Origin of the sequence: Bifidobacterium felsineum (genome assembly GCF_002802915.1) — a bacterium.
Classification (GTDB): Bacteria; Actinomycetota; Actinomycetes; order Actinomycetales; family Bifidobacteriaceae; genus Bifidobacterium; species Bifidobacterium felsineum.
Genome location: NZ_PEBJ01000001.1, coordinates 1 through 57671, shown reverse-complemented (window position 1 = coordinate 57671; position 57671 = coordinate 1). Strand labels below are relative to the sequence as shown.

Here is a 57671-nt window from a genome sequence, read left to right as displayed (position 1 = left end):
GCAACGGCGATACTGTCTGTATGGCCTCCTATGCCCCACTGTTCGGACGTCTTGCGCATACGCAGTGGACTCCTGACCTGATCTATTTCGATAACGAGCAAGTCATGCCCACGCTGAACTATTGGGTGCAGCAGATGTATGCGAACACCGCAATGACTCATGTATTAGGCACCACGGTAGCCAATGCGCCGCAGTTCACGCCCGAACCCCGCGATTGGACCGGACTGCGCTTCTCCAGTGTGGATCAAGGCACTTTTGTGTTCAGCGACATCCAAATCACTACGCACAGCGATGATGGCACCGAACAAGTCACCACATCGCCTGCATTGACGCTCACCGGAGCAGGCACTGCGCTGGATACCGGTTTGCATGTGCCGGCTGATGACTATCGCATTGATTTCACCGTTCGCCGCACCGATGGTGAAGATGGTCTGACCATTGATTTCGGCGCGATAACCGGCTCCGATTACTTCCGCTGGGCATTCGGCGACTGGGGCAATAAGTACTACATCCTGAAGCGCGTGGGCGATGGCCTTCAGGACGAAGCTGTACCAGCCTATGAAGGCGGTGTGGAATCGAATCTCGATTACCATGTGACCTTTGATGTGTCCGACCAAGGCAGCCATGTGCGGGTTAAGCTCAATGATCAGCTGATTCATGACTATCAGGACAGCAGCCAGCAGACTCGATTCGTGGCTACCTCCGGACGCAATAAGGAGACTGGCGAGCTGGTGGTTCGCGTGGTGAATGCCACCGATCAGCCACAGCGGATCGCCTTGGATTTCGAAGAGCCAGTGCTAACTGGCGAGAGCCGCGGTGCTGCCACGGTACTGGCGGGAGCATGGGATGCGGGCCAGCCATTCGAACCGGCTCCCATGCAGCCGCGAACGGTAGAGGTTACGGCCGCGGACTTGGGGGACTGGCAGGCCGAACCGTACTCCTTCACCGTCTTCCAACTGCCGGCGTGAATTAACGATAAACCACCCTGTTTTGTATATTGGTGAACAGTAAAGGGGTTTGCTATGGTCACCATGAAAGATGTTGGGCGCGAAGCTGGCGTCTCCGCAATGACGGTTTCCAACGTGCTGCGCGGCAACACCAATGTTGCCCCGGAAACGGCACAACGCGTCCGCGAGGCGGCCGATAAGTTGCATTACCGGCTCAATACCACCAGCCTGTCCGCCCGCAGCCTACGCGTCTCCACAAGCCGCCACGGGCGCAATTTCAGCACCATTGGCCTCGCCATCTTTGAGCTCGACCGCCCCTATCCATCCCAGCTCGCCTCGCTGATTTCCCAAGCGGCGGAAAAGCGCGGTTATCAAACGGTGGTGCAGGAGACTCGCATCAACGCCGAGAACGAACGCTCCATCATCGAGCGCGTATCCAATCAATTCTGTGACGGTCTGATCTTCAGCTCCAGCCGACTTTCCGCATCGGAAATCGAGCAACTGTCGAATCACCGACCGACCGTGCTGCTGGATGATGACCGACCACAGCAGGATATCGATACGATTTTGACACCGAGCGAAGCTGGAGCACAGGCCGCCATTGAATACTTATGGAGTACCGGAAAACGTCACATCGGCATCGTTGGCGGCGTGAACGAAAGCGCTGACAATCATGAGATGTCCGATTCCAATGACACCCGTCACCGTCGTTTAAGGGGTTGCCGTAACGCTTTTGAGCAGCTTGGCGTGGACTGGGCGGATGTGCCAATGGTTGACGCACCGTGGAATGATACGGATGCGCGCAAAGCCATTGCTGCAAACGTAGACGTGGTGCGCTCCTGCGATGCCCTGTTCTGCATGACCGATACCACTGCGTTCGGCGTGATTCGAGGACTAAGGGACATTGGCCTCAATGTGCCCGACGATATTGCGGTGATGGGCTTCGATGGCATCGAAATGGGAGCCATTATGACGCCATCACTGACTACGGTGGCCGTGGATATCCCGATGGTGGCGCAGAAGGCCGTGGACATGCTCATCGAGCGCATTGATGACGAATCCGATCGCGAACGCCAGCGCATCATCGCCGACTTCCACATCGCCCAACGCGAATCCGCCTAGGAATCGGCCTTTGGCCGATAGATCCTTCCGCAGGCTATAAGCCTGCTCAATGTCTCTCCCTCCGTCATCGCTACGCGGTGCCACCTCCCTCATCAGAGGGAGGCAATAGCCTCGGCTCCCTCTGATGAGGGAGCTGTCAGCGAAGCTGACTGAGGGAGAGAAGACAAGCAAGCTTTAGCCTGCGGAAAATACAGCATCGGCTGCAGGCCGATTCCGATAACAGAAAAAGCGGCCTTGGTAGGCCGCTTTTTCTGTAGCTTGTATCAGCGATCAGTCGTCGCCTAGGGTCAGGTGCACGCCGCCGACCAGGGAGCTGACCACGTTGTAAATCAGCGCGATGATGGTGGCCAGCAGGGTGAAGAGCACCACTTCCACAATGGAGAAGATGGTCATGCCGGAGACCACGGTGGTCAGGGACAGCACGTTCTTCAAATCGAAGTCGGCGTTCAGACCAGTGGCGGACACGATCTGAGTAAGCTGGTTGAACACGCCAACGGCATCCAGCAGCAGCCACACGATGGCGGCGGCCACAATCTGGATGATGGCACCGGCGATGGAGAGCATGAACGTCACCTTGGCCACAGACCAAGCGTCAACACGGGTCAGGGACAGGCTCATGCGGCGGGCACGCGGGGTGCGGCGCACGTTCGGGCGCGTGGTAGTCGGAGTGCTGCCGTTCGGCAAAGCGGATTCCTCCGGATCGCTGGACACGGAACGGGCCACACGGGGAGCACCCGGCTGGTGGGAGCCAATCAGCGGCTCGGAGGGTTCGTTCGCTGGGGTTACGGCTACGGGCTGCATAACCGGCTCGTTGCCTTCGAGATTCTCGCTCATCGTTTCTCCTTAAACAGGCTATTGGTAGCCTCTGCTGTTAGTTGAGGCTACCAGCTTTTCCGGACTCTGCTCAGGCCTCGTCCGTGTTGTTCACATTCTCACCGGATTGCGAAGTTTCCGTGGCTTCACCGGCCTGTACAGCGCTATCGGACTGTGCGGCGTCGCCGGACTCTTCCTCGGGTTCGTCCTTCTCCTCGTTGCGTGCGATGGAAAGGATCTCGTCGCCCCTATCCGGCTTGGCGAAGGTCACGCCCTGCGTGGTGCGTCCGGTGCGGTTGACTTCGTTCACGTTGGAGCGGATCACCTTGCCGGACTTCATGATGGCCATCACCTGGTCGTCTTCGGAGACCACCAGAGCACCCACCAGGGAGCCACGGCCTTCCACCAGCTGCACGGCCTTGACGCCGAGGCCGTTGCGGCCCTGCAGTCGGTATTCCGAAATAGCGGTGCGCTTGGCGAAGCCCTCGTTGGTGACCACGAACAGGTCCTTGTCGGAGTCTGCGGGCACCACGTCCATGGCCAGAAGCTCGTCGCCGTCGCGGAACTTCATGCCCTGCACACCGGCGGTCTGGCGGCCCATCGGACGCAGCTGATCGTCATCGGCCTGGAACTTCAGGCTCATGCCGAGCTTGGAAACCAGGATGATGTCGTCTTCGGCGTTGCATAGTGCGGCACCGATTAGTTCGTCGGCGTTCTCGCCATTCTCATCGGCCATCAGGCGCACGGCGATCAAACCACCCTGACGCGGGGAGTCGTATTCCGCCAGCGGGGTCTTCTTGACCTTGCCGGAGCGGGTGGCGAGCACTAGGTACTTGGCCACGTCGTAGTTCGGGATGGACAGTACGGCCTGAATCTGCTCGTCCGGCGCGAACTGCAGCAGGTTGGCCACATGCTGGCCCTTGGAGTCGCGGGAGCCTTCCGGCAGCTCGTAGGCCTTGATGCGGTACACGCGGCCCTTGTTGGTGAAGAACAGCAGCCAGTTGTGCGTGGAGGTCAGGAAGAAGTGATCGACCACGTCGTCCTCGCGCAGCTTGGTGCCCTTGATACCCTTGCCGCCGCGGTGCTGGGCACGGTATTCGTCGGCCTTGGTACGCTTGATGAAACCGGAGTGGGTCACAGTGACCACCACGTTCTCCTCGGCGATCAGGTCTTCGACGTTCATCTCGCCGGAGAACGGCAGGATCTTGGTACGACGTTCGTCGCCGTACTTGGCGACGATTTCGTCGAGCTCGTCGCCGATGATCTTACGCTGGCGTTCCGGACGGGCCAGGATGTCGATGTAGTCGGCGATCTTACGCAGCAGCTCCTCGTGCTCGGCCACGATCTTGTCGCGGTTCATGCGGGTCAGCGTGCGCAGCTGCATGGCCAGAATGGCGTCGGCCTGCACCTGATCGATGTCAAGCAGCTGCATCAAGCCGGTGCGTGCGGCATCGGTGTCCTCGGAAGCTCGAATCAGGGCGATGACTTCGTCGAGCATGTCGAGGGCCTTGAGATAGCCCTGCAGGATATGGTCGCGTTCCTCGGCCTCGCGCTTCAGGTAGGCGGTACGGCGTGCGATCACATCGAGCTGGTGATCCACCCAGTGGCGGATGAATGCGTCCAAAGACAGCGTGCGCGGCACGCCATCGACCAGTGCCAGCATGTTGGCGCCGAAGGTCTGCTGCAGCTGGGAGTGCTTGTACAGGTTGTTCAGCACCACCTTCGGCACGGCGTCGCGCTTCAGCACGAGCACGAGGCGCTGGCCGGTGCGGCCGGAGGTCTCATCGCGCATGTCGGCGATGCCCTGAATCTTGCCGTCGCGCACGGCTTCACGGATGGATGCCACGAGACGGTCCGGATTGACCTGATATGGCAGCTCGGTGACCACCAGGCACATGCGGCCGTTGATTTCCTCGGTGTTGACCACAGCGCGCATTGTGATCAGGCCGCGACCGGTACGGTAGGCCTGCTCGATGCCCTTATGGCCCAGGATCGTGGCTCCGGTGGGGAAGTCCGGTCCCTTGATGATGCGAATCAGGTTGTCCAGCAGTTCCTCGCGGCTAGCATCCGGGTGCTCCAGAGCCCAGTGCACGCCTTCGGCCACCTCGCGCATGTTGTGCGGCGGGATGTTGGTGGCCATACCGACGGCGATGCCAGCGGAACCGTTGACCAAGAGGTTCGGGAAGCGGGCCGGCAGTACGGTCGGCTCCTGGGTCTTGCCATCGTAGTTCGGCACGAAATCGACGGTGTCCTTGTCGATGTCGCGCACCATTTCCATGGCGAGCGGCGCCATACGGCATTCGGTGTAACGCATGGCTGCAGCCGGATCGTCGCCGGGGGAGCCGAAGTTACCCTGGCCATCGACCAGCAGGTAACGCATCGACCAAGGCTGGGCCATACGCACGAGGGTGTCGTAGATGGCGTAGTCGCCGTGCGGGTGATACTTACCCATGACCTCGCCGACCACACGGGCGCACTTGCTGTAGCCGCGATCGGGGCGGTAGCCGCCGTCGTACATCGCATACACCACACGGCGATGCACCGGCTTCATGCCGTCGCGCACATCCGGCAGTGCACGCTCCACGATCACCGAAAGCGCGTAGGCCAGATAGGATTCGCGCATCTCCTGCTGCAGATCCTTGCGCTGGATGCGCTCACCGGTCATCAGACCGTAATCGGTGGTGTCCGCTTCCTGCGGGCTCAACGGCTCCATCGAACCGTCCGGCGTGAACTGCTCGTCGTTTTCGTTCGCTTCGTTGTTATTCGTTTCGTCTGCCACTTCGTTTTTCCTTTAGTTATCAGGCGTCAATCCAGCGGACGTTCTTGGCATTGCGTTGGATGAAGAGTCGGCGAGGTTCCACTTCGTCGCCCATCAGCATGGAGAAGGTCTCATCGGCGGCTGCGGCGTCTTCGATATGCACCTGCTTCAGGATGCGATGTTCGGGGTCCATCGTGGTCTCCCACAGCTCCTGATAGCTCATCTCACCCAGACCCTTGTAACGCTGGATGCCTTCGCCCTTGGGCAGCTGGCGGCCCTTGGCCTTGCCTTCCGACAGCACGCGATTGCGCTCGGCGTCGGTGTAGACGAAATCGTGCGGGCCCTTGGTCCATTTGATGCGGTACAGCGGCGGCATGGCCACGTAGACATAGCCGGCGGTAATCATCGGGCGCATGTAGCGGAAGAACAGGGTCAGGTTCAGGGTGGCGATGTGGGCACCGTCCACATCAGCATCGGCCATGATGATGACCTTGTGGTAGCGGACCTTGGACAGGTCGAAGTCCTCACCGTAACCGCCACCGACCGCGGTGATCAGCGATTCGATGGTGTCGGACTTCATCATGCGGTCCAGGCTGGCGCGTTCGGTGTTCAGAATCTTTCCTCGAAGCGGCAGGATGGCCTGAGTGATCGGGTTGCGGCCCTGGATGGCGGAGCCGCCTGCGGAATCACCCTCCACGATGAACAGCTCGCACTCCTCCGGATTCGAGGACTGGCAGTCCTTGAGCTTGTCCGGCATGCCGGCGGACTCGAAGATGGACTTGCGGCGCGTGTTCTCGCGGGCCTTCTTGGCGGCCAGGCGTGCACGGGAGGCCTCGATGGCCTTCTGGATGATGTTCTTGGCCTCGGCCGGGTGGGAATCGAACCAGTCGCCGAGCTTGTCGGTCATCACACGCTGCACGAAGGTCTTGGCCTCGGAGTTGCCAAGCTTGGTCTTGGTCTGCCCTTCGAACTGCGGGTTGGTGAGCTTGACGGAGATCACGGCGGTCAGGCCTTCGCGCACGTCGTCGCCGGAGAGGTTCTCGTCCTTGTCCTTGAGGATGCTCTTCTCGCGTGCGTAACGGTTGACCAGCGAAGTCAGGGCCGCACGGAAGCCTTCCTCGTGGGTGCCGCCTTCGGTGGTGGAAATCGTGTTGGCGAAGGTGTGCACGGCTTCGGAGTAGGCGGTGGTCCACTGCATGGCCAGTTCGGCGGAGATGCCAAGCTTCAGATCCTCGGCTTCGAAGCTGATGACCTCTTCCTCCACCGGGTTGGCCTTGCGCACCTTGACCAGGTAGTCCACGTAATCCTTGATGCCGTTCATGTACTGGTAGGTGACGGTCTGGTGGGTTTCACCGGCGTCCGGCACATTGTCACCGGTCACTTCGTCGCCGGCCTGATCGGTTTCGCGCAGGTCGGTCAGGCTGATCTTCAGGCCCTTGTTGAGGAAGGCCATCTGCTGGAAGCGGGAGCGCAGGGTTTCGAAGTCGTAGACCGTGGTCTCGAAGATCTTCGGATCGGCCCAGAAGGTCACGGACGTACCGGTGGACTCGCCTTCGGCCATCGGCTCGCCTTGCTTCAGCGGAGCGGTGGGATGCTGGTCGATGTAGGTCTGGGTCCAATGGAAGCCCTGGCGGCGCACTTCGATGTCCACGCGGGTGGAGAGCGCGTTCACCACGGAGATGCCCACGCCGTGCAGGCCACCGGAAACGGCGTAACCGCCGCCACCGAACTTGCCGCCGGCGTGCAGCTTGGTCATCACGGTCTCGACGCCGGAGACGCCTTCACCGGGCACTTCGTCAACCGGGATGCCTCGGCCATCATCCACCACGCGAATGCCGTTGTCCGGCAGGATGGTGACTTCGATGTGGCTGGCGTATCCGGCCAATGCCTCATCGACCGAGTTGTCGACGATCTCGTAGACCAGATGGTGCAGGCCACGCGGACCGGTGGAACCGATGTACATACCCGGGCGGATACGCACGGCCTCCAGGCCTTCCAATACCCTCAGATCAGAGGCCTCGTAATGTTCGGGGGCCATGGATTCGTCGAGTTCGCCTTCAGTGAGTTCCGCATTATTGATATGCTCCGCAGCCGCCTTCAGCTGCTCCTCTTTGCTGGTTTCGTCTGCCAACAGGCTTCCTTCCGTAACTACCAGGTCAGCCTTGCAATTCTCGTCTTTTGCAGGGGCGATATGGCTTAAGACGCCCGTAAAGGGCTCTTCTAGCCTTTTGACCATACTGCATGTGATTTTACTCGTTCAGCACGACGAGCGCCATAGCGAGGCTTTTATTGCTTTCCGCTACTTCCGTCTGGCCCATTTGCGCGAATATCCCACAGCCGGTCCGGTCACGCGTATTTCGTTGATGGTCAGTCCCTTGAGATTGCCGCGGATGGTTTCGGTCAGCTGCGGAATCAGGTAGGTCAGCTGCGTGGCCCAAATCGTCGATTCCGCACGAATCGTCAGCACGCCATCGGTAAAGTCCGCCACCGCCGTATGCGCGGCAATGCCGGCACCCACCACCTGATCCCAGTGGGTTCTCAATTGCGCCAGCTTCAGATTCGTGCTCCAGATGCCATTGCCGGCGATAGTGGACATCACATTGCCGAGCTCGGCGGGGTCGCGCCCGGGTTTGCCGAAGTTCTCGATGGCCTCCTCGCTGCGGCGGCGATGGTCCTTCAAGAGTGCGCCGCGGCGGGAGATCCGCTCGAATACCTCGGCGGCCAGCTTGGTCTGGTCAAAATGCAGGCTGAAGGCAATCGGCGGCTTCATTCCTGCTCCTGTTGCCGTGCAGCCTGCAGAGCCGCTAGTGACTGTGCAATCGACTCCTGATAGGCATCAGCAGCCTCTTTGAGCGCCGCCACATCGATGATATGCACGGCATCGGCCGTACCGTCACCCTCCATCGCCTCGGCCGGCACGTCGCCTTGCGAGGCCACGGTGATCAGCACCTGATCCTGCGCCTTGGCGAACTCCAAGATCTGCGTGCGGCGACTGTCGTCCAGCTGGGCGAACACATCATCGAGAATCACGATCGGGCGAATGCCCAGCTTCTCGCGAACCACTTGGAACAATGCCATCTTCAGGGCCAATGCCATCGTCCACATTTCGCCGTTCGACGCGAATTCCCTGGCCGGCACATCGAAGAGTTCGAGGCTCAGATCATCACGCTGCGGGCCGATCAGATTGACGCCACGCGCCACCTCGCCCGGATAGATGCGTTGGAAATGCTCGCTGATGGCCTGATGAGGCTCGTCATAGAACATCACCTCATCGAAGGAGGGCATATATTTCAGTGCGACTTCCTCGCTCTCTCCGGCAAGATCGCGGTAAATGGCGGCGAATGGTCCGGACAAGGCACTGACAATGCGTTGGCGCATACGGGTAAGCGCGATGCCGGCTTCGATGAACTGCCCGGTCCAGATTTCCAGTCCGCTCAGGACCGCGTCCACCGGCTGGCCGGCGCTTTGATTGGCGTTGAGCTGCTTCAGCAGGGTGGCGCGCTGTTTGCCGATGCGGGTGAACTGCTGCAACGACGCAAGATACCCGGGTTCCAACAGCGCCCCGGCCTGATTGAGCATGCTTCTGCGCGACGCCGGGTCGCCGGAGATCAAACGCTGATCCTCAGGTGTGAACGCGACGGAAGGTACCTGACCGATGATGTCTCGCAGATACAGCGACGATCCCGAGTTGATGCGGGCACGGTTGGCGCCACGCGCATGGAGCGATGCCTCGTACGTGGTGACCTGCTCGCCATCGTCCGATGCACCTGACGCATCCGACGCATTCGCGCCCACCACGTTCGCACGGATCGTTGCGGTGGACTGTCCTCGCTCGATCAATGGCAGGGTGCTGGATGCACGATGACTGGACCCTATGGAGAGGATTTCCACGGCTTCGACCAGATTGGTTTTACCCAGCCCATTTTTCCCCACTATGAGATTGACACCCGGTACGAAATCGACCACTACCTGGCTCCATGAGCGGTAGTGGTCGAGTGCGAGACGAGAAACGTACATCAGAATATGAACGATTTCTTCTTGGTATGTGGTCGATTGCCTCAGCTGTTGAAACGCATCGGCACGAGCAGGTAACGGTAATCCATCGACTCGTCGGAGTCGGCTTCCTGCTGGCCGTTGAATTCAACCGGCTTGACCGGGGTGGTCATCTTGATGCGCACAAACGGTTCGGCGATGGCGGAAAGACCTTCCTTCAGGTAGGACGGGTTGAAGGCCACGGTGATATCATCACCATCCATGTCGATGTCCAGGGTTTCGTTGGCCTGGGCCTCATCGGCGGAACCGGCGGAAAGCGCCACCTCCTGACCAGTGAACGACATGCGAATCGGAGCGTTGCGCTCGGCGACCAGCGCCACACGGCTGATGGCATCGAGCAGATCCTGCTTGTTCACCACGGCCTGAATCGGATATTCGTCGGCGAACAGACGATCGACCGCCGGGAATTCGCCATCAATCAGTTGCGAGGTGGAGACGCGACCGGCGTTTTCGAAGCCCAGCAACGTCGGGTTTTCGGCATCGAAGTCGAGGCGAATGTTCTGGTGCTCGTCCAGGGAACGGGCCACATCCTTGAGCAGGGAACCGCGCACCAGGGTGGTGGTGTCGACGTCGGCGTTCTGCGGGGTCCATGTGAAGGTGGCGCGAGCCAGACGGAAGCGATCGGTGGAGGTCATGACCACCTTGTCGCCCTGGAATTGCATGCGAACACCGGTCAGCACCGGGCGGTTCTCTTCGCGGGAGACCGCCACGGAAGCCTGATTCACCGCCTGGACGAAAGTCGGAGCATCGACCTGGCCCAGTGCCGGAGGCACGGTGGGCAAATCCGGATACTCGGTGTCGGGCATGAGCTGCAGGGTGAACGTGGACTTGCCTGCGGTGATGGTCAGCGTGGAGTCGGTGGTAGCGAGATAGGTTTTCTCGGAGCGCAGAGACTTGGTGATATCAGCCAGAAGCTTGCCGAGTACCAGCACGGAACCCGGTTCGTCCACGCCGGCTTCGATGTGGTGGCGAGCGGAAATCTCGTAGTTGAAGGCGGAGAATTGGAGTGTGCCGTCAATGGCTTCCAGTCGGACTCCCGCCAAAATCGGATTGGAGGGTCGAGCGTCGATGACGCGAGATGTCCAGGCTACGGCATCAGCCAAGGCTGCGGTATCGATTTCGACTTTCATATGGGTTTCCCTTCGTCTGAATTTGCTGAAGAACATTCTAGCTGTTGGCCGGCGAAGTCTTTTCGTCTAATGCTGCGGCAGTTGTTACGTTGATGATGCTTTCTTAAGGTTCAAGCAAGTAATCGACATAATAAGCGCGGTGGATAGTGTGGATAAGTGGGGAAAGCTCTACTGCCGCAACGGCTGCCCTATAGACATCACATGTGGATAACTTCTGTATATTCGGTGGATAAGTAGGCGAGTTATCCACCGCCTTTTCGCTCGATTGATGTTTTCCACATCGCGAAACGATTTATACACGAGTTTTCCACCGAAAAAGAGTGGGTAATCCACGAGTTATCCGCAGACTTTACCCACATTTGTGAATAACTATGTGGATAACTTTGATGCTTTTTCCGTGTCCGCACGGCGTGTTGCACGGGTTTTTCGTCGAGGAGAATCGATTCTGGAGACCGTTTTTGAAGGTTTTTGAACCAGGCAAAAGAAAAGTGTCGAAAACGGTCTGTCAGAAGGATTCTCCTGAATACGCGTTTTCGAGGCCTGCAGCGTGGGTTCGACGCTTGATGAAGGATTGATGCCACGAGCGGTTCGTGGTCTGGAAAGTAAGGCTTTTCCCGCAGCTGGCTCAATGCGTTTGAGCGACGAAAAACAGGCTTTTGGATACGGTAGAGCCAAAAAGTGCTGAAAACGGTCTGTGAAACGGATTCTCTCGGCCGTGGAATATAGCGATGAACAGCAGTTACTTGTCGCTGTTCTGCTTTAGACGCACCGTGAGTTCCATAACGTAGTTATAGATCTCCTGCTTCTGCTGCATTTCATCACTGACACGGGTGTAGGCGTGCATCACCGTGGTGTGATCACGGCCGCCGAACACCTCGCCGATGTCCAACAGGCTCATGCTCGTCATTTCACGCGCCAGATACATGGCGATCTGACGGGCCAAAGCCACATTCTTGGTGCGGGAGCGGCCGACCAAATCATCAAAGGTCAGATGGAAGTACTTGGCCACCTGCCCGATGATGTCGGTGGGTTTGATCTCCACATCGGTGGTGAAGAAATCCTGCAGCGTCTGCTCGGCCAAGGCTCGCGTGACCGGCTGATTGCTCAGCGACGCCACTGCGGTAACACGCGTGAGAGCACCTTCGAGTTCGCGGATATTCTCCGTGAACCGCTCGGCGATCAAATCCAGAACATCATTCGGAATCTTGGAGCCATTGATCGAGGCGATCATGCGCAAAATGGCGATGCGGGTCTCCAGATCCGGCGGCTTGACATCTACGGTCAGGCCGGATTCGAAGCGGGAGATCAGTCGAGCCTCGAAGCCCTTCAAGTTCTTCGGCGCCACATCGGATGCGATGACGATGCGCTTGTTCGCCTGGTGCAGGGAATTGAACGTATGGAAGAACTGATCCAACGTCGCTTCCTTGCCGCCAAGGAACTGGATATCGTCAATGAGCAGCACATCGACCTGACGGTAGCGTCGGTTGAATGCCGCGATCTGACCTTGGCTTTGGTTCGGATTCTGCAACGCGTCGATGAATTCGTTGGTGAATTCCTCACTCGTCACATACCGAACCTTCAGGCTCGGATCCTTGACCAAGGCGTAATTACCGATGGCGTTAAGCAGATGGGTCTTACCCAAACCCGATCCGCCGTAAATACACAACGGATTGAAATCCTGTCCCGATCCCTCGGCCACCGCCAACGCCACGGTGCGGGCGAAACGGTTGGAATCACCGGGCACAAAGGAATCAAACGTAAAGTTCTTATTGAGATGCGTCTCCGGATCGCGGTTCATCTTCTGACCGCCCACCGGATACTGCGGCTCGTTCGCCGGTTGCGCCTGGTACTTCGGTTCCGGCTTGGCAACCGGTTCGGCATGCTTGCCGGTGTAGGAATCTCGGCCGAACTGCTCGACAGTGGGAGCCGATTCCATTTGGTATGGCGACTTCACCTGCTTCGGGGCAGGCGTATTCGCGGATTTGCTGCTCTTTGGCGCAACCTTGAATGCCGGGAACATCGTGAGTCCGGTTACGGTTTGCAATGTATGCAGCAATTGTTCGTTGAGATTGCCCTGAATGGCCTGCAACGTATCATTGGAATCCACGCATAATACGATGGTCGAGCCGAATACGGCTTCAGGCACCACGCCTTCGAGCCATCCCTTTTCCCTGGGGGACAGCACGCTGCTGTGTTTGAGCATGGTGAGAGCATCCGACCAGATGCGGGCTGCCTCGACCGCGGGGTCGGCAGATGAACCAGCCATACAGACCCCTCTTCTTGCTCGAACGTACATGGATAACAATAGGTAATGTTTACTACTATCCACGGAAGTTATCCACCGTGTTGCGTGTTGGAAATGCTTGATTGTGAATAACATGAATGTAATTTGTGGATAACTTTGCCGGCGAAACGGTTGATATTACGCCACTTCTAGGGTTTTCGGCGTGTTGTGGCGACCGTGTCGAAATGTGAAAACTCATGATTCATTTTGACTTGTGACCAGGGTTGAGAGTACTTTGGTATAGCTTGACTCACGTGAGGGCAGCGCGAAGCGTTGCCAAATAGACCTAGGAGCATTGATATGAAGAGGACGTTCCAGCCGAACAACCGTCGTCGTCACATGAAGCACGGCTTCCGCCTGCGCATGCGCACCCGTTCCGGCCGCGCGGTGATCAACCGCCGTCGCGCCAAGGGCCGCAAGAGCCTGTCCGCCTGATCCGAGCGATCAGCGCCACAGGCATAAGTAAGAGGTGGAACGGCTAAAAAGCCATCGCGATTTTGTCGGCGTATTGAAACGTCGGCGCAAAGTCGGTGGCAGAGATATCGTCGTGCATTATCTGGTGCTCGACGAACAGCATGACGACCAGGCGAATCATCGTCGCCTGGGTTTGGCCGTATCCAAATCCGTGGGTAAGGCGGTTACCCGTAACACAGTGAAACGCAGGTTCCGAGTCCTGGCCAGGATGCATGAGCACCAACTCCCGGAACATTGCGATATCGTGTTGCGCGCCAAGCCGAGTGCGGCTTCAGCCTCGTTTGAATCTTTGGATCAGCAGATCGCAAAGTGCTTTGCCGCTGTGGCACATAAGGCGAAGTGACATGTCTACTTCCATCAAGGCGGTGATGATTCGCGGTGTGCGCTGGTACCAGCGCCACATTTCCGCGAACACACCGCCTTGTTGCAAGTATTATCCGTCATGCTCGAATTACGCCATTGAAGCTCTCGATCGGTATGGCGCTTTCAAGGGGGGAGTGCTCGCCGTATTGCGATTGCTCCGCTGCAGGCCGTGGAGTCGTGGGGGAATAGACGACGTGCCGCAGCAATACTCGATTTTTTATAGATTTTCTTGGTCGAAGGCTCATGAGGAACCTCGACTGACACCATTGGCCACGACCCAAGGAGAGGCCCATCGATGATCAACCAAAACCAGTTCCTTCTCGATAGTGGATTCTGGGGATTCTTCTATAAGCTCCTGACCCCTGTCGAGTGGCTTCAGACTTGGATTCTGAAGCTTGTGCACGATTTCTTCGTGCTGCTCGGCATGAACGAAATCGGCGTCTCATGGGTTCTCGCCATCATCTGCCTGGTGCTGGTGGTGCAGATCTGCATCTTCCCACTGTTCTACAAGCAGATCAAGTCGATGCGTAAGATGCAGGCGCTTGCCCCGAAGATGCAGCGCATCCAGAACAAGTACAAAGGCAAGACGGATCAGGCTTCCAAGGAAGCCCAGAGCCGTGAGATGATGAAGCTCTATCAGGACAACAACGCCAACCCGGCCGGATCCTGCCTGCCTATGCTGATTCAAGGCCCTGTGTTCATGGCCATGTTCTATACGCTGTCCGCCATTCCATACATCGCCAACGGTGTGCGTAAGGAACCGCTTGGCGCTTTCGATGTGGCGACCGCCCAGCAGTTCGTAAAGACCGATGTGTTCGGCATCGTCAGCGTCACCGACAACTTCACCTCCGCCGCTTTCGCCGGCAAGATTGTCATCGGCATCTTCGTCGCTTTGATGTGCTTCTGCCTGTGGTTCGTGCAGTACTTCAGCATGAAACGCAATATGGCCGCTGCCTCGATGAACAAGCAGGCCGAGTCCATGCAGAAGATGATGCTGTGGATCTTCCCAATCATGTACATCTTCTCCGGTGCCACCATGCCGTTCGCCGTGCTGGTCTACTGGTTGACCAACAACGTCTGCAACCTGCTGCGCACCTTCTGGCAGGTGACTTACTTCCCGACCCCGGGGTCCCCGGCAGCCGAGGATAAGGAGAAGCGCGATCATCGCCGCGAGAACGCACGCCGCGAAAAGGCCGGTCTGCCATCCTTGGAAGAAGAGGAACTGCAGAAAGCCAAGGAGGCCGCTGAGCATAAGGACAATAAGGGCTATCAGCGAGTCCAGCCTCAGCGTAAGCGTAAGCGCAAGTAAGTAAACCCGTGATTTGAATGTGCTCCATGTTTCACGTGAAACATGGAGCACATTCGACACTTCGGACCTTGTTTCTTGGGAACAGGGCCTAGACTTGAAACTCAGAACCTGGTAGAAGGAGTACCGTATGGCACAGGATGACGAGAAGTCGATCGATCAGCTCAACGAAGAGGCTGATATCGCCGCCGATTATCTCGAGGGTCTGCTTGATATCGCCGATTATGAGGGTGATATTGAAATGGGGATTCGCAACAACCGTCCGACCGTTCAGATTGTTGCGGATGATGACACCGACATCAAGCATCTGATTGGCCGCAATGGCGAGGTGGTCGATGCGCTGCAGCAGCTGACCCGTCTGGCCGTGCAGCAGAAGACCGGCGAACGCTCTCACTTGATTGTCGATGTGGACGGCTTCCTCAAGCGTAAGCGTCAGCACCTGCGCGACATCGCTCTTGATGCCGTTGATGCTGTAAAGGAATCCGGCGAGCCGTATGACTTGAAGCCGATGAATTCCTTCGAGCGCAAAGTTGTGCACGATGTAGTCCGTGAGGAGGGCTTGAAGTCTCGTTCCCATGGTGAAGAGCCTCATCGCCACGTCACGGTGTACCTGAAGAACAAGAGCGAAGAATCCGACGAAGTCGAAGATTTCGACGAGGAGTGATTCGGCTTCTGAACTATAGCATCGATCAAACTTAACCGGTGAGGCGTCGTTCCCGCGACGCCTCATTGCATGTGCGGTGTTTCACGTGAAACACAGAAGGGGAGTGGTCATGGCAGACAAGTTGGAGGGGTCTCCAATTCTGGCTGAAGTGCTTGGCGATGCATCGCCGCAACTCGAGCTCTTCCATAAGAAACTGGAAGATGAAGGCGAACCCCGCGGCCTGATTGGTCCGCGCGATGTGGACATAATTTGGGAGCGTCACATTCTCAACTCCGCTGCCATTGTGCCCTACGTGCGCGAGGCAACGGAAGATGCCCGCTTTAAGACGGTGGCTGATGTTGGCAGCGGTGGTGGATTCCCCGGTCTGGTGGCGGCTGCTTGTTTACCTGATCATCAGTTCACGCTGATCGAGCCGATGGAGCGTCGAATCGATTGGTTGACCGAATGCATTGATCTTATGGATCTGAAAAATGTCAAACTGGTTCGCGGTCGTTCAGATGAAGTCATTGCACAAGTACGTAAGCGTAAGACTCATCCGTTTGCCGTAGTGACCTGCCGTGCCGTCGCTCCAATGACCAAACTGTCAGGTTGGACACTTCCGTTACTGAAGCCTTCTGGCCAGTTGATTGCGTTGAAAGGTCGCTCTGCTCAAACCGAGTTGGATAAAGCCGCCGATCAGATTTCTCGATTTGGTGGTCGCAATGCTCGAGTGGTAGAAGCTCCGGTCGGTCCGGATTTGGAATCCACACATGTCGTGATTGTGGATAAGCGATAACGGCTGAGTTGGACTTATCCACATTTTCCACATGGCAGATGAGTTATCCACAGTTTTCTGGCTGAACGGTGATAAAACCTCAAAACCGTTGGAAAATCAAAGATTTGAGCGAGTAAAAAACACCAAAAAATCGTGATTTGGCATTAAGTTATCCACAGTTATCCACACGGATTGCAAAAACGGTGGATAACTCGATAATCTGTCCACGTGAATAGCAAGACTTGAAATATTATCAGTGCAAGGAGGATCGATGGCCAAGAAGGATCATCAAGAGGAGACGATTGAATCGGCTTCCGAAACCCTTCATCGTATTTTTGATGGGCAAGGGTCCAGTCTCGGCAATCAGATGGCCGATGAGAGTTCCCGATATGATGCCCTGCAAAAAGCCAAATTCCCCAAGCCCAAGCGCACGCGTCTGATTGCCATCGCCAATCAGAAGGGCGGCGTCGGTAAGACCACCTCTACGGTGAACCTTGCCGCCGCAATGGCAAAATATGGTGCTCAGGTTCTGGTCATCGATATGGACCCGCAGGGCAACGCCTCCACTGCATTGGGTGTGCCGCACGCTTCCGGCGATCCCTCCACTTATGACGTGCTTGAAGGACGTTCGTCCATCGAAGATGTGATCTCTGTCTGCCCGGACTTCCCGACACTCGATGTAGTGCCTGCTTCCATCGATTTGAGCGGTGCCGAACTCGAAGTTGCCGATATGCCGAATCGCAATACGCTGCTCAAAGAGGCACTGGAAAAGTACTTGCGACAGTCCGAAAAGCATTACGACTACGTCTTTATTGACTGCCCGCCAAGCCTGGGCTTGCTGGTTATCAATGCGATGTGTGCGGTGACGGAAATGCTGATTCCAATTCAGGCCGAATACTATGCATTGGAAGGCTTGGGTCAGTTGATTAACACGATTGGCTTGGTACAGGATCACTTCAACCCGGTATTGCTGGTCTCCACGATGTTGGTCACTATGTTTGACCGCCGTACTCTGCTCAGTAGGGAAGTGTTCAACGAAGTCAAGGGTCATTACCCAAACATCGTGCTGGATACCACGATTCCACGTTCCGTGAAAATTTCGGAAGCGCCAAGCTTCTCTCAGTCGGTCATCGCATATGATCCACGTGGTTTGGGTGCCATTGCTTACGGTGAAGCTGCACTGGAAATCGCTAAGCGCTCTCAGCATGTACTCGACGCTCTTGATGCGAGGAGGAAATAATGTCATCGAAATCACGACTGGGCAAAGGCCTCGGCGCACTATTTCCTGATTTGCCGGGGGAGGAGACTGTCGAGAAGCAAGTGAAGTCTCCAGAGAATGCAAAAAAGGTCGCTGAGACCAAGTCCGCATCCAAGGTGCTGGCTTCAGCGGCAACCTCAGTGGCGACACCGGGTAAGGCCTCGACCAATGTGAAGAAGAACATGGCCAAGCGCGCAGCCATGCCTGCTTTGGATGATATCGCTCACCCGAGTGATTTGTTCTTCGGTTCGGATTCGCCTCAGCCACAATTGCCGGTTTCCGATCTTCCGAAGAATGTTTCACGTGAAACATCGAAGTCTACAAAGACCGCTGCTACCGATAAAAGCAAGAACGGCAAGAGTGAAGAGAAACCTGAGCTGAAGCCGGTGCAGGGTGGTTATTTGGCGGAGCTGAAGCTCAGCGACATTGGTCCGAACGCACATCAGCCTCGTACCATTTTCGATGAGGACGAGCTCAACGAGCTGTCTGCTTCCATCAAGGAAGTCGGTGTTTTGCAGCCGATTGTGGTGCGCAAGCGTCCGGTTGGGCAGATTGCCGAAGCGAAGGCCAAGAAGGATGAGCAGCAGACTCAGGAATCGTCCGCCAATCTGTTCGCGGGCCACTTGGATAGCCCGTATGAGCTGATTATGGGTGAACGCCGTTGGCGGGCGTCTCAGCTGGCTGGTCTGAAAACCATTCCGGCCATCGTCAAAACCACGGCCGACGATGACATGCTCCGTGATGCGTTGCTGGAAAACCTGCATCGCGTCGCCTTGAACCCGCTTGAAGAGGCGGCAGCCTATCAGCAGATGATTGATGAATTCGGTCTGACTCAGGCGCAGCTCTCTAAGTCGGTTTCCAAGTCTCGCCCTCAGATTGCCAACATGTTGCGACTGCTGAACTTGCCTGCTGCGGTGCAGAAGAAGGTCGCCGCTGGCGTGCTGTCTTCCGGCCACGCCCGTGCTCTGCTAGGCCTGAGCGACCCGGAGGAAATGGATAAGCTTGCTTCCCGTATTATCTCCGAGGGTCTGTCCGTGCGCAGCACGGAGGAGATCGTGGCGATGAAGATCGCCTCGGGGGAGCAGCCGAAGAAGCCGAAGAAGTCCAAGACCAATCCGTGGGTCGGTTCCGCCGTGCAGCAGAGCCTGGAAAACCATTTCGATACCAAGGTGTCCATTAAGGGCACACAAAAGCATGGCCGTATCGAAATTGTCTTCTCCTCTCCAGAAGACATGGACCGCATCCTTAAGCTCCTGGTCCCGAACCAGTCAGGCAATGGTGATTCTGAATCCAAGTGGGTGTGATTCAGCGGTGCTGATCTAACGCTGATACAAAACCGGCTGGGGAGTTTTACATAACTCTTCCAGCCGGTTTTTCAATATCTGCTGTTGTTAACTTCCTTATGGGAAGAGGCAACACTACTGATTGGTTTCCTTGGGTTTGACTGTACTGAGTACCTGGTCAATTACTACAACAAGGATTCTGAAATTGTTGCACTTCCTGGTTTGTTGCTGCATAATATTGCACCTTTGCGGATGTTGTACAGCACGGTGGCATGCGTATTTAGTGCCTGATAAAAATCAGGTGCGTCTAGCATGATGCAGTTGCCTGGCTTGCCAATTTCGATTCCGTACCGGTCGGTCATATGCATGGCGCGTGCACCGTTTTCGGTAATGAGTTTGAAGGAATTCTGGATTTCCGAGTAGCCCATCATGTGTTCGATATATACGGCCATCATGTCCACATCCAGCATATTGCCATCGCCAAGTGGATTCCATGGGTCACGAACGGCGTCTTCACCCAAGGCGACGTTGACACCATTGTTGAGTAGCTGCCGGATTCTTGTCACGGCTCTGCGCTTCGGATAGGAATCGAAACGTCCGCCGAGATGCACGTTGACTAGAGGATTGCTGATGATGTTGATGCCGGACATATTCAGTAGTCGCATGAGTTTGTACGCGTAGGCGTCGTTGTATGAGCCCATGGCCGTGGTGTGACTTGCCGTGACGCGATCAGCCATACCTGTTTCCAACGCTAATGTGGCCATCACTTCAAGGTTGCGTGAGGCGGGGTCGTCGATTTCGTCGCAATGGGCATCGATGAGCCTGTCGTATTTTTCGGCGAGCTTGAAGATGAAGTGTACGGATTCGACCCCATATTGACGTGTGAATTCGAAATGGGGAATGCCTCCGATTACATCCACGCCCTCCTTGGCGGCTTCCTCCATGATTTCTTTTCCGTGTGGGAATGAGAGAATGCCGTCTTGGGGGAAAGCGACTACTTGTATATCCACAACGTCTTTCATTTCGTCTCGTAATTCAAGTAGTGCATGCAGTGCGGTGAATGAGGTGTCGGTCACGTCGGCGTGTGTGCGGATGAGCTGCACGCCGTGCTGCACTTGTCTGCGTATGGTGGCTTTGGCGCGTTCTTTTACGTCGTCGACGGTAAGCGTCTTTTTCCTTTCCGCCCAGATGCGTATGCCGTCGAACAAGGTTCCGGATTCGTTCCATTCCACCTGCCCGGCGGTTTGGGTGGAATCAAGATGGATGTGAGGATCCACGAATGGCGGTAGCAGAAGTTTTCCGTTGCCGTTGATGACTTGCTCTTCATGGTGGGTGGTCAGCGAGGTTCCGATTTCCGAGAACACTCCGTCAGTGATTCGTACATCTTGGAGAGTGTCTGAGTTATTCACATGTACTGAGGTGATAAGCATGATGTTTCTGTTTTCCGTAATTGATGTTGGATAAACGCGAGAGTTATTTACCGCTGGGAAGTGGGGATGATGCGCATGAGCAGCCAATACACGACGCCAACCACTGCCATATTGATGAAGGTCACTCCTACCGTTTCGGTAAGAAGCGGAATCTGTTGCAAGAGCAGGAACAGCGCGATGCCGAAAGCCCAGCAGCCAATGGCGATCCAGTTCACTCCGTTGCGGTACCAGAATGATCCGTTTCGTGCGGTGAGTTCGGAAGCGTGGTATGTGGCCTGGTGCCTCAGGTAGAAGTCAATGATCATGATGACGGGGATGAACGTCATTAGGGTGGCGGCGATGGTTACGATCCATAGCGATGGCGTCAGACGGAGCTTGGTGACGATGTTGGTGAGCGACGATCCTGCGGCCATAAGGTTTACGGCGTTCGCTGTCATGCTCGTAAGGATCACGACGATAAGTGCGATGGATCCAAGTCCAAGTTTGCTGGCGATGGTGCTGGGGTCGGAATTATTGGCATCGTATACGCCGGTGGTCACGGCGATGCTAATAGTGGCGGTCAAGCCGACAAAAGCGAACCAGAATACACCGAGCAAAGCGCCGATAAATGGTACTGCGGTCGATCCGCTCCTGTGCTTACTGAATCGAGTGAAATCCGCGGCGCAGGTGACCCATCCCATGTTGAATGCCGCCAGGGAGTCGATGATGCTTCCTGAGGGAACGGATAGGGTAGCGGCGGGCTTCCACTGCATAATCTGGGTGAAAGAGACATGTTGGAATACCACGATGGTTTCCCAGATGGCGAAGAACGCAACGAGAACGATGCCGATTCTTTCAATCAGCTGCACTGACCGGGCACCGGTGGAGACGCTGATGATGTGGAGAACGCTCATCACCACAATGCCGACGATAAGTCCTTTTAGGCCTCCTGGCTGCCCGTATACGGGCCAGTCGAATAATTCGGCGAGTAGAAAGCTTACGGAGGTGGCGGCGATGAATGTATTCACCGCTGTCCAGCCGACGTACTGAACCATATTGACTATGGATGGAACATAGCTGCCTCGAACCCCGAAAGCCGCACGCGCGCATCCCATGGTGGTCGCTCCCACCTTGTAGCCCATGTAGCCGATGAGCATCAGGAAGATGTACGCGAGAATCGAGGAGATAGCCAGTCGAGATATTGCGCCGGCGAAGCCGCAAACGGCAATGACGCCGCCGATGTACCAGGTTCCGTTATTGGCGTTTGCGGCAACCCAAGTAGCGAACGAGTCCCAGTTGGAAACGGTGCGTTGCTGAGGTTCGATGATTTCCAGTCCGAATTCCTTGCTGGATTGGTGGGCATGCGAGGTAGGTACACCTGTGCTGACGGATATGGACATGATGGCCCCTTTAGTCAATGAATATTGTCTATTGCGATACTCATCACCCGTGGATTCGGCTCCAGATGGAGAAGAAACTCGAATCCAAGGTTTGGGCTTTGAGAGGCGAACCTTTGTCCCAAAGGATAAGAGCCGTATGTAAAGAGGTCTAATAAAACGTGTTAAGAGCGGTTTACGAACAGCTCAATGTATTTCTTGGTAATTACGGCATTCTGTAAAGGCATGAAAGACACGCCGCCTTGTATAAAACGTCATATAACGTTATATTAATAAACATGACGTTATGAAACGTCATGCGAGTTAACAAGGAGGTTATCCATGAACGTCGTCCCTACAGTTGAGCAGATCATCGAACGCAATGGCGGCAAGGTGAGCGAAATCTACTACGTCGCCTGCGGTGGCTCGCTGGTTGACATGTATGTATCCGATTTCTTTGTGCGCACCGAGTCCGTCGGCATTACCAGCGGCTGGTACACCGCCAATGAATTTGTGCATGCCGCGCCAAAGCGTCTGGGCGCCACGTCAGTGGTCATCCTGTGCTCCCACAGCGGCAATACGCCGGAGACCGTGGCAGCCGCCGCACTGGCTCGAAAAGCCGGGGCTCAGACGGTCGGCCTGACCTACAACAAGGAGGCCAAGCTGCTCGATGAGTCCGATTACTCCTTCGTCTATGAGTGGGGCGATGAAACCCGCGTGCATAACAACCCGATGGCCATCATGCTTGACCTGACCATCAATCTGGTGGACAAGCTTGAAGGGTACGCCCATATTGAAGCCTTCCGTAAGGGTATGGACATCATTGACACCGTGGTGGCCAACGCCGAGAAGCAGGTGGAGCCCCGCACCAAGGAATTTGCCGACAAGTACAAGAACGAGACCATGTTCTACGTGCTCGCCTCGGGCGCGTCATATGGCCATGCCTATGGATTCTCCATTTGCTCGCTCATGGAGATGCAGTGGCTGGACGCCGCTCCGATCCACTCCGGCGAATTCTTCCACGGCCCATTCGAAGTCACCGATGAAGACACCCCGTTCATCGTGGCCCGAGGCCTTGGCCGCACCCGGGAACTCGATGACCGCGTGCTCACCTTCCTCGACAAGTACGCGAAGAAAGTCGAAATCGTCGACGCCAAGGAACTCGGACTCGACCTCATCGACGATGCGGTCAGCGAATACTTCAACCCAATCCTGTTCTACAGCGTACTGAGCAAGTACCGTTACGCCCTGTCCGTGGTCCACAACCATGATCTCGACGTCCGCCGATACATGGGCAAGGTCGAGTACTGAGAGGATCCAACGATGAGCAACAGCAAGGTATTGGGCCTTGGCGACCAGGTCGTTGACCAGTACGTCAACCTTAACGTCATGTACCCGGGAGGCAATGCGCTGAACTTCGCCGCATTCGCCAAGAAACTTGGGTATGACGCCGCCTTCATGGGCGTATTCGGCGATGACGCCAACGCCGCACACGTACAGCGCAGCATCGATGCCTTGGGCATTGATCGCAGCCACTGCCAGATAAAGCATGGCGAGAACGGCTGCGCCAAGGTGAACATCGTAGACGGCGACCGCGTATTCATCGGAAGCAACGAAGGCGGCATTGCCGGCATCGAGCCCGTTGAAGCGGATGCGGATGATTTGGCCTACATCAGCGGATTCTCTCTAATCCACATGGGCATCTGGGGCAATGCAGACCATCTACTGCCCGAGATCTCCACCATGGGCATTCCGATTTCCTATGATTTCTCCGACGAGTTCGAAACCAGCACCATCGACGCCGCCCTTCAATATGTGCAGTACGGTTTCTTCTCATTGAGCGGCATGCCCGTGAATCAGGTCAAGGTCCTGCTACGCAGTCTGTACCGCGAGCCCAACAAGCTGCTGGTCGCAACACGAGGCTCCCAATCTACCGTGGTCTACGATGGCGAATCATTCCATGAGCTTGAGCCACACGTGGTCGAAGCAGTGGACACCATGGCTGCAGGCGACTCATTCCTCACCGCATTCCTGCTCGCGCATGTTCTTGAAGGAAAGGATGTCGAGGAAAGCCTGGTGGCCGGTCAGCAGTTTGCCGCCCAAGCCGTACAGCTCGATGGGTCGTTCGGCTTTGGAACGCCCATTGACTAACGGCTAGCCGGCAACAGGCTGGACGAAATTCGGTATACGATTAAGCCACAAAGGAGTTTGAAGGAAAGGAGCACCATGATGCTGCAAGATGACGCACGCATACCCATGTACGCACAGCTTAAAGCATCACTGCTTTCCGACATAGCTTCCGGCAAATACGCGTCAGGCGAACGCATCCCCGCAGAACCGGAACTGGGAGACCGTTACGGCGTATCACGTATCACCGTCCGCAAAGCCATCAAGGAATTGGTGGACGAAGGCTATCTGATCAAGAAACAAGGCAAGGGTACTTTCGTGCGCCGTCACGTCATCGATCGAAAGATCGAATATGTGATGGGCTTCACCGAAAGCCTGGAACGTGCTGGATACCATGCATCAAGCGAAGTGCTGGAACGAACAATCATTCCAGCCGACGCGAATCTTGCCGATAAGCTCGATCTCGCTGCAGGCGATGACGTGCTGTACATACAGCGGGTGCGCAAAGGCGATGACATTCCGATCATGCTGGAGAACAATTATTTCCCAGCTCAACGATTCGCTTTTCTCGAACACGCGGATTTAAGTGGTTCACTATACCGACTGCTCTCCGAAGAGCATGGCATCCGGCCCATTAATCCCAAGACCACGACGCTCAGCATGGCACTGGCTGATGCCGAACTCGCAAAGCGCATGAATGTGGTTGTGGGCACGCCTTTCTTCGAAATCAGAACACTGATTTGCGATCAGGATGACCGACCTGTACATGTTGGTCACCAGTTTTATCTAGGGGAGTTGTATACCTTCACCCTCTAATCAGGGACGCTACTGTCGGTTTTCGCGATATATCACGCAAGGCCTAGCGCAAGCCATGCCTTGTGCCGAATAAGGCGACACGGCAACCGAGCTAACAGCAGGTTGAGTATGCTTCTTCCACGGCTTTTTCCTCAAAGGAAATCCCATGAAAACAATCATTAGGTCTCGTCATATCTTTGACGGGACGGGAGCGGATCCATTTCAGGGCTTCATCGAATTCCGCGGTCCATTCATTGCCCGTGTGGAGCATGGATGGGATTATGGTCCGATTGATGATTCACATACAAAGCTGATTCAGCATGACGATCATTTGATCATGCCTGGTCTGCATGATAACCATGTGTTCTTCTCCGGATGGATGGCCGCCAACGCCGGCATTGATCTGTCGAAGGCGAAGAATGCCGATGAAGCGGTGGATGTCATAGCAGCCAGACTTGAGGCTAATCCTCATCATCCTGTATACGCGCACGGTTGGAATCGTGAGGCTTGGGGCGCTGATCCGGAACGAGAGCTTTTGGACGCGGTGTCTGCCACCGTTCCCATTACCGCTATCGATGATGCACGTAGCCGCTACTGGATGAACAATGCCGCTGTGGAACGATACGGGTTTACGGAGACGCAACTTTCTGCGGAAACCCGTGTCCGCCTGATTCGGGAAATGTGCCATGACAGCGAACTGGTTCGCTCCTCATGGCGGCAATTCGAACAATTGCTGCTTTCCCGCGGCGTCGTCTCATGCAAGGACATCGTGTTCGACGATTGCGACGTCCACCTGCCGATTCGAGACAAGCAACTTGACGTGACGATGACCATCGAACCGGTGGCACATCGACTTGATACAACAGTGATCCCACGGTACCGGTACCGTTCCTTCGGCCCGCGTACACGATTCGGCGGCGTGAAAATCATGGTGGATGGCGTTGTCGCGGACGGTACTGGTGATATTCGTGGGACATATGCGAATGGTGCCAAGCCGGCACATATCGACTATGACGCAATCGAGGCCGAAGTGGCATATCTGTCCGAGCACGGCATCTCCTGCTGCCTGACTGCCGAAGGCGATAAAGCCATCGAACGTTCCGCCGAACTACTCGCACGGCACATGAACCCTCAGGTACGTCATTCCATCAGCGATATGGAAATGGTTACCGACCATGCTGCGCAAGTCATGGCTCAGGCAGGAATCACAGCGGAGATCTACCCGCAAATTCTTGGACTGAACCCATCATTGACCGATGCGTACATGCCCACCACCATCACCGGAGAAGATGGGCAAGCGTTTTTCCATTACACCCATCTGACCGACAATAATGTGGCAATTACCAGCGGCACGGATTGTCCCCTATTTGTGGCCAGCGTGCCTGAATCGTTGCTACGCGCGAGCCGCCGTCGATTCGACAGCGGAACGGAACGATGGTTCCCCGAATACGCAATGAGCCAGAACGCATTGCTTCATTCATGGACCAGAGGCGGCAGCAGTGAACCTTCCGAGACGCTTCAGGGCAAACCGTCAGGTGCCTTCCTGCCTGGCAGTGGTGAAGGACGCGTGCTCCGACGTGGATCCATCGCTACATTCGTAATCTTCGATCGCGACCTCATCAGCGCCAGCGATGATGAATTGCGAGAAGCCAAGGTGCTGGAAACCTATATTGACGGACGATCCGCATACCAGGCATAACCGTTCTCTCATTCCATATGATTCATCCAATTATTTGCAAAGAGGCAAACCATGAAACTCCTCGACCGTATTAAGAAAATCGGATTCCCCCATAGCTATGCGCTGCTGTTCTTCCTGATCATCATCTGCGCCGTTCTGACCTGGATCGTGCCCAGCGGGCAGTACGACACTAAAACAGTGACGGTAGATGGCAGTGAACGCACTGTCGTGGTGCCAGGCACATATCATCAAATCGCCAAAATAGCCGAAGACGGCACCGATTACCGTCAAGGATTAGGATCGATTCTTGAAGCTCCCGGCAACGGCATCATCGCCGCCGTGGAAGTAATCGCCTTCGTGCTTATCCTCGGTGGAGCATTCGGAATCATCCTGAAAACCGGAGCCATCGACCGCGGTTTGCGCGCATTGGCCGATTTCCTCGGCACCAAAGGCATCCTGGTGATTCCTCTGATGATGATCCTCGTCAGCCTTGGCGGCTCTACCTACGGCATGAGCGAGGAACTGATTCCTCTGTTCATCATCTTCATCACATTCATGCTGTCTATGGGATTCGATTCCATGACCGCCATTCTTACGCTTTTCCTCGCCAGCCAGGTTGGCTACATCGGATCCACCATCAATCCGTTCAACGTGCTGATCGCCCAAGGCATCGGCGATGTGCACGGCAACCCGCTGCTATGGCTCCGACTCATCTACTGGGCCGTGTTCACGATTATCGCCATTGCCTTCACCATGCGTTACGCATTCAAGGTGCGCAAGAACCCCGAATCCTCCGTCGTCTATGATTCCGATCTGGTGCTGCGAGCCAAGCTGTTCGGCAAGAATGGTGAGAACACTATCGAAGACGCCGGCAAGGAACACTTCACCGGCAAGGACAAGGCCATTATCACCGTGTTCATTCTCGGTCTGGCCGTGATGGTGTACGGTATCGTTACCCAAGGCTGGTACATGACCGAAATCGGTGCATTGTTCCTGGCGATGGGTCTCATTATCGGCATTATCGCCCGATTCAGCGTCAACGATATCTGCGAGGCGTTTGTCTCCGGTTGCGCCGACTTCGTATATGCCGCGGTAATCATCGGATTGGCCAACAGCATTCTCGTCATCCTGCAGAACGGCATGATTATCGACACCATTCTCAACGGCCTGGCGGGACTCCTCGGCGGTCTCCCCAAGGCCCTCTTCACCACGATTCTGCTGGCCGTCCAAGCATTCATCACCCTGTTCGTGCCGTCCTCTTCCGGCTCCGCCGCCTTGACTATGCCGGTCATGGGCCCGCTTGCCGATCTGGTGAACATCAATCGCGATGTCATCGTACTGAGCAACCAGTTCGGCAACGGTCTGATGAATATCATCAATCCGACCGGTGGCGTGCTTCTCGCCGGCCTGTCCGTAGCAGGCATCAGTTTCGGAAAATGGCTGAAGGTCGGACTGAAAGCATTTGGCATTCTGTTCGTCGTCGCAGCAGTATTCCTCTGGGTTGCCACCCTTGTCTGAATGACGATGGAATTATTAGCATCGGGTTAGTCTCGTAAATTCGAATGATGCCTTGATTGTTGAATCTGAATTATTCCAATTCAACAATCAAGGCATCATTCGAATTCATTCGTCAGGATGTTTGCGTCGGTGGTATAGAGGGCACGCGATACAGCCATTTGTAATGGGTGCATCTCGGGTTCCCGCATATGGGCAGATAGCGGAGCTTGAGAATCGGGTATAACTGATTTTTTTATCGCTCCAGAAAGGAGCTTGCCATGATTGAGCGACCCTTTATATGAATCAGATTCGGCCATTCATCGGCAAGAACATCATCAAAGTGCTGGTGGGCGCACGCCGTTCCGCAAGTATGTGAATCAGGGTGGTTTCCCTTTCCAAACCGATCTGGCATTCGATGAAGCCGCTTCGTTGAGCTACCTCGATGACCTGTTCTCCACGATCCTGTTCAAGGATGTGGTTCGCCATGCAGGCATCCGCGATAGTGATGCCTTGGAACGGGTCATCCGGTATGTTATCGGCGAGGAAGGGCATCTGATTACCGCCGCCAATATCGCTGCATACATGAAAAGCGAGCAGCGCAAAGTATCAGCTGAGACCATTGCCAATTATCTCAATGCCGCTGGCAAGGCATTCCTCATCTACCGTGCACCACGTGAGGATTCGATCGGCAAGCGCACGCTGGAGTATTGCGGTATTGCGTTACTCGCTCAGGTACTCCTGCGCATCAAGGGCGGCGCGGCAGCCCATGCCGGCGGCACTGATGGCTTGACGGTAGACGCAATCCACGCAGTCGCCCGCAGCGAAGATTCCCGGGGTGCTGGTGCGCGTGCTGGCGCCATCCACGATAATGTACCCATCCTCATCGCGAGAGGCCACAGAGGCGGCAAAATCGGTGGCTGGTGTGTGACCAATTGCCACGAATACCGCAGCGGTTTCCAGCTCGCTGGTCTCCCCAGTCACGGTGTTTTTAAGTGATACGCTGCTCACGTTCACCTGTGGCTTCGGCTTCAAAGCCAAGCCGCCAAGGTTCAGCGCAGGAGCGGCGGGCGCGGCAGGTGCGGTTTCCGTGCCATGAATTTCAGTGACCACGGTGTTGGTCAGCAATGTCAGCTTCGGATTCTCCTTGGCTCGATCAACCATGATCTGGGAAGCACGGAACTCATCGCGGCGATGAATCAGGGTGACCGAAGAGCCGAAACGGGTGAGGAACAGAGCCTCCTCGAATGCGGAATCGCCACCGCCCACCACCACGATCGGTTTATCGCGGAAGAAGAAGCCATCGCAAGTGGCGCAATAGGAGACACCGTGGCCGGAGAGCTCCACTTCGCCCGGCACACCAAGCTTACGGAAGTTGGATCCGGTGGTGATGATGACCGCGCGGGTTTCCAGCGTCTCGCCATCGGACAATGCCAAACGATACAGCGGTGCATCATCCGAACCTGCTGATTCAATGGCGGTCACATCATCAGCAATGAATTCGGTGCCGAATCGCTTGGCCTGCGCGCGCATGTTATCCATGAGCTCCGGGCCCATGATGCCGTCGGGGAAACCGGGGAAATTCTCCACCTCGGTCGTGTTCACCAACTGCCCGCCTGGAGTAAGCGCACCGGTGACCATCACCGGGTCAAGGCCTGCGCGGCCCAGGTAAATAGCCGCAGTATAGCCGGCTGGGCCAGATCCGATAATGATTACGTTGTGTGCCATAGTCTCTCCCTAACATGATTATCAAGTCGTTATGTATCTTAGATTCTTCATCATACGGGTGAGAGACGTCAGCCTCCCTGCATTTCGGCCCAAAGCAATAGTGCGACAATAGTGTGCTTGGTTTCCTCTCACAAGAAGCCAGCCCAATAACAATTGCCCTCCGCGATGGGAGGGCAATAACTTCGATGTATTGGCAGAGGTCAGAAGACTTCTACTTTAACGATGTAGAGCTGGTTTTGAGGCAGGCTACCCATCGGCACCCAGAGCATCAGGTCCTGCGTGGTGACGGACTTGCTGAACTTCACTTCAGTAGTGCCGCCCTCAGCAAAGGTGAAGGACGCCATCTCCTCACCTTCGGATGGGTTACCGGTGGTGTTGGCACGGATATAACCCTTGCCGCCCGAGCTGCGGATGGAGATGATCATGCGAGACACATCGTGTGGCTGATCAAGATGCAGCGTGTATCCGTAGCCAGACTGACCGCCGGGGTTGGATACGAAGTTTGCGTTGGAAATCGTATAAGCCGTGGTATTGGTCACATGCGGCTTTGGCACGGACTTAACTGAACGATCCTCCACAACCTTCTTTACAGTGGGCTTTTTCTGAGACTTCTCAGTGCTGGAGGATGAAGACGAATCCGATTTGTTCGCATCCGACGAAGATGAAGACGAAGCGTCGTTGGAATTGCCAGATTGCGCAGCATTGGAAGAATCAGATGAATTCGCCGATGTGTCAGACGAGTTTGAGGAATCAGCGCTGGACGGATTCTGATCGCCGAACGGTACCTCGTTCATGTTCACATCCGGCCATTCGCCATTGGCGGATTGGGTCGTATCGGTTGCATCCGCGGGATCGACGCCGCTCTTCTGGAATGCGCTCCAGGCCCAGAAACCAGCGGCGACCACCACCACAAGGGCTACGATAAGTGCCACCACCTTGGTGGTGAAACTGCCGAACAGGTTTTCGTTGGGCAGGTGATCGTCTTCGGAGCCACCCTTGACCGGTGGATTCTTCGGATCATAGCTCGGCGGTACTGCTGCCACTTCCGCAATACGAGCCTGCTCTTCCTCCAAGGCGCGCAAAGACTCCTCACCGGGCTGGATTTCACGTCCGCCGGCATCGTATACCGGAATTCGACTTGTAGTTTCGCCGGCGGGATCGGCAATTGGCATAGTCGGATGGGAATTGCCGGTAAATGTGCCTGCGACACCAGCGTTCAAATCATTGAACCAGTCAGCAGTGTCATCGCCGGAAAGATTTTCAGCATTCCAAGCATCGGAGAATTTGAAGTCGAACAGGTGACGGCCCGGATCATCGGTGCCATCCTGACCAGGTTTGTCAACTACCGGTCCGGCCTGTGTAATAGCCAACTCAGGTAGTTGCTTGCTGGTAATCAGGGAATCAGGGACGGTGGCGAATTCAGCATTGGTGTTGATATCGCCGAACTGCGCGCGAACAATGGAGCATTCGCCCGCGGTGATCGGCAATGCGATATCAGTCTCATCAAGCTCCTGCAAAGGCTTCCAATCGCCTAGAAGAGCATCCAGTTCGGCCAGAGAGGCCATAGGCAATGTGAGGTCATCATCATCGAACAGTTCAAGCCCACGCTTGCAGATGACTTGGAATTCACCCGGAGTGTCCTGCGGCAGTGCAGCAAGGCTGAACGTCGTGTTCTTGTGGCTGCGTTCACGCAAGAGCATGGCATACAGCAGAGCGGCAAGCTGGCGCACAGCATGGCGCTCCGATCCGTCATCATCAACAGTGGTGCCGGATGTATCGGCAAGCAACGGGGAGAACGGGGCATCTGTGATCTCGATGCCCTTATTGGTGACGCGAACCGTATCGGTGTTGAGCACAATACGGCTGGTGACGCCGAACAGCATCGGACGAACTGCTTCCGCCAATTCGCCGATGATTGAGCGCATCGCATTGTAGCTCAGAGGAGATGTGGCCTTACCGGCCAGGTATTCGGTCAATGACTTGCCGCTGTCAACAGGCGTAATGACCAGCAGCACATCGTCCTGCCTGCGGTATTTCAGCACCGGGACGAAATGTTCGGGGCGCGTAGCGGTAATCGTTCCAGCGATCTCATTAATCGTGGTCAGTTGCTCTTGGTTGGAGACCAAATACAGCTGGCAGTCTTTGGCCAGAATTCGATCATTGGCCTTCCACACTTCGATGCCGGGTTCTTCGCGCAACAATGACACCAGTGTGTATCGATTGAGAATGGTATCGCCCAGTTGCGGTTTCATAGGTGTGTCCGACTCCATACGGTTGTTACTTGGAATTGTCTTTGACATTCTATCTGTGGGGATAGCCTGAGAGAAGTCCTTCTCAGGAGTGATTTCCTGCGGTGTTTCACTAGGTGAACCATCATCTTCGGCATGGGGAATAGCAGATGTGCGGCTTGCTCCCCATCGCGCGAGTAGAGGAGATGCGAGATCCTTTAATTCTTCGGTGCGAAGCAGCCAGAGAGCGGCCACATATACTACGCCCAGAACGATGGTCAGTACGATGCAGATGCCCAATGCCGCCAGCCAAGGCATATGGCCCCCGCCGGGATTTACTGCCGGAGCATCTGGGGTTGGCATATGGAAGAAGCTGCCATCCATATGCTTGGCCGGCTGAATATCGGCATTGAACAGGCTTACAATCGGATTTTTCAGCAGCCAGACAACCATGCCCGCGATACCTGCTGCCGCCAGTGTCTTCAGCCCCATCACGCCGTAGGTTTTCAATCCAATATATCCATGGAATGTTGTACGCAGCATGAGCAAGGTCAAGGGAATTGCCAATGCCGACCCGATCGGAACAGCCACAGCATTGGACAGCACCCAATACTGTGGCGGAAGCACAACCAAACCGACCACCATGACAATGATCATGCATCCTGAGTTAATGACATTGCACAGGAACGGATGCCAACCGTCTTCGAACGCATAGAACGTGCGCTGGATGAGCAAATTGACGGATACTATCGGCAGACCGATCGACAATATGATCAATGCGTACGAAATAAGCATCGTTTCGTTCATGGAAACCGATGGAAGCAGGGCGCGGATGATTGGCTCAGGGTAGACGATCATGGCTACGGCGAAGAACATGACCAGCAAAGTGACGTTTTTCATCGCGCCAATGAGATCATTGCGAGCCTCGTCTAAATCCTGTTCGGCGATGGATCGGGAGATCTTAGGGAACATGGCGGTGGATACGGACACCGCAATCAACGAGTACGGCAGAATGAACAGCGTATATGCGTTCTGATAGGTGGCGTTGCCGGCAATATCAAACAGGCTGGCGCCAACCATCTCATGTGCGCGAATCGGAGCCAGCGTGGCGATACGGGTCTGAATAATGCCGGCGATTTCGGTGACGACAACCACACCCAGTGAGCCCAACGCCACTGGTCCCATGGCTTTCAATCCGAAGCCGGTCAATCCGAACTGCGGGCGGTATTTGAATCCGAGACGCATCAGAGGAATAAACAGCACCAGCGCTTGGAATGCCACTCCCAGTGTCCACGTGCCGGCAGTGAGCGCGATTTTTCCACCTGTCCAAAAATCAAGCGGCTGCTCGTTGGCTTTGCCGAACAACAGAATGAAGACGGTGAAGCCCGCGCAGCTGATGATATTGGCACCGGTGGAACTCCACGCATATGCGGTGAAATGATCTTTGGCTGCAAGAATCTGCCCAAGTACCGTATACAGTCCATAGAAAAAGATCTGTGGCATGCACCAGAGCGTGAATGCGGTAGTCAGCGCGATCATCTGAGAGTCATTACCGCCAACGTACAGACGCGTGAGCAGGGGAGAGGCGGCACCCATCAGAACCGTGACCGACAGCAGAATCACGATGGCCAGCGTAATCAGTCGATTCAATCGTTCCTGGGCATCTTCTTCCTTGAGCGTGCGCACGATCTGCGGCACCAACACAGCGTTGAAAATGCCGCCGGTCACCAGCGTGAAAATGGCCTGGGGAATCATCGAACCAGCCTGGTAGGCGTTTGCGGCAAGACCTGTGGTGCCCATAGCGGCAGCCAGCAGAATTGTTCGAATCTGACCGGTCACACGGGAGGCCGCAGTGCCGGAAGCCATGATCAGGGAATTACGGCCTACGGTAGAACTCATTCGTCCGGATCCTTCTTACGGTTGAATTGGCGCCATAGTCCCACAAGTCCCAAGAGCACAGCGAAGCCGATGATGATGAAACCGCTGGCGTCGCTGATACGCAGCACACTGGTAATGGTCGTGTCCTGCGTATTGCCGAACGCCACGCTCTGGCGATCCGCCAATGACACATGAGCAATGGCGGAACCCGAAGTAGAGACGCGAATGGTAAAAGCCACCTGTGCTTCACTATGGGCAGGGATTACCACATCATTGGTGCGCGAGGTGACGATCTGCATCGAGTTGGTAATCGAGTTGACCTTAACGCTTACGGCATAGGGCAATTTATTGCTGACCGTGATTGGCATTTTGGCGGATTCACTGAACACGGAAACCGGTTCGGACGGCGTGATGCTCACACTGCCCAGCAATGTATCGGACATGCTCTGCGCGGCCTGGGCCATACGCTGGTGGCTGTCGGATGGGCCGGCGCCGGTGAGCGCGCGCAATGCCATGCCGTCATGGACGGTGAGCAGGTTGGCAAGCCATTGCTTGGACTCGGTGCCGTGATCCTTAAGAATCGAATTGGCAAGCCGCAGAACGCCTTGGCGACTGGCGGTCAGCTGATTCAACATCGTCTGTGTGGCGGAAGTATCAGGTGTATCAGCGCTTTGATTCACCGAGTCGCTCACATGATAGGGGTCGGTGTTCGCCATGGTGCTTAAATCCGTGAGGTTCAGCCAGGATGCCTGCTCGAGAGCGCTCATCACCTGATCGATCCAGGCGGAGGAGTTGGCGCGTGTGAATGTCACGAGCAGGTTACGCGTGGTGTACGGCTGCTCCATCTGATAAAAGGCGCTTTGCGCCATCAAACGAGCCAGTCTGCCGGCATCGCTGGTTTCGGCGGTGGCCTCCTTGCTGGTGGCCCGTCCATGTGCCAATGTGCCTAATTCAGACTGTTCCTTGAGCACCGTCACATCACCGGCGGTGGTGTTGACCACATAGGTGCCGGTGTGCACGGTATCGGTTTGTTCGTTATCGAATGAGGCGCTAGCGATGACTGTGGAATAGCCCTGTGCGCGGGCTTTGGTCAGCGCGTCAATGGTCCAATCCGCAGAGCCTTGCCATGCATATGCGCTCGGTGTTTCAGTGGTCTTATTGGCCGCTGTATAGATGGTCCGAGCGTTTTCGGCTGTCCACTGTGCATCAGTGACTCCGGCATTGGTATATGCCGAGGCATTGTTGATTGCGGCATACGAGGTGATATCGAAATCGGCTGGCTGCATGATGCCAGCCACCGTCGGCTTGCTGCCGGATTCCTGCAGGTAGAGCGGATCGGCAACGATTTGCAGCCGTGGATGCTTGGCCACGGTCTGTTCCAGCGCCTTGGTCTGGGCGATGCCTTCGGCGCTCAGCAGCAAAGGTTCGTTGTTTTCGTTTTCTTCGTTTTCGGTATTCGTGTTGCCGTTTGATTGCGTGGATTCCTGTGCCTTGCCGGATGCCTGCGATGACGAGCCGGCCGAATCGGTTTCCTCGATGAGGTTGGTGATTGCCGTCTCGTTGGTCTGCCAGTCTCCGGAAGTCAGAGGCATGGCCACGGTCAGGTTCATGGCAGGGGTTTGTGCGGTGCTGAGCCCATCGGAAGAACGGGTCAGGAAGCTGTGCATGACGGACCGTGTATTGCCTGCAACATAGGCGATAGTCAATGGTTTAGGGCCCCAGTTGCGTATTGCGGCAAGCGCCTGCTGGTCGGCGGTCACGTCAAGTGTGACGGTTGTGCTGTTACCGGCCGTGATGGCTGGAACATCCACCGAACCCAACGGATTCGGTGTGGGGATATTCGTACCGTTCTCGGCCCAGGACTGCATATCGGACCGGGACGCGAATGTGAACAATGCATTGGTCGCCGCCATAAGCGTGCCGGCAGGCGTGTCGGCATCACTGTTGTTCGTCACGATCACCTGTAGGTGGAAGCCGGAGGATGCGGTGACGATGGGTGTGCTTTGCGCGATGGTCAGCGTCTCGGCGGACTTGCCGCTGTTAGATTGCGAACTTTTCGCCTGTTGGGTTTGCGTCGAACCTGAGTCATTGGCGGAATTGGAATCATCGGCCCAAGCGACCGGCGCGAATATCATCGCACTGGCCGCAATTATGGCGGCGATGGCATGTGCAAAACGCCCGCCATGATGCGGGCGGTGTGTGATTGCGGGTAGGTTCACTCGTTTGCCTGCCTGTTCTTCTTTCTGGCGTACAACCATGCGATCTTACGTTCGTTCGGGTAGCTCAGTACATCATCCAAATCATCAAAACGCACCCAGATGGCGTCCTCGGCCTCGTGATCCGGGTCGCCCTCCACCGTGAGTTCGCCACCGGTCTGCCGCAATGCGAAATGATGCACCAGCTTATGCACGCGTTGCGTGGTGCCGGTGAACCAGTAATCGATGGTGGCGATGGAGTCGATGACCTCGCCCAGGATGCCGGTTTCCTCATGTACTTCGCGCACGGCGGTCTGCTGTGGGGTTTCGCCTTTTTCGATATGCCCCTTGGGCAGGCACCACTCGAGATGTCCGGAGCGAGAATGGCGGGCGATGATGGCCACGCGATTCTGATCGTCGAAAATAAGGCCTCCGGCCGAATACTCACGTACCACCGGCAGTTCCTGCGCATCCAGCGACGCGAACGTGGTTGGGCCCTCGGAAGTGCGCCGTTGCGGCATTATGGCCGGGGTTGGGCCGGTTGAGGCAATGCGTGTCGGCGAAGGTGCCGTGGTGCTTTCTGAGGTCTCCGAACCCAGCTCCGGACGAGTCTCCACACGCATGGTGACGGCGGCGATGGCGCGCATTGCCGCGGCGGCGGACATGATTGGAGGAGCTGCGTGATGCTGCTGGACTCCGTTTGTGTTCGCTGTGCTGTTCGAATTTGCTGCGTTTACTTGGGTTCCAGCGGTCGGGCGCCCGTTTGCCCTAGCGGTTTTTTCATCCGGTTCATGAATCGGACGGGTTGGTCCGGATACTGAACCATCTCCAGGATGAGTGGTTTGAGCGGCGACTGTGGATGGCGTTGCCTTCACGGCCTTGCCGAACACCGTGGCTGGAGTGGCGATGTTGGTCATGGTTTCCGTGCCGGCCTCGGCTGCGATGCCATCGGTCTGCCCTTGAATGGTTTCGTTCGGCGTGGCGATGGTCACCGTAGCCTTCATGCCGAATACGGTGGCCGGCGTGGGCACTGCCGGGGCAAGCGGTTCGTTTGATTGAGGTGCCTTGTTGCTTGACGCCTTATTATCCGGTCTGCTGGGCGTAACGGTTTCGCCGGCCGTGGCAGTTACCGAAACCTCCAAATCGGCGGAATTCCGCGGAGTTTGCGAGGTATACAGTAGCTGGTCTTGGGTATGGTTGCCCGCGGCATTGGGTGTTTGCCCAAGCATGTGGGCAAGGTCAGCGGGCGTAATCATGCTTTCCACCTTACTCAATCCCGTGTGCAGGTGGGGTAACGGTATGCTAGGAGGGCAGAAAAACGTCCACATAGGGGAAGGTGCCCATTGGATTTCGAAGTGTGGCCCGAGGCGATCGAACTTGGCCGACTGTTCAAGGAACAGGGCTATGAGCTGGCGCTGGTAGGCGGTCCGGTCAGGGACCTACTGCTCCATAGGCGCAGTCATGATCTTGACTTCTGCTCGTCCGCCAGACCTGAGCAGTTCGAACCGATCCTGCGCCGTTGGGGGCATGACGGTTTTTGGGATATGGGCCGTAAATTCGGCACACTGGGTGCCATGCGCCGGCGTGCCGATGGCACTGAAGTCAAGGTGGAGGTCACCACCTATCGCTCGGATACCTACGATCCTGATTCGCGTAAGCCTGAAGTCAATTATGGCGACACGCTCGAAGGTGATCTTTCCCGTCGTGATTTCACGGTGAATGCCATGGCGCTGCGCGTGCCGGATTTGGAATTCGTGGATCCATTCGGTGGCGCGAATGATTTGGCCAAAGGCATTTTGCGTACGCCGGTTGACCCGCGACAGTCGTTCGATGACGATCCGCTGCGCATGATGCGTGCGGTGCGATTCGTCGCGCAATTGGGCTTCAGCATTGCTCCTGATGCCGCCGAAGCGATTACTTCGATGCGCGATCGCATTGAGATCGTCTCCGCCGAACGCGTGCGTGACGAGCTGACCAAACTGCTGCTTTCCGACCGGCCTCGCGCAGGCCTTGAGGCACTGGTGGATTCCGGCTTGGCGGACATCGTGTTCCCTGAGATTCCGGCTTTGCAGCTGCAGATTGACGAACACCACCGTCATAAGGATGTATTCGAGCACACGATGATGGTATTGGAGCGTGCGATTGCGTTGGAAACCGGCCCGGACGGCCCGGTGCCGGCTCCGGATCTGACATTGCGCTTGGCTGCGGTGATGCATGACATCGGCAAACCGAAGACCCGTAGATTCGAGCCGGGTGGCAAGGTGAGCTTCCACCATCATGACGCCGTAGGAGCCAAGATGACTCGCAAGCGTTTGAAGGCGCTGCGTTTCGACCATCATCTGGTGGAAGACGTCTCCGAACTGGTCAACCTGCACTTGCGTTTCCATGGCTATGTGGATGAGCCATGGACCGACTCCGCGGTGCGCCGCTATGTCAAGGATTCCGGCCATCTATATGAGCGTCTGAACCGCTTGACCCGTGCCGACGCCACTACGCAGAACAAGCGTAAGGCCGCGATTTTCGCGCATGCGATGGATGAGATGGAAGAGCGCGTGCGCGAATTGAAGAAGAAGGAAGACTTCGACGCGATTCGCCCCGACCTGGATGGCAACGAGATTATGGCTTTGCTTGGTCTTGAGCCCGGCCCGATGATTGGCCGCGCCTACAAGCACATGCTCGAGTACCGTCTTGATAACGGCCCAGTCGAACACGACGTGGCCGTGACCGAACTCAAACGCTGGTACGCCGAAATCCAGCAATAAAACAAGGTGCTGCCGCAGCAGATAAGGTAACGGAATCGGCTTGGCAGCCGATAGATTCTCCCGCAGGCTAAAGCCTGCTCACCTTCTCTCCCTCAGTCAGCTATCGCTGACAGCTCCCTCATCAGAGGGAGCTATTTTCGTCTACGTGTAGATTGTTGGACGGCACGTAGGTGAGGTGTTTGACGACAGTCAAGCCAGCGAACGTGGCAGCATGCATCGATAACGGAAACATAGATGGGCGTTAGCCTCGGCTCCCTCTGATGAGGGAGCTGTCAGCCGTGAGGCTGACTGAGGGAGAGAAGACGAGCAGGCATACGCCTGCGAGGAGAATCTATCGGCCATCGGCCGATGCCGCTAAACAGCGGCAATCGCTGCTACCCGCTGTTTCGCTACATCATCAATGCGTTCGCATACTTCCTGGAACATCGTGTCCACTTCGTAATTGGTGAATCGAAGAATGGCTACTCTTTGCTCCATGAGCTCAGTTGTACGTTGCTGGTCTTTGGCGCTTTGTTGAGGTGTGAAATGGCCTCCTCCGTCGAGTTCCACTGCCAAATCCGCTTTTGCGCAGTAGAAGTCAACGATTCGGTTCCCAATAGGTTTTTGTCGTTGGAATCGTATGGGGTACGTTCTCAGGAACGTATACCAAAGCTTGCGTTCCCAAGGAGTCATGTTCTTACGTAGCTTCTTCGCTATGTCGGTATTACTACGGTTGTAATCCTTCATATTTTTCAGCATATGGTGACGGGCTGTGGAATCGTCCTGCGGCCGATAGATTCTTCCGCAGGCTGAAGCCTGCTCTTCTTCTCTCCCTCAGTCAGCCTCACGGCTGACAGCTCCCTCATCAGAGGGAGCCAAGGTAGACACAATGCGTCTACCGCGTCGGCAACGCGACAGCCCCCTCGTCAGAGGGACCCAAGACTGACAATCATCTATGCTTTCCGTTATCGATGTATGCCGCCACGTTGCCTGTGATTTGCTGGCTTGACTGTCGTCAAACACCTCACCTACCGTCCACTGGACGGTACGCTTCACGGTTCGATCCCATCAGAGGGAGCCCGCTGCATTGCCTCCCTCTGATGAGGGAGGTGCCATTGCGCAGCAATGGCGGCAGGAGAGAAGAAAAGCGGGCATATGCCTGAGGGAAGATCCATCGGCCGCAGGACGATCCGATAATACGGTCAGGTAATAAGAAAGAGGCAGCCTGGTGGCTGCCTCTTTCTTATTCGTACGATTGGATGATCACTGTGCCGGATACGCGTTGTGCTTGGTATCGGCCGGAAGGTTGGTCATTTTATCGGCAGCCTGGCAGCCTTCGATACTGGTGATTTCCTTGCCTTCCTGAGGAGACTGCTTCTCATCCTTCAAATCATTGAAGGTAGCACCGAGCACCACATCGACCAGCTGATCCTCGCGCGCGGTCATGATCATCGTTGCATCAGTGAAGTTGCCGGCTACCGTATACGCCTGATTGATAGCGTTCTTACCGAAATAAATCGTCGTGCGCTCCACATTGGTGGAGGAGAAGTTGCCGGTTTCCTGCATGTCGAATCCACGCACGCCCAATGCGCTGCTTACAGCTGCGGCGAACTGGGAATGGGAAGTGCCATTCAGCACGCGAACGCCAATGGTCGCGTTCGTCACATACTTGGCCTTGCCGTCCTCGCCTTTCACCGCGCACGGTGCCGGGTTGCCGAAGTTCGGTTCGGCCAGCGGAGTGGACACCAGACCCAAACCTCCCACATGGAAGTTGAACAGCAGGGAGATGACCAGTGCGACTGCCAGCACCACGCCACTGATGGAAAATACGACGGTTTGGCGGCGACGCACATAACGTTTGCGGGCCTGACGTTCGTCAATCTGTTGCGGCATCGTTTTAACTTCCTTCACTCATAAGAGGCTTGTTGCTACATTAGCGTCACTGGGTGACGCCGATTATTGGTGTGGCCGGCGCCTTGGCGCGGATGATGCGGTCGGCTGCATCCTGTTGCATCCAAGCATCGATAATTCTCTGGGCGGTTGCATGATCCGGCACAAAAGCAACCACCGAGGGTCCTGACCCAGAGACGAATGCATGCCGCGCTCCGGCCTTGAGCGCCGCCTCGATGGCCCTGCCACTGCGCGGGTGCAAACTGATTGCCGCAGCCTGCAGATGATTATGGTCCCCTTCTCCGGCACCGACCACATCAAAGGTGTGATACACCTCCGGAGTGCTTAATTGCGCGTGATATGCGCCTACCAGTACTTCGCCGGTGAATCCTTGCGCTTCGAGATCATGCGCACGGTCGCTGCCGGCTTCGATATCCTCGATTTGTTCGCCGAAACCAGTGCCATGAGCCAGTCCGCCGGTCAGACAAAACGGCATATCGGCGCCCAAGGTGGCTGCGATTTCACTCAGTCGTTCAATCGGCCAATTGAGCTCCCACAGTCGGTCGATGGCCAGAATCGCGGCGGCGGCGTCAGCGGACCCTCCGCCCAAGCCGGCACCCACGGGAATGCGTTTGGTGATGGTAAGAGCCACATCCGGTTCGCGATTGGCGGCCTGCGCCATGGCGAACAATGCCAGCACCGCATGATTGCGGCGCATATCACTGCTCGAAGAGGCCAGATCACCCAGATGTGTACCTTCAAGATCCAGAGAGAATCCGCTACCGGGGGCCTTCGCCGTGGCGGTTACCGTGTCATATACGCCGACCGCGCAATAGATCGTATCCAAGGCATGGCGGCCACCCCATTCCTCATGCGTGGGGCCTACCTCGAGTGTGAGATTGGTTTTCGCCGGGCAATCCACGCGAACGGTCAATGATCGCGTCTGTTCGAGATGCTGGGTATAGAAATCCTCCACCCGTGGGGTTGTTTGCATCGTCTGCATCGCGGCAACCATTATTCCGCCTCTTCGGACTGGATGTTCTGACGCTGTACCGCGGCGGCCAAGGCGGCGAACTCGGTAATCGTCAGCGTTTCGCCACGGCGGGTCGGATCGATGCCGGCTGCTTCGAAGGCTTGCGCTGAGACGAGACGCTTCAATGCCGCATGCAGCGTCTTACGGCGCTGACCGAATGCGGCATCGATGAGCTGGAATACCAGCGCGCGTTGCGGGGCATGTTCGCCCACTGCCGGGTTGGCGGGGTCGTCAGCGGCGAATCGGGTGAATTTGACCAGCGCGGAATCCACATTTGGTGCCGGCCAGAACACGTTACGGCCGATTGTGCCCACGCGTTCGGCCGTGCCGTACCATGCGAGTTTCACACTCGGAGTGCCATAAATCTTTGAGCCTGGTTTGGCCGCAAGCCGGTCGGCAACCTCCTTTTGCACCATGACCAGAAATGAGCCGAGGTTATCGAAACGCTCCAACAAGGTGAGCAGAATCGGAGTCGCCACATTGTACGGCAAATTAGCCACCAGCGTGAAAGAATCATCGCCGTTGAAATCCGGCACATTGTCAGAGGTCACGGTCAATGCATCGCGATTGACCACGTTCAAGCGGTCTACGGCTTCAGGCATGAATTCCGCAACGGTGCTGGGCAGACGCTCGGCCAGCGGAGGGTCGATTTCTACCGCGGTCATTGCGGCGCCGGTTTCCAGAATCGCCAACGTCAACGAACCCAAGCCAGGGCCGACTTCCATCACATGATCATTGCCTGTGACGCCGGCTTCGCGCACAATGCGGCGTACAGTACCTGGATCGATAACGAAATTCTGCCCGAACTTCTTGGTTGGGCTTACGCCGGCTTCATCGGCGATGCGACGGATATCCGCTGCTCCTAGCAGATGGCCAGCTGTGGTGTTGGTGATGTCGGTCATAGAATCGTTCCTTGCAGTCTGTGCAGTCTTGAGTGCCGGTTCTCAGTACCAGCCGATTTCTTCGGAATGTTGCCATGCCGCGGACGGGCTGCCGTAGCGTTGCGCGATATACCACAGGCCCCAATCAATCTGCACGGCGCCGTCATCGCGGTAATTATCTCCAAATACCGCCATTTTGCTGGCCGGCAGCGCCTGCGGAATGCCATAGGCGCCGGAAGAACTGTTCTCGGCGTACCACTTCCAGCCGGATTCTCGGTTCCAAAGCTTCACTAGTGCATCCCAATCGGCTCCGGTCCATCCACGCTGCGCCGCGGCACCGGCTGCATAGGATTGCGCTTGGGCCACGGTCGGATGCCAGAGGCGACCGGACGGCGTGGTATTGGTCGAGCCGCTGTTATTGCTGCTGTTGTTATTGGAATTGCTTCCCGAATTATTGGAACCATTACCGGAGTTATTCGAGCCGTTGTTGCTATTCGAGCTGTTATTCCCGGAATTATTGCCGTTGTTGTTGCTGGAATCCGAATTATTGCCGCTGTTGGAATTGCTGGAATTGCTTCCGGAATTGTTGTTGGCATTACCGTTGGACGAGGAATCGTTCTTGCTGGAATCATTCGATCCGGCATCCGCATTGGTATCCGAATCCTTGGAGCCATCAGAGCTACCGGAATTGCCGGAACCAGAAGAAGAATCGTTGGAACTGCTGGAATTCTCGTCGGTTTTCGGCTTGGCCGGTCCCACGGCGATGATCTGGTCGATAGCCATCTTGGTGATGGTTTCGGATTTCAGCGTTTCCGATTCGGCCACGCCATCCACATAGGTGACGCTATACACCTGGGTTTTCTCGCCGTTCTCACCCTGCTGGCGAACTTCGGTCTGCCCCTCGTCGAGATTCGGATCGATGATGGTTTGGGTATCGAACGGGATCGGAACAGTGCGGGTTTCCTCGCCATGGGTGACTCGCTTAACGCGCAGAATGGTCTGATCGCCATCTTTCTCCACACTGACGCGGTCTTCCCTACCCAGCACGATGCCCTTGGAATCGAGGATGGAGGCGGCCGGCAGCTTGCCGTTGGGAGCCTCGGAAGTTTTGCCATCGGCGATGACCGTCACCGGACCGTCCTGATTGATGACCAGTCCGCCGGTGAGCTGGTTGTATACGTTATTGATATCCACCGTGATCTTTTTGGCCTGGGCGTTGTTCTCCTCGAAGAAGCCCAGCAGCTGGTCGGCGCTGGTGGCCACGGTCCAGAACGGGACCTCGGTGCCGTCGATATTGATGGTGGTTTGATACGCGGAGCGTACGGTGACTACGGCGTGGTCGGCAAGACGGTCGCCGGACGACGTGGTCACAATGTCGTGGGACTTGACGTCGATGCCCTGCTCCTGCAGCAGACGTGTTGTGGTCATGGCGTAGGTGGTGACCTGCGTGGTTTTGCCGTTGACGCTCAGGGCCACCGATTTGCGCGCGGTGAAGGCAAACGACCCCACCATCGCCACCGTGAGCGCCACAACGCAAGCAATTACGCGGATGCGACGCAGTGTAACAAACCGCTGCGGGGTCCAACGCCGTGCCATGTCCATCTCTTCCTGATTTGCGAATAGTTACCGCCCACCATCGTAACGGCTGGTCTGGTTCGCCTGGCACGTTCGCAGGCCACCGTTACCATACCTGCCCGGATGCTTGTTGAGTGATGCACGGCGAAGGAATGATATATGTGCCGTGATGCACTCAAGGCCGTTCGGCCAAGCCTACGGTTTCGGTGCACACAACATTCCCTCGCCGCTTTCGTTCCAAAAGCTTGAAGGTAAAAGAAAAGGGGGCGGGAGAGAAGGGGATGTCCCGCCCCCTGGAAGGCGCGGAGCTGGTTGGGGGACGCTCCGCCCTCATTCCAGGAAGCCATAAGTTGGGGGAAGGCTCCTGGAGAACTTACTCAAAGTAAGACTTGCTATGCGCGGGAGCATCCGCGCATCCCCATTACCATGATACGCTTTTTTCTCGCGCAACGAGCCTCTTGTCGGGATCGAACCGACGACCTGCCGCTTACAAGGCGGCCGCTCTGGCCATCTGAGCTAAAGAGGCATATTCAAAACACAACATTGTTCATGAAACGTTTTGAACAAATGACTAGCATACCAGCAGTTGCGGAATGCGTGGTACTTGTGTCGAAGCGGTTCGAAACAGGTAGCACACATGCTTCAAGCTGCATCCCGCATAGGGTATGAGTGAGCCCCTCCAATCAGCGGATGCTGAATGAAGGGGCTCACTCATTGATATCGGGCCAATCAGGCGGTGATGTCGATCGGCTTCTTATCCGCGCCGATGGAGGGCAGCTTGCCTTCCACACCCACCTGGTCGGATTTCAGGCCAACGGCCTTCAGGAAGCCGTCCACCATCGTGGTGTTCGCCAAAGTGATGTTGTTGAGGCTCCAGTAATTGTTGTTGATGGTCAGGGTCGGGGAGGAGAACGATCCGGACGACGAGAAGAGCTCCGGGCGGCTGATCGTGTAATCGTTGGATGCGGACAGCCACTCCACGTACTCGTTCTTACCGCTGAATGCGGCCTTGGCCACATCCTCGCTCACACCTGCCTTCACGGCCTGTTCCTCGAGCTGGCTGTTCTTCACGGACACATAGTTCGAAAGCTCGCCCGGCTGGAAACCATCGGCGTAGATGTTGGACAGGTAGTTCATCAGATGGTTCGGATCGCTGTCATGCTCGGCGATGTAGATGGCACCGTTGAATGCGCGGTTGGAGTAGTTGTCGGAACTCTTGTTGTCCTGGAAGTTCAGGAAGTGCAGTTCTAGATTCAGCTGGCCGGCATTCATCATCTTGACCAACGTGGGGTCGAGCTGGCGGTTCACCGAAGCGCAGCCCGGGCACAGCGGTTCCATGTAGATGCCGACAGTCGGCACATCCGCCGTCTTCTTGCCATAGCCATCCTTGGAGAGCAGGAATCCGCCCTTGTCGTCGGCCTTGGCGGGCTGGGTCTTCACAGACTGCATCTTGCTGTATGCCGCGTCCGCGCTCACGCTGTCTTTGGTGACGTTGCGGTAGATGACCACGCCGATCACCGCCACCAGTGCCACCACAATAGCCACCACGATGATGCCGATAATGGTCTGCTGCTTACGTTCCTTGGCCGCCTGTGCTGCCTGAGCCTGCAGTGCGGCTTCCTCTGCGGCGCGGCGCTCGGCGCGAGTGGCGCGCTTGGCCTGACGCTTGGAATCAACCATAACAATCCCCTCAACATGAACTTGCGGATGCTGGGCCTAATAATAATGACCAGTGTTGAGCAGGAGTGTGCTTAGAGCTTATTTGAGGTGAATTCCATGTGAAAGCCAGGGTCCACCGGCGATTGCCGCATGCACGGCGACCATGCTGCTCGGAACAGTGCGGACTGTCGATCATAGCCTGTCGGCCCAGTCATACCAACGGAATCCAGCTGATCGATATGCCGGTCAGCGGTACAGCGGCGAGAGCCAGCGTGACAATCAGCCATATGGTGAACATCACAGTGCCGCGACGCCCACGAACTGGCGCGGCGACCGGTTGCGTAGACTGTCCGAACGCGCCGAGCCCGGTTGCGATACCTGGTTGCCGGGGCGCTAATCCACGCAATGCGCCGGCGCCCAAACGCATCATCATGGCTTGAGGTCCGAACACGGTCACCAGCCAGCCGACGGCCATGAATCCGCCGAGTGTCAAGCCTGAGGGGGAGTAGGGCACATCAATCAACAGTGGTACAGGAACCGTCCAGTCGGCTGTGAAATTCCAGATGATCGGTGCCTCGATCGGCAAGGACAGTGCTATTGCGGCCGCCGCCGTGCCGGCGATATCGATGATAATGAGCAGCACCAGGCGAGGCAGCGACAGCAGTAGTCCCTTGACCATGTGCCAGGGGAGCGAAGCCGCGCGAATCAAGGTATCGGAGCCTTTGCGCTCGCCACCGCGCCTGCCTTCGCGCTCGAGCTGCGACTCCGTGTTGTACGCCAAGGTCAGCACCAGCCACAGCAGTATGGCCGCGGCTGCAATGGCGAGCAGTGGGAAACTGGCGGCAAGCAAAGCCAACGGTATGGCCAAGAGCGCCAGCGGCAGCGTGCCGCGTTGCAGGTATGCGCCACGACGCACATCGGCGGGGTTGGGTGCAGCTGGATTCTGCACCAAGGCCTCCGTAGGCGCCGCCTGAGCGGTCTGGTCGATCATGCGCTGCACGGCAGGGCGCACGGCTGGGTTTATGGGCGGCTGGACCGTTGTGACCTGCGCATCTGGTGCAGTGTATGGCACCGGAGATAGGAAGGATGGGACCGCGGGCGGGAATGAGGGGGCAGGTGGTTCCGGGGGAACTGGCGGCGTTAGCGGGGTGGTCGGTTCCGCAGGAAGCATGGTGGTGCGCTCAGGGGCCGTGGCGGATGCGTTGTCCGGCATCACGCGTGTGGGCTGAATGGGATCATCCACATGCGGGAATACGGCGGTTGCCGCGTCGGTATTGATGCTTGAGGCAACCGTGGGCGCATCCTCAGCCTGCAATGTGCGGGTGCGGATAGCGTCGGCGGCGCGCCACAGCGTGCGTGGGTTGCTTTCGTCGGGCTCGGCAGCGCCAGTAGCCATGCCGGCGGTTGAAGTGCCGTTGCCTTCAGCGTCGGCACCAAAAGGGGGCATCACCTCGGTCGCTTCAGTGGGTGCGGCCACAATTGCAGTCGGCGCCCCCGCAATGGCACCGGCACCAAAGGGTCCAGCCGGAGCGCCCTGCCAGGCCATCGGATTCAAAGCATCCAACGCAATCGCATGCAACAGTTCATCCGGCGTGCAGCGTTGAGAACGATCAGGGTTCAACGCCGAACGAAATGCGGCCAACGTACCGGCAGGCAATCCGGTGAGATTCGCATTGCCGGCTGCCGCGCGCTCCAGCACCGCCATCATCGGTTTGGTGCCGAACACCGGAGCTCCGGTAGCCGCAAAAGCCAGCACCGAAGCCACCGACCACCAATCGGTCATATCGTCGGCTTCAGCACCATCGATGATCTCCGGGGCGATAAAGCCGGGCGTACCCATCACCAGGCCGGTACGCGTCACATGGCTTTCCCCTTCGCCCATCGCGATGCCGAAATCCACCAGCACCGGACCAGTAGCCGACACCATCACATTCGTGGGCTTGATATCGCGGTGGATAATACCGGCCGCATGCACGGCTTTCGTGGCCTCAATGAGCTTGCGGGCCAAGCGTTCGAGGTCGTCGCCAATATATCGGCCATTGATGGCCACATCATCCTTAAGATTCTTGCCTTCTATTAGCTCGGTGACGATGAATGCCAGCGAATCATCGAGCTCCATATCCACAATGCCGCAGACGCCTGGATGATTGACCTTCTTCAATGCCATGGCTTCGCGACGCAGACGCTCGCGAGGGGTCACGTCTTCCTTGAGATTCGGATCGCGGAGTGCTGGATTGCTGGCTGCGCTCGCGTTGCCGCTGCCGTTGCCGGCGGCGGAATCATCGGCGAGCGAATCTCGCAGGATTTTCATCGCATACGTTTGGCCACCGTCATCGCGCACGCGCCACACTGAGCCCATGGCACCTGAGCCCAGACGGTCTATCAACGTGTAGCCGCCTACCACTTCGCCTGGTTCCAGATTCAACGCGTTCAAATCGCTCATGCTCCCCATCCTAGCCGCCCACTTATGCACCCTAACCTCACCAAACGTACGCTGACGGACTACAGGCGTACGTTTCCTGAGGTAAGGGTGCCATTCACGTACGGAAAACCGCCATTTACGTATTCCGGGTGTGTGATTTGGGCGGTGTGTGCTAGCAGATTATGCACGCGAAATGACAGGATAGGTTGAGTGGCGCTCATGGCAAGGGCGAATCTGCGATTCTAAAGTTATCGGCATCGAGGATGTGTCAGCATAGCAACCCAACGGAGCGAAACGGGCACTTCTCCAACGGCCAACGTGGACAGGGCAGGTCCACAAAGCCGTGGTCCGAATCGATAACGGTATTGATTCAGGCAACATGCCGCGCAAAGGTTAAGAATCAAGGAGGAGCAATCATGAAGGGCAAGGCATCGACCCGTGTGCCGCGCAGACCCAATCGGCCTGTGCTTGTGTTGGCATATGCAATCGTGGCGCTTGTTGCAGTTCTGAGCATCGCGGTATATACGGTGCTGGTGCCGCACGCGAGCTTGCTGTCGCTAGTCACTAACAAGGTGGATTCCACTTCCCAGACGGTGAAAAAGGCTAGCCAGGCCACGGCAGATATCACGGAGGAAGTCGAATCAGAAGGCATTATTCTGCTCGATAACAAGAACAATGCACTGCCATTGAATGGCGTTACCGCAGTCAATGTATTCGGCTCGACCGCAGGCAATAACTTCTCTTATGGAGGTACCGGTTCCGGAGCTGGCAACGAGAAGAATAATGTATCCATTTACCAGGGTTTGGAAAACGCAGGGCTCAAGCCCAATAGTGAACTGAAGAAGTTCTATGATGACAACGCTCTTGACGCTAAGAACATGGGTGTGGTCGGTACCGATTGGAACCTATATGAACTTCCGCAGTCCGAGTACAACCAGCAGATTATCGATGAAGCTCGTGATTACTCCGACACTGCTCTTGTGGTATTGACACGTAAGGGCGGCGAAGGCTTTGATCTGCCGCTCGACATGGCGGAATACTCCGGCTCCGAAGCTGGGCGCAGCTATCTTGAGCTGACGCCGAATGAGGAAGACCTGTTGAATATGGTGAAGAGCAACTTCGGCACAGTGGTCGTGGTGCTCAACAGCCCCAATGCCATGGAACTTGGTTTTGTGGATGATCCGGCAATTGACGCTGCTCTATGGGTGGGAGTCACTGGTGCCACTGGCACGAATGCCATCGGCAATGTGCTCACTGGTAAGGTCAACCCATCGGGCAAGACGGTTGACACGTTCCCCTATGAGGTGGAAAGCGCGCCTTCGTACTACAACTTTGGCGAATATAACTACAGCAATGTGAACTACACCAACACAGCATTGTTTGCTGGTACTGGTGATGCACTATCCGGCAAGGATCCTTACCACTACGTGGAATATGCAGAAGGCATCTATGTGGGGTACCGCTATTACGAAACCGCTGCTGCTGATGGCTTTATTGACTACGACTCAGTGGTGCAATACCCATTCGGCTATGGATTGTCATATACCACGTTCGATGAAAACCTTGATTCGGTGAAGACCAATGGCAAGACCATTACCGCAACCGTAACGGTGAAGAACACCGGTAAGGTTGCGGGTAAGCAGGTGGCTGAAATCTATGTTGGTGCTCCGTACACACCGGGCGGCATAGAGAAGAGTTCGGTGGAATTAGCTGGCTTTGCCAAGACCGATAACCTGGCGCCGGGGGAGTCGCAGACCCTCACCATTAAGTTTGGCTGGGAAGACATCGCCAGCTACGACTACACCGGGGTCAAGGCCAAGGGTGGTGCCTATGTTCTTGACGCAGGTGACTATCACATCAATTTGCAGACCGATTCGCATACGGTCGTCGGATCGAAGACATTGACTCTCGATCATGACATCATCTACAACGATGATGGAGAGGGAGCCCGTCCGTCCGATGACGTTGCCGCCACCAACCAGTTCGACGATGTCAGCTTTGGCGATGATCTCACCTACGTTTCTCGTGCGAACTGGAAGGGCACGATGCCCACCGAACGTGCTGCATCAACCAAGAAGGCCACGGCCAAGCAAATTTCGGCATTGACGAATCCTGAGCCGCTTGATAATTCGGAAACGAAGGACATCACTACGGGTGCCCATAACGGCCTGACCTTGGCTGATGTGAAGGGATTGGATTATGACGACCCGAAGTGGAGCGATCTGCTTGACCAGGTCACGCTTTCCGAAATGAAGGTGCTCGTCGGCAATGCCGGATGGCTTACGGCCAGTGTCAATTCCGTCGGCAAGCCTGCGAATTTGGATAGTGACGGTCCCAATGGTCTCAATAACATTCTCAGCGGCGTGCAAGGCACTCAGCTCACTGGCCAGAGTGTGTTGGGCTATACCTGGAATACCGAACTTGCCGAACGTGTAGGTAAGCTGCTCGCTAATGAGGCCAAGGCGTATGGCGTTGATGGTTTGTATGCGCCAGGTGCCAATCTGCACCGGAGCCCATTCGGCGGACGTAACTACGAATATGTATCTGAAGATGGGCTGCTGACCGGAAAGATTGTGGCTGCTGAGGTCCGTGGCATCAGAAGCAGTGGTGTATATTGCTACACCAAGCATTTCGCGCTGAACGATCAGGAGACCCATCGTGGCGACGGCGGTCTGGTGACCTGGGCCAACGAGCAGGCAATGCGCGAACTGTACCTGCGGCCTTTCGAAATCACTGTGAAGGAAGGCAAGGCAACTGGTTTGATGAGCTCCTACAACCGTCTCGGCACCACGCCGGCCGCGGAAAGCAGCGCGCTGCTGACCACAGTGTTGCGCGATGAGTGGGGCTTCAGAGGTGCAGTAATCACCGACTGCACGATAGCTACGTCTACTAGTGACGTAAACCGTAGCCTGCGCGCCGGCAATGACATCAATCTGAACTTCGTCCAAGACATGTTCATGACCAAGGACACCACTGGTACTGCAGCTGGTCGTCAGGCATTGCGCCGTGCTACTCATAATGTGCTCTACATGGTGGCGAACAGTGATGGAGCCAGCAGAATGCGTACCAATTGGAACGGCACTGTCACCACGGTGTTCGTGATCATCGACGTGCTGGTGGCTGGACTGTTTGCGCTTTACCTGTGGCGTCGTCGTAAGGCGACTCTTCGCTGGCGTGCCGCAGGCCGACCGAAGGGCTGGCTCGCAACAAAGCTCTCTCATAAGAAAAAGCAGCCGACACAGCTCGCATAGCATCCATTTGCACTGAATACTGAAGTGGTTCGCTCTTGCACAAGAGCGAACCACTTCTCACATATGTGGGGTTCGGCTGTGGTGGTATCGGTGACATCGGAGCGGTATAGCTCCTATTGTGTGTCCCCGGTTCTTAAAAACAGACTGAAATGCGCTACCGTGGCAGGCAAGCGAAGGGAGACGAGGATGATTCGCATTGCCATCGTCGATGATGACGATACCGATGCCGTGCGCACCACTGAAATGATCGAACGGTACTACGCCGAGCGTATAGATGCCGAAGATGGCGCTGCGCAGGGTGCCGAGAGCACCGTAGCGCGCGAATCTGCGCCTGCCTACACCATCACCCGTTTTGCCGATGGTGAATCCTTTCTGGACGACTACCGAGCCGAGTTCGATGCCATGTTCCTTGACGTGGAAATGCCTGGCATCGATGGCCTGGAAACCGCACATCGCTTGCGTGAAATCGACAGCCACGTGGTGCTCGTCTTCACCACCAAAATGGCTCAGTACGCGGCCGTCGGCTACGACGTGGACGCCATCGGATACCTCGTCAAACCACTCGAATACTTCAGCTTCGCGCTCAAAATGCGCAAAGTGGAAGACCTCGTAGCCAAGCGGCAAGGTGTCACGATTCCACTGACCGTGGGCACCGGCACCCAGTTCCTCTCCTCACATGACGTGCGCTATGTAGAAGTGCTCGGTCACGAAGTCATCTACCACACCGAGCACATCGCCTATAAGGTCTGGTCCAGCCTCAAAGAAGCCGCCGCGCTGCTGGAGCCCGTGCACTTCGCCGCCGCCAGCCGATACTGCCTCGTCAATCTCGAATGGGTCAAGGCCGTTACCAACGACAGTGTGGTGGTAGATGGCCAACCCCTGCCCGTCTCCCGCTCCAAACGCAAGCCCCTTATGCAGGCGCTCGCAGCCTATTACGGAGGCTGAGTGATGATTCATTTTGATATGCGGTTTGGCATGTTCATGATTGAACTGCTCATCGCTACATTGTTATTTACTCGACATTGCGAATGGCGAGAACGGTGGCGTCTTGCTGTGCTGCCAATAATCATTCTTGCTTCTTGTATCTCGTTAACGAATATGCCTCAACGCTTAGCTGGGAATACTACGTTCGATTACACGGCAAGTATGCTGTATTACCTCATTCACGTGGTTGTGATTGTTGTGGTGCTGCGGTTCATTACGCGAGCATCATGGCTCGAAGCATTGGTCATCGTTTCGGCTGGTTATGCCACACAGCACATTGCATACGATGTGATGAGGATGGTGATGATTATCAGCGGTCATGGAGGCACTGATTTTTATTTCACGCCATTGTATTACCTGATGTATGTAACCGGTTATGCGGTGATATACAGCATGATATGGCTGTGCGTAGCCCGTCATTTTGATATTGACGATGACAAAGTAAGGTATGCTGCTGCGTGGGTGATCGGCGGAATTGCACTCCTGGTGTTGGTGATTGTATTTAATCTGCTCTTTGTCATCGCGCTGCCTCAGCCTGCACAGCTTGTATGTTTTATCTATGATGCAATTTGCACGGTTCTGGGACTGATGATTCTGACATTTGCTTCGTCGAATGATCGGCTGCAAAACGATTTACAAGTCATGCGTCAGATTAATCGGTTGCAAGAAAAGCATTACGAACTCGCCAAAGAGAACATCGAACTTATCAACATCAAATGTCATGACATCCGTAAAAATGTCGCTTCACTGTATAGGAATGCGTCTCACCGCCCGTCGGAAGACTCCATTCGCCAAGTTGAGGAATCCATTCGCGTATATGATTCCATATTCCATACCGGCAATGAGGCGATGGATGTGCTGCTCACAGAAAAAAGCTTGTATTGCTCAGCTAACAACATCACGCTGACCTGCATGGTGGATGGCAAAGCCCTGGATTTCATGGATTCGTCTGATCTATATGCGTTATTCGGCAATATATTGGACAATGCGATTGAAAGCGCTCTGAAATGCGATGATCCCGGGAAGCGCGCGGTGAGCTTAACCGTCAAAACGGTTGGACAACTATTAATTTGCGAAGAGCACAACTACTACATCGGCGCGCTGACCTTACGCAACGGATTGCCGGTTACCACTAAAAGCGATACGCGTTTTCATGGTTTCGGCACTCGGTCTATTGCCTATCAGGTGCACAAGTACCAGGGTGAATTGAGAATTACCGGCAAAGATGGGGTGTTCTCGCTTTCCGCGGTAATTCCTCTGTATGATTCATAGTTCGGTGTTCATGAAGATTCAGCTATGCATTCCATGCGATATAAATGACCTCTCATGAGGTCTGCAACGTGCCGTCGTTCGCTTTCTCATACCGTTGGTGATGTCGAATCAAATTGGGAAAGCTGTGCAGCATTGAAGCTACGCAGCGGGATTCTCCCAGCATAGACAGGAGAAAGAAGATGGCCTCGCAAAAGCCCGCGAAGCTCAAGATGAGCAATCGAACATTTCGTAGAATATGGATTCCCATCGTTACCTTGCTGACGGTGATTGCAGTTGCGCTCTCGGTTGCAGGCAACATGTTTTCCAGTGTGCTTGACAGTTACCTGGGCGGCGGAACCCTCCAAGTGAACAGGGCCGAAGGCACTGATTCATGGGACGCGACTTATAACGCCAAAGAAACAGGCTCTCTCGCTGAGGCAAAAGCAGCGAGCGATAAGGTCTCCGAACAGGTGGCTGATGAAGGCATTGTGTTGCTCAAGAACAATGGCGTGCTGCCGCTTGCCGAGAAAAGCACGATAACACCGTTCGGCTACGGGTACCTGAATCCGGTCTATTCAGGAACCGGTGCTGCAGCCACTACGGACAAAGACATGGTGACCATCAAACAAGGGCTAGCTGCTCACTTTAAGATCAATGCGACTGCCGCCAAAGCCATGAAGAATGCTGAAGCAACAGCTCCGGATGCCGCAGAAGGCACCCCCGCACTCGATGCCGATAAAAACTCTTTACAGGCGATTATGGATAAGGGTGAATCCGCTCGTATTTACGAATATGATCCATCGATTTATCAGAGCATTACCGACACGGATGGAACCACGGGCATTGTGTTCATCCGTCGCAACGGCTCCGAAGGTATCGATAAGCGCACCTATGCGTACGATGATGGCACTCCTCACTACCTGGCGTTAACCACCAACGAAAAGAACACCATCCGCGCCGCCAAAGAACATTGCGGCAAAGTAGTGGTAGTGCTGAACGCAGCCAATCCGATGGAGGTCTCGCCGTTGATGAGCGGCGATCTTGAGGCGGATGCCATCGTGTGGATGGGAACTGCCGGCTCCCGCGGTTTTGCGTCCCTCGGCAAGATTCTGAGTGGTGCAGTAAATCCATCCGGACGTTTGACCGACATTTATGCAACGGATTTCACCAAGGATCCGACCTATGCCAATTTTGGTGATTACCGTTACACCAATGCTAAATTCGAGGACAATCAGCTGCTGGGCGACGTCATTCCCGGTGCTGGTTTCGGCACGATTGATCGTCCATACGTGGAATATGAGGAAGGCGTCTACGTCGGTTATCGCTATTACGAAACCGCCGATGTGGAAGACCCGCAGTTCATGTATGGCGAGCTTGACGGCAAAGGCGGCGTGGCCACTGCAGGCTCTGTGGCATACCCGTTCGGCTACGGCCTGAGCTACACCACGTTTGAGCAGAGGCTGGATTCGGTGAAGGAACAGAATGGTGATATCGAGGCTCAGGTGACAGTCACCAATACCGGCCAGAATGCCGGTAAGGATGTGGTGCAGCTCTACTACACTGCGCCGTACACTGATTATGACCGCGTCAACAAGGTTGAAAAGTCCGCCACCGTGCTGGGAGCTTTCGACAAGACTGACGAATTGCAGCCTGGTGAATCCGCGACATTGAAGCTGAGATTCCACGTGGATGACATGGCATCATATGATTACCATCATGCCAACGATAACGGCACGACCGGTGCGTATGTGCTGGAAGCCGGCAACTATGCTATCGAGCTGAAAAACAATTCACATGATGTCATCGACTCCCGTACCGTGACCGTTGATAAGACCCAATGGTTCACGGACGATAATCCGACCACAGCCGACAAAAAGGCGCAGTCGGTGATGCAGGACGACGGTACGATTACGGACGAACCGGAATCCGGCAAATATGTGGCTGCCAGCAATGAATTTGCAACCATGAACACTTACATGGACGATGCGTCGGTCACTCAACTCAGCCGTTCCGACTGGGTCGGCACCTTCCCGACCGCTCCCAAGGAGCGTAAGGGCGAAGCGCCACAAGTTGCTCTGGATGAATTTGAGTGGTGGAACAGCTACGACCCTCAGACCGATTCCAAGCTTGGCAATGTGGAAGGCAGCGAGGTTTACGCGGCCGAACAGCCGACATCCAATGCCGATAACGGCTTGTCTCTGATTGATCTTCGAGGCTTGGCGTACAATGACCCGAAGTGGGATCAATTGCTTGACCAGATTGATTGGGCAGGCGACAAGAGCGATATCCAGTCACTCCTGTACATGGCCGCCTACCAGACCAAAGATGTGCTGTCGATCGGCAAGCCTTCCACCGTTGACAAGGACGGTGCGATGGGCTGGAGCATTGATGGCGCTTCCTCTTGGGCTGGTGCGAATGTGATGGCTGCGACTTGGAATGTGGATCTGCTGCGTCAAGTGGGCGAATGTCTTGGCGAAGAGGCGCTGCAGGCCGGACTCAACGGATGGTATGCGCCTGCCGTGAACACTCATCGTTCCCCGTTCTCCGGCCGTGTGTACGAGTACTACTCGGAAGATGGCCTGCTTGCCGGCAAACTTGCAGCCGCTGCCATTGGAGGCATTGGTGATAAGGGTGTGTTCAGCTACCTCAAGCACTTCGCGTTGAATGATCAGGAAAGCTATCGTTCCGAGGGCTTGGCGACATGGGCCAACGAGCAGGCGGTACGCGAACTCTACTTGAAGCCATTCCAGATTGCGACTCAGGAGGCGCGTAGCACGGAGAAGTATTTGGACTCCCATGGCAAGATGCAGACCAAGACCGTTCGCTCTGCCACAGCCATGATGTCTGCGCAGAACTTCATCGGAGGCGTTATGGGCTTCGCCCATCGCGGACTGCTCACCAACGTGCTACGCGGCGAATGGAACTTCCATGGTGCTGTGGTCACTGATTTGTTTATGTCAAAGTCGAAGACTGAGCGTGACATGATTATTCGTGCCGGAACCGACATGTATATGATTCAGGCGCCTGGCTACTACGCTTCGGATTACGACAGTGCAACCGCGCGCACGGTAATGCGTAACGCCATCCACAATATTGCCTACATGACTGCCAATTCGAATGCGATGAACGGCATTACGCCTGGCTCCACATTGCGAATCACGATGAGCCCTTGGAAGAAAGCGCTGATTGCCATAGATGTGGCCATCGCACTGATTGTTGCATTGCTGATTACCCGCATGGTGCTGCGTGCTCGCGATGAGAAGAAGCGTCCGGAACTGTATCGCAAGCCGAAGCGGCGTAAGCGCAAGAGTGCTGTGGGGATGAGCGCTGCCGAATAGACACAATAGAGTAATTGCCAAATTGTGGCGAGCGGTCGTTGCCGGGAGCTTCTTTCTCCTCCTTGCTCCCGACTCGTCGCATCGCTAACAATCAACAGCCGAATCCCCGCAAGTGACCATCGCTGCCCATCGATGGTGGCTTGGGAATTCGGCTGTTTTTGTAGTTCTTATGAGTGGCGGGTAAGTGAATGCGAATGAATTTACGGGAAACACGCCGATACGAAACAAATTTCAGGCAATTTGCGGTTGATTTTGGCGATATATTGAAGTCAGCAGGGTTGAAAACGGCATTTTCGACACGCCGAGCGAAGCCTGTCTTTTCAAGGATTTTGGCCTGTTTTGAAATATGCGATTTGCGCAGGTGGGCAGGTTCGTGTAAGTTATTCATTCGCTGCCGCTGAGCGGTTCGGACTTCTCCTCCTAAAGGAAATAAAGAGTTCGGATTGGTTTGTGTGTGGTGGTGGTTTGAGAACTCAAGAGCGTGTTTGTACTACTTCTTTATAGTCAATGATTGCCAGTCCATCATCTG

41 protein-coding genes, 1 tRNA gene and 1 pseudogene (1 of these 43 running past the window's edge) are annotated in these 57671 nt (G+C 55.9%); 21 read left to right on the top strand and 22 right to left on the bottom strand.

All coding sequences use genetic code 11. The annotated features are described in order from the left end of the window. Positions 1-968: the end of an alpha-L-arabinofuranosidase C-terminal domain-containing protein gene (locus CSQ86_RS00215; protein ID WP_100493176.1), read on the top strand. The gene continues 1435 nt to the left of window position 1, outside the view; only the last 968 of its 2403 coding nucleotides appear in the window; the start codon falls outside the window, past its left edge; the stop codon is at positions 966-968. Between the two features lie 54 nt (positions 969-1022). After that, positions 1023-2069, top strand: coding sequence for a LacI family DNA-binding transcriptional regulator (locus CSQ86_RS00210; RefSeq protein ID WP_100493175.1), 1047 nt, complete (start codon positions 1023-1025; stop codon positions 2067-2069). A 270-nt stretch (positions 2070-2339) separates the two neighbouring features. On the opposite strand, the gene CSQ86_RS00205 is transcribed toward CSQ86_RS00210, so the two are convergent. From CSQ86_RS00205 to dnaA, 7 genes are all read right to left on the bottom strand, one after another. Continuing rightward, complete coding sequence (locus CSQ86_RS00205; RefSeq protein ID WP_100493174.1) at positions 2340-2903, bottom strand: DUF3566 domain-containing protein; 564 nt, start codon at positions 2901-2903, stop codon at positions 2340-2342. Positions 2904-2973: 70 nt separating this feature from the next. Next, positions 2974-5661, bottom strand: a complete 2688-nt coding sequence (gene gyrA, locus CSQ86_RS00200) for a DNA gyrase subunit A (protein ID WP_165773677.1) — start codon at positions 5659-5661, stop codon at positions 2974-2976. A gap of 19 nt (positions 5662-5680) precedes the next feature. After that, positions 5681-7771 (bottom strand): DNA topoisomerase (ATP-hydrolyzing) subunit B, encoded by a 2091-nt coding sequence (gyrB, locus tag CSQ86_RS00195; RefSeq protein ID WP_100493173.1) that lies wholly within the window; start codon positions 7769-7771, stop codon positions 5681-5683. A gap of 168 nt (positions 7772-7939) precedes the next feature. Beyond that, positions 7940-8410, bottom strand: a complete 471-nt coding sequence (locus CSQ86_RS00190; protein WP_100493172.1) for a DciA family protein — start codon at positions 8408-8410, stop codon at positions 7940-7942. After that, on the bottom strand, positions 8407-9657 hold the full coding sequence (gene recF / locus CSQ86_RS00185; protein ID WP_100493171.1) for a DNA replication/repair protein RecF: 1251 nt from the start codon (positions 9655-9657) through the stop codon (positions 8407-8409). Before recF ends, CSQ86_RS00190 begins: the two co-directional genes overlap by 4 nt. A 41-nt stretch (positions 9658-9698) precedes the next feature. Beyond that, complete coding sequence (dnaN, locus tag CSQ86_RS00180; RefSeq protein WP_100493170.1) at positions 9699-10823, bottom strand: DNA polymerase III subunit beta; 1125 nt, start codon at positions 10821-10823, stop codon at positions 9699-9701. A gap of 739 nt (positions 10824-11562) precedes the next feature. Beyond that, positions 11563-13089: a chromosomal replication initiator protein DnaA gene (gene dnaA, locus CSQ86_RS00170; RefSeq protein WP_100493169.1), complete on the bottom strand. Its 1527-nt coding sequence runs from the start codon at positions 13087-13089 to the stop codon at positions 11563-11565. A 318-nt stretch (positions 13090-13407) separates the two neighbouring features. Between dnaA and rpmH the strand changes: the two genes are divergently transcribed. From rpmH to CSQ86_RS00130, 8 genes are all read left to right on the top strand, one after another. After that, positions 13408-13542 (top strand): 50S ribosomal protein L34, encoded by a 135-nt coding sequence (gene rpmH / locus CSQ86_RS00165; protein ID WP_007054596.1) that lies wholly within the window; start codon positions 13408-13410, stop codon positions 13540-13542. Between the two features lie 34 nt (positions 13543-13576). Next, positions 13577-13924: a ribonuclease P protein component gene (gene rnpA, locus CSQ86_RS00160; RefSeq protein ID WP_100493168.1), complete on the top strand. Its 348-nt coding sequence runs from the start codon at positions 13577-13579 to the stop codon at positions 13922-13924. Between the two features lies 1 nt (position 13925). Continuing rightward, positions 13926-14243, top strand: coding sequence for a membrane protein insertion efficiency factor YidD (yidD, locus tag CSQ86_RS00155; protein WP_100493167.1), 318 nt, complete (start codon positions 13926-13928; stop codon positions 14241-14243). Then, entirely contained in the window at positions 14243-15253 is a 1011-nt protein-coding gene (yidC, locus tag CSQ86_RS00150) for a membrane protein insertase YidC (protein ID WP_100493696.1), read from the top strand. Before yidD ends, yidC begins: the two co-directional genes overlap by 1 nt. Positions 15254-15380: 127 nt before the next feature. Further along, positions 15381-15914 carry a Jag family protein gene (locus CSQ86_RS00145; protein ID WP_100493166.1) on the top strand — a complete coding sequence of 178 codons (534 nt, stop codon included), beginning with the start codon at positions 15381-15383 and terminating at the stop codon, positions 15912-15914. Between the two features lie 109 nt (positions 15915-16023). After that, complete coding sequence (gene rsmG / locus CSQ86_RS00140) at positions 16024-16689, top strand: 16S rRNA (guanine(527)-N(7))-methyltransferase RsmG (RefSeq protein ID WP_100493165.1); 666 nt, start codon at positions 16024-16026, stop codon at positions 16687-16689. A 250-nt stretch (positions 16690-16939) separates the two neighbouring features. Next, a complete protein-coding gene (locus CSQ86_RS00135) occupies positions 16940-17908 on the top strand; it encodes a ParA family protein (protein ID WP_165773675.1) in 969 nt (322 codons plus the stop codon). Continuing rightward, entirely contained in the window at positions 17908-19230 is a 1323-nt protein-coding gene (locus CSQ86_RS00130) for a ParB/RepB/Spo0J family partition protein (protein WP_100493163.1), read from the top strand. The genes CSQ86_RS00135 and CSQ86_RS00130 overlap by 1 nt, the downstream gene beginning before the upstream one ends. Positions 19231-19394: 164 nt before the next feature. Here the strand turns inward: CSQ86_RS00130 and codA are convergent, their stop codons facing one another. Both codA and CSQ86_RS00120 read right to left on the bottom strand, forming a co-directional pair. Further along, on the bottom strand, positions 19395-20726 hold the full coding sequence (gene codA, locus CSQ86_RS00125) for a cytosine deaminase (protein ID WP_207761533.1): 1332 nt from the start codon (positions 20724-20726) through the stop codon (positions 19395-19397). Further along, on the bottom strand, positions 20687-22018 hold the full coding sequence (locus tag CSQ86_RS00120; RefSeq protein WP_100493161.1) for a cytosine permease: 1332 nt from the start codon (positions 22016-22018) through the stop codon (positions 20687-20689). Before CSQ86_RS00120 ends, codA begins: the two co-directional genes overlap by 40 nt. Before the next feature lie 318 nt (positions 22019-22336). On the opposite strand from CSQ86_RS00120, the gene CSQ86_RS00115 reads away from it, so the two are divergent. The 5 genes from CSQ86_RS00115 to CSQ86_RS00095 all read left to right on the top strand — a co-directional run bounded on the left by CSQ86_RS00115 (position 22337) and on the right by CSQ86_RS00095 (position 28112). Further along, the gene (locus tag CSQ86_RS00115; RefSeq protein ID WP_100493160.1) at positions 22337-23305 is read left to right on the top strand and encodes an SIS domain-containing protein; all 969 of its coding nucleotides are present in this window, start codon (positions 22337-22339) and stop codon (positions 23303-23305) included. 12 nt (positions 23306-23317) lie between these two features. Next, on the top strand, positions 23318-24145 hold the full coding sequence (locus tag CSQ86_RS00110) for a PfkB family carbohydrate kinase (RefSeq protein ID WP_100493159.1): 828 nt from the start codon (positions 23318-23320) through the stop codon (positions 24143-24145). Between the two features lie 75 nt (positions 24146-24220). Beyond that, positions 24221-24937 carry a GntR family transcriptional regulator gene (locus CSQ86_RS00105; RefSeq protein WP_207761532.1) on the top strand — a complete coding sequence of 239 codons (717 nt, stop codon included), beginning with the start codon at positions 24221-24223 and terminating at the stop codon, positions 24935-24937. Positions 24938-25082: 145 nt separating this feature from the next. Then, positions 25083-26615: an amidohydrolase family protein gene (locus CSQ86_RS00100; protein ID WP_100493158.1), complete on the top strand. Its 1533-nt coding sequence runs from the start codon at positions 25083-25085 to the stop codon at positions 26613-26615. Positions 26616-26666: 51 nt separating this feature from the next. Further along, complete coding sequence (locus tag CSQ86_RS00095; RefSeq protein ID WP_100493157.1) at positions 26667-28112, top strand: YfcC family protein; 1446 nt, start codon at positions 26667-26669, stop codon at positions 28110-28112. A gap of 282 nt (positions 28113-28394) precedes the next feature. Here CSQ86_RS00095 and CSQ86_RS00090 read toward each other — a convergent pair whose 3' ends face one another. Beyond that, entirely contained in the window at positions 28395-28643 is a 249-nt protein-coding gene (locus CSQ86_RS00090; RefSeq protein WP_100493156.1) for a hypothetical protein, read from the bottom strand. Here CSQ86_RS00090 and CSQ86_RS10040 point away from each other — a divergent pair. Further along, positions 28602-28709 (top strand): annotated as a pseudogene (locus CSQ86_RS10040) (hypothetical protein); the annotation flags it as partial. The gene CSQ86_RS00090 and the pseudogene CSQ86_RS10040 sit on opposite strands and share 42 nt — an antisense overlap. A gap of 102 nt (positions 28710-28811) precedes the next feature. On the opposite strand, the gene CSQ86_RS00085 reads toward CSQ86_RS10040, so the two are convergent. From CSQ86_RS00085 to CSQ86_RS09975, 4 genes are all read right to left on the bottom strand, one after another. Then, on the bottom strand, positions 28812-29816 hold the full coding sequence (locus tag CSQ86_RS00085; RefSeq protein ID WP_100493155.1) for an NAD(P)/FAD-dependent oxidoreductase: 1005 nt from the start codon (positions 29814-29816) through the stop codon (positions 28812-28814). Positions 29817-30016: 200 nt separating this feature from the next. Continuing rightward, a complete protein-coding gene (locus CSQ86_RS00080) occupies positions 30017-33943 on the bottom strand; it encodes a lipid II flippase MurJ (RefSeq protein ID WP_100493154.1) in 3927 nt (1308 codons plus the stop codon). Next, positions 33940-36057: a DUF6049 family protein gene (locus CSQ86_RS00075; protein ID WP_100493694.1), complete on the bottom strand. Its 2118-nt coding sequence runs from the start codon at positions 36055-36057 to the stop codon at positions 33940-33942. Before CSQ86_RS00075 ends, CSQ86_RS00080 begins: the two co-directional genes overlap by 4 nt. An 80-nt stretch (positions 36058-36137) precedes the next feature. Then, positions 36138-37373, bottom strand: coding sequence for an NUDIX hydrolase (locus CSQ86_RS09975; RefSeq protein ID WP_165773674.1), 1236 nt, complete (start codon positions 37371-37373; stop codon positions 36138-36140). Between the two features lie 87 nt (positions 37374-37460). Between CSQ86_RS09975 and CSQ86_RS00065 the strand changes: the two genes are divergently transcribed. Next, the gene (locus CSQ86_RS00065; protein WP_100493153.1) at positions 37461-38879 is read left to right on the top strand and encodes a CCA tRNA nucleotidyltransferase; all 1419 of its coding nucleotides are present in this window, start codon (positions 37461-37463) and stop codon (positions 38877-38879) included. A gap of 354 nt (positions 38880-39233) precedes the next feature. On the opposite strand, the gene CSQ86_RS00060 is transcribed toward CSQ86_RS00065, so the two are convergent. The 8 genes from CSQ86_RS00060 to CSQ86_RS00025 form a co-directional block, all read right to left on the bottom strand. Continuing rightward, positions 39234-39605 carry an endonuclease domain-containing protein gene (locus tag CSQ86_RS00060; RefSeq protein ID WP_100493692.1) on the bottom strand — a complete coding sequence of 124 codons (372 nt, stop codon included), beginning with the start codon at positions 39603-39605 and terminating at the stop codon, positions 39234-39236. Positions 39606-40121: 516 nt separating this feature from the next. Further along, complete coding sequence (locus CSQ86_RS00055) at positions 40122-40751, bottom strand: LytR C-terminal domain-containing protein (RefSeq protein ID WP_100493152.1); 630 nt, start codon at positions 40749-40751, stop codon at positions 40122-40124. A gap of 46 nt (positions 40752-40797) precedes the next feature. Next, positions 40798-41742, bottom strand: coding sequence for a 4-(cytidine 5'-diphospho)-2-C-methyl-D-erythritol kinase (locus CSQ86_RS00050; RefSeq protein ID WP_100493691.1), 945 nt, complete (start codon positions 41740-41742; stop codon positions 40798-40800). A 20-nt stretch (positions 41743-41762) separates the two neighbouring features. Further along, positions 41763-42683, bottom strand: a complete 921-nt coding sequence (gene rsmA / locus CSQ86_RS00045; protein ID WP_100493151.1) for a 16S rRNA (adenine(1518)-N(6)/adenine(1519)-N(6))-dimethyltransferase RsmA — start codon at positions 42681-42683, stop codon at positions 41763-41765. 42 nt (positions 42684-42725) lie between these two features. Then, on the bottom strand, positions 42726-44264 hold the full coding sequence (locus CSQ86_RS00040) for an aggregation-promoting factor C-terminal-like domain-containing protein (RefSeq protein WP_100493150.1): 1539 nt from the start codon (positions 44262-44264) through the stop codon (positions 42726-42728). Between the two features lie 425 nt (positions 44265-44689). Then, positions 44690-44763, bottom strand: a tRNA-Thr gene (locus CSQ86_RS00035). A gap of 203 nt (positions 44764-44966) precedes the next feature. Beyond that, the gene (locus CSQ86_RS00030; RefSeq protein WP_100493149.1) at positions 44967-45917 is read right to left on the bottom strand and encodes a thioredoxin domain-containing protein; all 951 of its coding nucleotides are present in this window, start codon (positions 45915-45917) and stop codon (positions 44967-44969) included. Positions 45918-46107: 190 nt separating this feature from the next. After that, a complete protein-coding gene (locus CSQ86_RS00025) occupies positions 46108-48348 on the bottom strand; it encodes a serine/threonine-protein kinase (RefSeq protein WP_100493148.1) in 2241 nt (746 codons plus the stop codon). A 386-nt stretch (positions 48349-48734) separates the two neighbouring features. Here CSQ86_RS00025 and CSQ86_RS00020 point away from each other — a divergent pair, with 386 nt between their 5' ends. The 4 genes from CSQ86_RS00020 to CSQ86_RS00005 all read left to right on the top strand — a co-directional run bounded on the left by CSQ86_RS00020 (position 48735) and on the right by CSQ86_RS00005 (position 57142). After that, entirely contained in the window at positions 48735-51569 is a 2835-nt protein-coding gene (locus CSQ86_RS00020; RefSeq protein ID WP_165773673.1) for a beta-glucosidase, read from the top strand. Positions 51570-51755: 186 nt separating this feature from the next. Next, on the top strand, positions 51756-52514 hold the full coding sequence (locus CSQ86_RS00015) for a LytR/AlgR family response regulator transcription factor (protein ID WP_165773672.1): 759 nt from the start codon (positions 51756-51758) through the stop codon (positions 52512-52514). 3 nt (positions 52515-52517) lie between these two features. Then, complete coding sequence (locus CSQ86_RS00010; RefSeq protein ID WP_133119254.1) at positions 52518-53825, top strand: ATP-binding protein; 1308 nt, start codon at positions 52518-52520, stop codon at positions 53823-53825. 179 nt (positions 53826-54004) lie between these two features. Beyond that, positions 54005-57142: a glycoside hydrolase family 3 C-terminal domain-containing protein gene (locus CSQ86_RS00005; protein WP_100493144.1), complete on the top strand. Its 3138-nt coding sequence runs from the start codon at positions 54005-54007 to the stop codon at positions 57140-57142. The last annotated feature ends 529 nt before the right edge of the window (positions 57143-57671 follow it).

Coding starts and splice junctions, on each gene's coding strand:
- CSQ86_RS00210 (WP_100493175.1), top strand. CDS start 1,023: ATGGTCACCATGAAAGATGTTGGGCGCGAAGCTGGCGTCTCCGCAATG.
- CSQ86_RS00205 (WP_100493174.1), bottom strand. CDS start 2,903: ATGAGCGAGAATCTCGAAGGCAACGAGCCGGTTATGCAGCCCGTAGCC.
- CSQ86_RS00190 (WP_100493172.1), bottom strand. CDS start 8,410: ATGAAGCCGCCGATTGCCTTCAGCCTGCATTTTGACCAGACCAAGCTG.
- recF (WP_100493171.1), bottom strand. CDS start 9,657: ATGTACGTTTCTCGTCTCGCACTCGACCACTACCGCTCATGGAGCCAG.
- dnaN (WP_100493170.1), bottom strand. CDS start 10,823: ATGAAAGTCGAAATCGATACCGCAGCCTTGGCTGATGCCGTAGCCTGG.
- dnaA (WP_100493169.1), bottom strand. CDS start 13,089: ATGGCTGGTTCATCTGCCGACCCCGCGGTCGAGGCAGCCCGCATCTGG.
- rpmH (WP_007054596.1), top strand. CDS start 13,408: ATGAAGAGGACGTTCCAGCCGAACAACCGTCGTCGTCACATGAAGCAC.
- yidD (WP_100493167.1), top strand. CDS start 13,926: ATGTCTACTTCCATCAAGGCGGTGATGATTCGCGGTGTGCGCTGGTAC.
- CSQ86_RS00145 (WP_100493166.1), top strand. CDS start 15,381: ATGGCACAGGATGACGAGAAGTCGATCGATCAGCTCAACGAAGAGGCT.
- rsmG (WP_100493165.1), top strand. CDS start 16,024: ATGGCAGACAAGTTGGAGGGGTCTCCAATTCTGGCTGAAGTGCTTGGC.
- CSQ86_RS00135 (WP_165773675.1), top strand. CDS start 16,940: ATGGCCAAGAAGGATCATCAAGAGGAGACGATTGAATCGGCTTCCGAA.
- CSQ86_RS00130 (WP_100493163.1), top strand. CDS start 17,908: ATGTCATCGAAATCACGACTGGGCAAAGGCCTCGGCGCACTATTTCCT.
- CSQ86_RS00120 (WP_100493161.1), bottom strand. CDS start 22,018: ATGTCCATATCCGTCAGCACAGGTGTACCTACCTCGCATGCCCACCAA.
- CSQ86_RS00115 (WP_100493160.1), top strand. CDS start 22,337: ATGAACGTCGTCCCTACAGTTGAGCAGATCATCGAACGCAATGGCGGC.
- CSQ86_RS00110 (WP_100493159.1), top strand. CDS start 23,318: ATGAGCAACAGCAAGGTATTGGGCCTTGGCGACCAGGTCGTTGACCAG.
- CSQ86_RS00105 (WP_207761532.1), top strand. CDS start 24,221: ATGATGCTGCAAGATGACGCACGCATACCCATGTACGCACAGCTTAAA.
- CSQ86_RS00100 (WP_100493158.1), top strand. CDS start 25,083: ATGAAAACAATCATTAGGTCTCGTCATATCTTTGACGGGACGGGAGCG.
- CSQ86_RS00095 (WP_100493157.1), top strand. CDS start 26,667: ATGAAACTCCTCGACCGTATTAAGAAAATCGGATTCCCCCATAGCTAT.
- CSQ86_RS00090 (WP_100493156.1), bottom strand. CDS start 28,643: ATGCCCTTCCTCGCCGATAACATACCGGATGACCCGTTCCAAGGCATC.
- CSQ86_RS00085 (WP_100493155.1), bottom strand. CDS start 29,816: ATGGCACACAACGTAATCATTATCGGATCTGGCCCAGCCGGCTATACT.
- CSQ86_RS00080 (WP_100493154.1), bottom strand. CDS start 33,943: ATGAGTTCTACCGTAGGCCGTAATTCCCTGATCATGGCTTCCGGCACT.
- CSQ86_RS00075 (WP_100493694.1), bottom strand. CDS start 36,057: ATGATATTCGCGCCGGTCGCTTGGGCCGATGATTCCAATTCCGCCAAT.
- CSQ86_RS09975 (WP_165773674.1), bottom strand. CDS start 37,373: ATGATTACGCCCGCTGACCTTGCCCACATGCTTGGGCAAACACCCAAT.
- CSQ86_RS00060 (WP_100493692.1), bottom strand. CDS start 39,605: ATGAAGGATTACAACCGTAGTAATACCGACATAGCGAAGAAGCTACGT.
- CSQ86_RS00055 (WP_100493152.1), bottom strand. CDS start 40,751: ATGCCGCAACAGATTGACGAACGTCAGGCCCGCAAACGTTATGTGCGT.
- CSQ86_RS00050 (WP_100493691.1), bottom strand. CDS start 41,742: ATGCAAACAACCCCACGGGTGGAGGATTTCTATACCCAGCATCTCGAA.
- rsmA (WP_100493151.1), bottom strand. CDS start 42,683: ATGACCGACATCACCAACACCACAGCTGGCCATCTGCTAGGAGCAGCG.
- CSQ86_RS00040 (WP_100493150.1), bottom strand. CDS start 44,264: ATGGACATGGCACGGCGTTGGACCCCGCAGCGGTTTGTTACACTGCGT.
- CSQ86_RS00030 (WP_100493149.1), bottom strand. CDS start 45,917: ATGGTTGATTCCAAGCGTCAGGCCAAGCGCGCCACTCGCGCCGAGCGC.
- CSQ86_RS00025 (WP_100493148.1), bottom strand. CDS start 48,348: ATGGGGAGCATGAGCGATTTGAACGCGTTGAATCTGGAACCAGGCGAA.
- CSQ86_RS00020 (WP_165773673.1), top strand. CDS start 48,735: ATGAAGGGCAAGGCATCGACCCGTGTGCCGCGCAGACCCAATCGGCCT.
- CSQ86_RS00015 (WP_165773672.1), top strand. CDS start 51,756: ATGATTCGCATTGCCATCGTCGATGATGACGATACCGATGCCGTGCGC.
- CSQ86_RS00010 (WP_133119254.1), top strand. CDS start 52,518: ATGATTCATTTTGATATGCGGTTTGGCATGTTCATGATTGAACTGCTC.
- CSQ86_RS00005 (WP_100493144.1), top strand. CDS start 54,005: ATGGCCTCGCAAAAGCCCGCGAAGCTCAAGATGAGCAATCGAACATTT.